Source organism: Nonomuraea sp. NPDC049400 (assembly GCF_044466425.1).
In the GTDB taxonomy this organism is placed as follows: domain Bacteria; phylum Actinomycetota; class Actinomycetes; order Streptosporangiales; family Streptosporangiaceae; genus Nonomuraea.
On record NZ_JBITMP010000027.1, the window covers coordinates 1 to 55,469 of the forward strand.

Below are 55,469 nucleotides of genomic sequence, written 5' to 3' on the forward strand. Positions count from 1 at the left end.
GATCGGGCCACCAAGCTCGATCACAGGCCCGGCTCAGCAGATCGCGATCGAGATGCAACCGGCCGGGATCGACCGCTTTACACCAGCTACCTAGAAGGCGCGGCAGGCTTCCAGCAGCACGTCGCGGACCTGCTCCTCCGGCATGTCCATCGTGTTGACCGCGCCCCACTGCAACGCTCCGAGCAGGGCCCAGCTCTTCAGCCTGGTCTCCGGATCGGGATCGTTGCCCACCAGCCTGGCGAAGATCTCGTCCCTGAACGTCCTGACCGTCGCGCGCTCCGAATCCGGCGAGCCGGGGTCGTCGGCGGCCAGGTCCTCCATGAACAGGCGGATCACCGAGCGGTAGCGCACCGCGAAGGTCACCAGCGCGTCGACGAACGCCTCCCTGCTCGGGAAGCCGGCCCCGAGCAGCTCCAGCATCTCGTCGGCCGCCGGGGCGAGCAGCTCGGAGGCCAGGCGGTCCTTGGGATGGAAGTGGTAGGCGACGGCGGTCTTGGTCAGCCCCACGGCCGCGGCGATGTCGGCCAGGGACGTGCCCGCGTAACCGCGCTGCGCGAACAGCTCCCTGGCCGCCGCGAGGATCCGGGACCGGGTGTCGTCGGGTGTGGTCATCGTCTCATTTCCGTGTGATCCATCCCCTCCGGATGTTTCCTGCTTTATCGTAGTCCTGTACGAGCGTACAGGACGGCCGTCGAGAGGGCCTTGGGCGATGACGCGGTTTCTTGGGCGGCTGGGCGGCTGGTGCGCGCGGCACGGGTGGCTGGTGCTGACGTCATGGGTGCTCGTGGCGGCGGCGCTGATGGGCGGGAGCCTCGTGCTCGGCAGCCCGGTGAGCAACGACGTGACGATTCCCGGCACCGACGCGCAGCGGGCGCACGACCTCATGAAGACCGGCTTCGGGCCGGGCTACGACAACGGCGGCACGGTGCAGCTCGTCCTCTACTCCGCCGACGGGCCGCTCATCGAGGAGCGGCGCAAGAGGGCCGTGGAGGACGCACTGGCGCGGCTGCGCGCCATGCCGCACGTGGTGAAGGTCGACACGCCGTTCCGGCGCGGCGGCATCTCCTCCAGCCTGCAGATCGGGCTCATCACCATCCGCATGCAGGGCCACGACAGCACCAAGCTCGCCGAGAGCACCCAGGCCCTGTCGAAGGCGGCGGACCCGGCGCGGGCCGCGGGGATCGAGGTGGTGGCGGCCGACAGCTCCACGCCCGCCGACAAGGAGATCAGGACCGGTCCCAGCGAGATCATCGGCGTGGTGTGCGCGCTGCTGGTGCTGGTGTTCGCGTTCGGGACGCTGGTGGCGGCGCTGGTGCCGATCTTCACGGCCCTGGTCAGCGTCGCCTCGGGGCTCGGCGTGATCGGGCTGCTCGGGCACGTGCTGGACGTGCCCAAGCAGGCGGGCATCATGGCCACGATGATCGGCCTGGGCGTGGGCATCGACTACGCGCTGTTCCTGCTGTCCAGGCACCGGCGGCTGCTGGCGGACGGGGTGCCGGTCGTGGAGTCCGTACGGCGTATCGTGGCGAGCTCCGGCGGGGCCGTGGTGTTCGCGGGCGGCACGGTGATCATCGCGCTGAGCGCGCTCATGCTGGCCGGGTTCCCCTTGCTGGCGACGCTCGGCTGGATCACCGGCATCTCCGTCATCGCCGCCGTGCTGACCTCGGTCACGCTCGTCCCCGCCCTGCTCGGGCTGCTCGGTCACCGGATCAACGCGCTCAAGGTGCCTCTCCTGCGCGGCAGCGGCTCGTCGGGCTCCGGATGGGCGGGCCTCGGGTCGTGGGTGGCGCGCCGCCCGTGGCGGGTGCTGCTCGGCAGCGTGGTGGTGCTGGGCGTGCTGACGGCCCCGGCGCTCGCGCTGAAGCTCGGGCCGCTCGACGACGGGTACGGCACGCAGGGCTCCGAGCCCAGGCGCGCCTACGAGCTGATGGCCACCGGCTTCGGTCCCGGTGCCAACGGCCCGCTGATCGTGGTCGCCGAGCTGCCCTCCCAAGTGGCCGATCGGAAGGATCCCGTCGTGGACCTGGTCGCCCGCGAGGTGAAGGACGTCGACGGCGTCGTGCACGTGGCCGACCCCAAGGTGAACTCCTCGGGCCGCTCGGTCTTGCTCCAGGTCGTCACCGACTACGCCCCCAGCGACGCGCGGGCGTCCGAGGTGGTCGAGGACATCAGGGCCATCTCGCTGCCCGGGGTGAGCGTGCACGTGGGCGGCAAGGTGGCGGGGATGACGGACGCGGGCACCCGGATGTCCGAGCGCACCCCGCTGGTCATCGGCGTGGTGGTGCTGCTGAGCGCCCTGCTCCTGCTGCTCGCCTTCCGCGCCCCGGTCGTCGCGGTCAAGGCCGCGGTGATGAACCTGGTCTCGCTCGGCGCCGCCTTCGGCGCGCTGGCCCTGGTGTTCTCGATCGGCCTGGGCAGCCGCCTGGTGGGCATGGACGCCCCCGCCGGCGCCTCGTCCCTGCAGGCCGTCTTCTTCTCGGTGCCGATCGAGAGCTACGTGCCGCTGATGCTGTTCGCGGTGCTGTTCGGGCTGTCGATGGACTACGAGGTGTTCCTGCTGACGGCGGTGCGGCAGGCGTACCTGCGGCATGGGGACAACGCGCGGGCGGTGGCGGAGGGGCTCGGCTCGACGGGCCGGGTCATCACGTCGGCCGCACTGATCATGGTGGCCGTGTTCGTGGCCTTCATCGCGTACCCGGACCCGATGGTGAAGACGTTCGGGGTGGGGCTGGCGGTGGCCATCGCCGTGGACGCCACGATCATCAGGGGGTTCCTGGTGCCGGCGACGATGGTGCTGCTGGGGCGGCTCAACTGGTGGTGCCCGCGCTGGCTGGACCGCCTGCTGCCGAACCTCTCGGTGGAGGGTCACGAGGAGGACGGTCCCGCGCCGCAGCGTCCGGAGCCCGTCAAGGTGGGCGTTTAGGGCGGGCCTGTCAGTCGGTGTCGACGAGGTCGCAGGCGGCGACCCAGCCGGCCACGCCGGTGGTCACGTTGCGGCCGTGGTGCCAGAGGGTGCTGTCGAACAAGTCGCACCGGTAGGGCTCGTGCTCCTGCGACCGGTCCGACTCGAAGCCCTGGCCCGGGTGGCCGAGGCCGACGGGGGTGGAGCCGGCCCGGGGCTCGCTCCAGATGATCACGCCCTGGCCGGCGAAGTCGTACAGGCTCGCGGCCCGCGCGGCCTGCGCGGGTGCCAGGCCGGTCAGCGTCGCGAGCAGGGTGGCCGTGGCGGCCCGCCGGATCCGCACCGCGCGTCTCCTCTCTGAGAGCGTTCGCTACTCAGAGTAATGGCGCGCTCAGAAGGTGATGACCGTACGGGCGACCGAGCCCTCCCGGACGTGGGCGACGGCCTCGTTGATCTGGTCGAGCGGCAGGCGTTCCGAGATGAGGCCGTCGAGGTCGAGGCGGCCGCACAGGTACTGGCCGGCCAGCATGGGCAGGTCGCGATGGGGTGCGGCGTCGCCGCCCTGGGTGCCCATGAGGCGGCGCGAGGCGAACAGCAGGCCGGGGTCCAGCTCCACGGGCTTGCCCTGGGGCGGGCTGCCCACCATGACCGTGGTGCCGCCGGACTGGGTGGCGGCGAAGGCCCCGGAAAGGACGCCGGGCGCGCCCGTGGCGTCGAAAGCGTAGTCGACGCCGCCCTTCACCACCTCGTCCACCTGACGGGGCAGATCGTCGGCGAGGATCGTGTGGGTGGCGCCGAAGCGCTCGGCCAGCTTGAGCTTCTGCTCCGCCACGTCCGCGGCGACGATCGTGGTGGCGCCCGCGAGCGCCGCGCCCTGGATGACGTTGAGTCCCACGCCGCCGCAGCCCACGACGAGGACGCTGGCGCCGGGCGGGACCCTGGCGACGTTCATGACCGCGCCGACGCCGGTGACGACGCCACAGGCCAGCAGGCACAGGGCGGCCAGGTCCGCGCTCTTTGCGACCTTCACGCACATGGTCTCGGCGACGACCGCGTACTCGGCGAACGAGCCGATGCCGATGAACCGGCGCGTCTCCTCACCGTCCAGGGTGATCCTGGGGGCTCCTCCCATGATCGCCTGCAGCCTGGCAGGGCCCGAGCACAGGTGGAACCGGCCGGCACCGCAGTGGCGGCACCGCCCGCAGGGGCCGTTCATCGAGATGATGACGTGGTCGCCGGGCCGGACGCCGGTGACGCCCGCGCCGACGCTCTCCACCACCCCGGCGCTCTCGTGCCCCAGGATGAACGGCAGCCTGCTCACCACCGGGCTCTTGCCGTCAATGGCCTTGAGGTCGGAGCCGCACACGCCGGACGCCTTGATCTGCACGCGGACCTCGCCGGGGCCGGGGTCGGCGATCTCGACCTCGCGGATCTCCATGGGGGCGTGGAACCTGGTCAGCACGGCCGCGCGCATCAGCATGCGCCACACGGTAACCCGGCCCCATGATTGCGAGCAAGCGGTTGCTCGGGCATGCCCGTTGACACCCCGACGTGCCGAATTTACGCTCGGCACAAAACCAAGCGAGCGCTAGGCCAAATCGCAGGAGGCCAGGATGGTACGGCGGGTCGCGGTGGCACTCACAGTAACGTTGCTCGTCTCCGGGTGCGCGGCCCAGCAGAAGAGCGCGGTCGGTCCGGCGGCGCCCGGCGTGACCGACACGACGATCAAGGTCGGCGGCGTGCTGACCAAGACCAGCGCCAGCGGCTACTCCACCAAGGACGCCGAGATCGGGGCGAAGGCCAGGTTCGAGCGGGCCAACGCCGAGGGCGGCGTGCACGGTCGCAAGATCGAGTTCGTCGGGGCCGAGGACGACGGCCAGGACGCGGCCAAGGGCGACGCGGCGGCCAAGAAGCTCGTGCAGAAGGACCAGGTCTTCGCCCTCGTACCCGTGCACGCCCCGAACTTCGGCGGCGCCGCCTTCCTCGAGCAGCAGGGCGTGCCGTGGTTCGGCTGGGCGACGGGCCCGCAGTGGTGCGGCACCAGGACCGGCTTCGGCTACAACGGCTGCCTCGCGCCCAAGCAGGGGGCGGGCTCCCAGACGTGGTGGGGCAGCCAGATGGCCGACCTGCTCGGCGGCGCCGCGGGCAGGACCGTCTACGTGCAGACCTCCGACTCCAGCGGCAGCAAGTACGGCGGCACCACGATCTCCCAGTCGTTCACCGCCGCCGGGTTCAAGCTGGTCGGCGTGAACTCCGGCCTCCCAGCCGCCGCACCGCCCCCTGACTGGCTCCCGTACGTCAACAAGATCATGACCTCGAACGGCGGCAAGGCCCCCGACATCGTGGTCTCCGTGATCGCCGGCACCAAGTTCAACGTCGGCCTGTACTCGGCGCTCAAGCGGGCCGGATACAAGGGCGTGCTGACGGACGCCACCAGCTACGACGCCGCCATACTCAAGGACCAGGCCAGCGCGCAGGCGCTGGAGGGCGTGATCGCGGCGCCGATGTTCGAGCCGTTCGAGTCCACCGCCCCCGAGATCGCCAAGCTCAAGCAGGACGTCGAGAAGGTCTCGCCGGGCGCCGTGCTGACCCAGCACCTGGCGATCGGCTACTGGTCCGCCGACATCTTCCTCGACATGCTGAACAAGACCGGTAAGGACCTCACCCGCGAGAAGTTCCTGGCCACCGGCAACGGCGACTACCTCTACGAGAACGCCGGGTTCGGCAGGATCCAGTACCCCAAGGACCACAGCGAGCCGAACGGCTGCGGCGCCCTGGTCAAGCTGGAGAACGGCGCCTTCCAGGTGGCCAAGAGCATGAAGTGCTTCGACAACGTGCCGCTGAAATGATCGTCGGCTACGTCCTCAGCGGCCTGGTCACCGGGGCGATCTTCGCGGTCATGGGATCGGGCCTGACGCTCTCGTACGCGGCGACCGGGGTGTTCAACTTCGCCCACGGCGCCATCGGCTTCCTGGCCGCCCTGCTGTTCTACGAGCTGAACATGGCGGCAGGGCTGCCCGCGTGGCTGTCCGCCCTGGTGTCGGTCGTGCTGTTCGCCCCCGCGCTCGGCTTCGTCCTGCACAAGACCATGTTCGGCGGGCTCGCGCAGGCGGGCGAGACCGCCCAGATCGTCGCCACGATCGGCCTGACGATCGCGCTGCCCGCGCTGGGCCTGCTGGTCGTGGACCTGGCCGGGCTGCCGAGCGCGGACGCGACCTCGCTGCCGCGCGGCATCGGGCCGCACCCGGCGCTCTCCTTCGACGTGCTCGGGGTCCGGCTGGACACCGACCAGCTCATCACGTTCGGCTTCTCGGCGGTGGCGGCGGCCGGGCTGTGGGCGTTCATGCGGCATTCCCCGTATGGGCTCCGCATGCGGGCCGCCGTGGACCGGCGCCGCCTGGCCACGCTCCGGGGCATCGACGCGGACGCCACCTCGGCGCTGGCCTGGATGCTCGGCTCGGGACTGGCCGGGCTCGCCGGGGTGCTGGCCGTGTCCGTGCTGGGGCTGGACGCGACGGCGTACACGGTGCTGTTGTTCGCCTCGGCCACGGCGGCGGTGTTCGGGCGGCTGCGGTCGATCCCGTGGACGTTCGCCGCCGGGCTCGCGCTCGGCGTGATCCAGAACCTCGTCGCCGGGTACACCGACTTCCTCGAGGAGGTCACGGGGCTGCGCACGGCGGTGCCGGTCATCCTGTTGTTCGCGGGGCTGGTCCTGCTGAACAGGTCGCGCGAGCGGGTCGCGGGCAGCGCGGCCGAGGACGCGCCGCCGCCCGACCACCTGGCGGGGCTGCCGCCCTGGCGCCGGCGGCTGCCATGGGCGCTGGGCCTGGCCGGGCTGCTGGCGTTCACCTTCCTCGCGTCCGAGTACTACGTTGGCGTGGCCGCGCAGGGGCTGGTGCTGGCGCTGATCTTCTGCTCGTTCGTGGTGGTGACCGGGATCGGCGGCATGGTGAACCTGGCCCAGGCCGCCTTCGCCTCGATGGCGGCGCTGACCTGCGGGTGGGCGTTCTCCTCCGGGCTGCCGTTCTTCGCGGCGATCCTGCTGGGCGTGGCTGCGGCGGCCGCCGTGGGGATGCTGGTGGCGCTGCCCGCGCTGCGGCTGGGCGGGCGGGTGCTGACGCTCGCCACGCTGGCCATGGCGCTGCTGGCCGAGCAGGTGCTGTTCCAGGTGGACGCGTTCAGCAACGGGACCATCGGCTGGCCGCTGCCCGCGCTCGGGCTCGGCTTCGCGGACACCTCTGACGCCCGGGTGCGGGTGGTGGTGCTGCTCGTGCTGATCGCCGGGGTCGCGGTGCTCGTACGGAATCTTGAAAAATCCGCTTCCGGGCGGGCGATCCTGGCGGTCCGGTCGGCCCCTGCCGCCGCCACGACGTCCGGGCTGTCGGCACCCCGTACCAAGATCATGCTGTTCGCGCTGGCGTCGGCGATCGCCGGGCTGGGCGGGGTGCTGTTCGCCGTGTCCAAGGGGTCGATCACCGCGACCGACCTGCCGGCGTTCTCCGGGTTCGTGTGGCTGGCCGTGGTGGTGCTCCAGGGCGTGCGGCGCATCGGCGGCGCGGTGCTCGGCGGCCTGATCGCGGTGGTCGTGCCCGAGCTGCTCGCCGCCTGGGGCGTGTCCGCGCACGTCGGGGCCATCCTGTTCGGGGCCGGCGGGATGATCCTGGCCAAGCATCCCGACGGGGTGCTCACCCAGCTCGCCGAGCTCCGCCACCGCCGCCGTGCCCCTTCGGAGCCTGGGCCGTCGCTCACTCGCGCCCAGGCCGAGGGACCGCTGTTCAGGCTGGAGGGCGTCGTCGCCGGTTACGCGGACTGCACCGTGCTGCGCGGCGTGGACCTGGCCGTCAACCCCGGCGAGGTGGTCGCGCTGCTCGGCGCGAACGGCGCGGGCAAGTCCACGACCTGCGCGGCTGCCGCCGGAGACCTGCCTGTCACCAGCGGCAGGATCCTGCTCGGCGGCGAGGACGTCACGGCGTGGCCCGCCCACCGCAGGGCACGGGCGGGCATCCTGCTCGCGCCCGAGGGCAGGGGCGTGTTCCCCGGCCTCACGGTGGCGGAGAATTTGCGGACCTGGCTCGCCGACCCCGAACCCGTCTACGAACGCCTGCCCCAGCTCGCCGAGCGCCGTAATGTGCTCGCCGGCGCTCTGTCCGGGGGCGAGCAGCAACTGCTCACGCTGGCCCCGGCGCTGGTGCGGCCGCCACGGGTGTTGATCGCGGACGAGCCGTCGCTGGGGCTGGCGCCGATGGTGGTGCGGCAGGTGTTCGACGTCTTCGCCGAGCTGCGTTCTCGCGGCGTGGCGCTGCTGCTGGTCGAGGAGAAGGCCACCGAGGCGCTGGCCATCGCCGACCGGGTGGCGTTCATGCGGCTGGGCCGCGTCACCTGGGCAGGGCCGCGTTCGGACGTGGACAGCGAGCGGCTGACCGCCGCCTACCTGGGGGTGCGGTGACATGCTGGCCGTGGAGGGCGTGTCGGTGGCGTTCGGCGGGGTCAAGGCGCTGGACCAGGCGTCGTTCGAGGTCGCGGAGGGTCAGGTCTGCGGCGTGATCGGGCCGAACGGCGCGGGCAAGACGACGCTGTTCGACGTCGTGTCCGGGCTGCGCAGGCCGAGCGAGGGGCAGGTCAGCGTGGCGGGCCGGGACCTGACCGGCGTGTCCCCGGTCAGGCGGGCCAGGGCCGGGGTGCGGCGCACGTTCCAGCGGACCCAGGTGTTCGGGCGGCTCACCGTCGCGGACAACGTGCTGGCCGCGCTCGACTGGCACGGCGGCGGTGGCGGGCTCGCCGCCGACCTGGTCGGCTGGCCCGCCAGGCGGCGGCTCGAGCGGGAGCGCGGTGAGCGCGTGGCCGAGGTGCTGGAGCTGTGCGGGCTCACCCCGCTGCGCGACGCGTACGCCGCCGCGCTCCCCGTCGGGCAGCGCCGGCTCGTCGAGCTGGCCAGGGCCCTCGCCGACCGGCCGCGGCTGCTGCTGCTGGACGAGCCCACCTCGGGCCTGGACGCCTCCCAGACGGCCCGCCTGGGAGAGGTCGTCAAGGCGCTGGACACGACCGTGCTGCTGGTCGAGCACGACATGAGCTTCGTCATGGACACCTGCGACCGGATCGTCGTGCTGGACCTCGGCAAGGTGATCGCCACCGGCACGCCGGGCGAGATCAGGGCGGATCCGGTCGTCAGGGCCGCCTACCTAGGATGAGTGGCGTTCGGTGAACGACAGGATGCGGCGCCAGGCGTCCTGACAGGCATCCGACCACTCGGCGTACGTCCGGTCGAAGAACGAGTGGGGCGCCCCGTCGTAGACGACCTTCTCGTGCTCCGTGCCGACCCGGTCGAGCGCGGCCTCGAACGCCGCGAAGTCCGCGGGCGTGGAGACCGTGTCCGCGCCGGCCAGCAGCATCAGGAGGGGCGCGCCCGGCCCGGTCTTCGGCTCCTCGATGGCGCGCAGCGCGCCGTAGAAGCCGATGCCGCCCGCCAGGCCGTTCCCCTCGTACGCCTGCCGCCACGACTGGGCGCCGCCCATGCAGAAGCCGACCGAGAAGACCGGGCCGTCCAGGGCCTCGGTGGCGGCCTTCGCGTCGGCCCGCACGTGGTCTCTCTTGAGCTGCTTGACGTGCGTCATGTAGTCGAAGTCGTCGCCCCGGTCGCCGAGGCCCGCCGTGCGGCCGAAATAGTCGATCGCGATCGTGCGGAACCCCGCCTCGGCGAAGCGCACGGCGAGGTCGCGGTAGTACGGGTGCAGCCCGCGCACGTCAGGCAGGATCACCACGCTGCGGCCGTTCGGCTCGGCGGGCTCTGCCCGGTAGGCGAGGAACCGGTTGCCGTCGGCGGCGGTCAGCTCCAGCTGCTCATGAGAGGCCACCTCGCCCTGGATCGGCGGGGCGGGCGGTCTGCTGTCGGTGGAATGGCACATGAGGGCAGCATGCCCACGGTGATGGGGTCTATCCAGGTACTCGGAGTGGCAGGCTCGTCGTGTCCCGGCCGGGCAGACTTATGCCTATGAACCGGGAACTCGGGGCGTTTCTCCAGGCCCGCAGGAACGAGGTCACGCCCGAGGACGTCGGGCTGGCGAGCGGGCCGCGCAGGCGGGTGCGCGGGCTGCGCCGCGAGGAGCTGGCCGAGCTGGCGGGCATCAGCGTCGAATACCTCGTACGCCTCGAGCAGGGGCGGACCGCCCAGCCGTCCGCGTCCGTGATCGAGTCGCTGGCCAGGGCGCTGGATCTGAGCGAGGCCGAGCGGGCGCACCTGTTCGACCTGACCTCGCCCCGGCCCCGCAGGTCACGGCCGTCCGGCGGGGCGCGGCGGGAGCTGGCGCAGCTCATGGAGCGGATGACGGACATCCCGGCACTCCACACCGACCACCGGCTCGACCTGCTCGCCTGGAACCGGCTGGCCGCCGCCCTCTTCCCCGGCCTCTGCCAGCCAGGCGCCAACCTGGCCAGGTACAACTTCCTCGCCGAGCCGGGTGTCTATGCGGACCGCGAGGAGGTGCTCCGGGCCACGGTCGGGCAGCTCCGCCTGGCCACCGGCCGCCATCCGGACGACCCGGCGCTGACCGCCCTGATCGGCGAGCTGTCGGTACGCAGCCCGCGTTTCCGCACCCTGTGGGCCGGTCGCGTCGTGAAGGAGCGCACCGACGGGGTCAAGCGGTTCACGCATCCCGTGGTGGGCGAACTGACGCTGCGGTACGAGACCTTCGAGCTGCCGGGCGGATCGGGGCAGCGGCTCATGCTGCTCCATCCCGAACCGGGCGGCGCCGACGAGGAGTCACTGCGGCTCCTCGCCTCCTGGTCGGCCTAGTACGTGGGAGCGGTGCGGAACGCCTCGATGAGGTGCGCCCGTACCCGCGCCACCGCGGGCCTGGCCAGCGCGCCTGAGCGGACGGCCAGGTAGCCGGTGTTGATCGGCGCCTCGTCGGGCTCGGCCAGCGTGACCAGCGTGCCCGCCGCCAGGTCGCGGCGGCACAGATAGGCGGGCAGGACGGAGACGCCCACCCCGGCCCTGACGGCGCTGAGCACGCCGCGGAGGTCGGGGATGACGACCTGGGCCGCCATCGAGGGCCGCCGGCCGAACACGGTCCGCCAGTAGCGGCGCACGATGGGCAGATCCTCGGCATAGGCCACCAGCGGCACCCCCGCCAGCTCCCTCGGCCCGATGCCGGGAAGCGCCAGGGAGGGAGCGGCGACCAGCAGGAACTCCTCGTCGTAGACCGGGTCCGCCTGCACGCCGCGCACGCGGGGGCGGATCGTGGAGAGCACCAGGTCCAGCCGCCCGGCTGCGAGGTCCGTCAGGAGGTCGTCCGACAGCCCGAGCGTGGTCCGCAGCCGGAGCCCGGAGCGCACCAGCGGCGCGAGCATCGGCATCATCACCTCGCACAGGAACTCGGCGGGCCCGCCGAGGTGCACGGCCACGTCCGAGGGCAGCTCCGACTCCACCACCTCGTCCAGCGCGTCGAGCGAGGGCGCCACCCGGCGGGCCAGCTCGTCGGCGGCGGGCGTGGGCGCGACCCCGCGCGCCAGCCGGTCGAACAGCGGCCGGTCCAGCACCGACTCCAGCGCCTTGACCTGCGCGGTCACGGCCGGCTGCGACAGGCCGAGCGTCTGCGCGGCGGCCGTGATGGACCCGGTCCTGTGCACCGCGAGGAACGTTCGCAGCAGGTCGAGGGAGAGAGGCGACATATCACTATTCTGATGCCTCGGGCGATATTTGGTTATTTGTGGTGATAGCTCGCCGGAGCGATGCTGTGAGACATGAGCAAGCGCATCCTGATAGTTCTGACCAGCCATGACGACCTCGGCGGCGTCGAGCGGACCGGCTACTACGTGCCGGAGGCCGCCCACCCCTGGGAGATCTTCCGCAAGGGCGGATACGAGGTGGACGTCGCCAGCGTGCGTGGCGGGCAGCCGCCCCAGGACGGGTTCGACCCGGATGACGAGGCCCAGGTGGCCTTCGTCGCCGCCGTCGAGCAGCAGGGCACCGTCCGCCTGGCCGACGCCGACCCTTCCCGCTACGACGCCGTGCTCTATGCCGGAGGCCACGGCACCATGTGGGACTTCCCCGACGATCCCGACGTCGTCCGCGTCGGGCGCGAGGTGTACGAGCGGGGCGGCGTGGTGGCGGCGGTCTGCCACGGCCCGGCCGCGCTGGTGAACCTGACCCTGTCCGACGGCTCCCACCTGGTGTCGGGCAAGCGGGTGGCGGCGTTCACCAACGAGGAGGAGAAGCTGCGCGGCGTGGCCGACGTGGTGCCGTTCCTGCTGGCGGACAAGCTGGTGGAGCGGGGCGCCCAGCACGAGCCGGGCGCGAACTGGCAGGCTCAGGTCGTGGTGGACGGCCGCCTCGCCACCGGCCAGAACCCGGCCAGCGCCGCGCCGCTCGCGGAGCGCGTACTGCAAGTTCTCGCCGATCGGCGGGTCTGAATAGCGCAATCGCCGCCGGATGGCGGATTGTGCGCCGCGGCGTGGGCTCCGAGCATCGAGGGGTAGCCGTCCATAGATGGGAGACCTCATGGCATTCCACCCCAACCTCGATCCGGAGATCCGCGCCGCGCTCGAACGCACGCCGCTCCCGACGTTCGAGATGGCGAACCTGTCGGGCGAGGAGCTGATCGGGATGCGGGCGCAGGTGAACGCGTTCCTCGCCGCCACGCCGCCCGCGGACACGGACGTGGTGATCGAGGAGCGTCACGTTCCTGGCCCCGAGGGCGCCCCCGACGTGCGGGTACGGATCTACCGTCCGGCGCGGGACGGCGAGGGGCGGCCGGGGCTCTACTGGATCCACGGTGGTGGGATGATCATTGGCACGCCCGAGATCGACGAGGCGATGATGATCGGCTACGTCGAGGAGCTCGGGTGCGTGGCGGTCTCCGTCGACTACCGGCTGGCGCCGGAGAACCCGCATCCCGCGCCGGTCGAGGACTGCTACGCGGGGCTGCTGTGGACCGCCAAGTCGGCGGGCGAGCTGGGCATCGACCCGGCCAGGATCGTGGTCGGGGGCGCGAGCGCGGGTGGCGGGCTGGCCGCGGCCACCGTGCTGCTGGCCCGCGACAGGGGCGGCCCGGACGTCGCGTTCCAGCTGCTCGTCTGCCCGATGCTGGACGACCGCAACATCACCCCGTCCAGCCACGAGTTCACCGAGGCCGTGGTGTGGGACAGGAGCGCGAACATCTACGGCTGGACCGCCCTGCTGGGCGACCGCATCGGCACCGACGACGTGCCCCCGTACGCGGCCCCGGCCAGGGCCACGGACCTGTCCGGGCTGCCGCCCGCGTTCATCGACGTCGGCGAGCTGGAGGTGTTCAGGGACGAGGACATGGACTACGCGCTGCGGCTGTCGCAGGCCGGGGTGTCCACCGAGTTCCACCTCTATCCGGGCGCGTTCCACGGGTTCGACGGGATGGTCCCGGACGCCGCGCTCAGCAAGCGGGCGCGGGCGGCCCGGCTGGCCGCGCTCAGGCGCGCGTTCCGGCTCTGAGGTTCGCGCGGAGCCGTACCAGGGCGAGGGCCAGGTGGGCGCGGAGGCGGCCGGCCGGGTCGGCGAGTGAGAAGCCCAGGACGGACTCGGCGCGGGCGATGCGCGCGGCCATCGAACTGTGGTGCAGGTGCACGGTGGTGGCCGCGCCGCGTACCGAGCCCGCCAGGCACAGCGCCCGCACCGCCGCCATGGCCTCGTCGCCGAGCCGCTCCATCGCCTGGACGTCGGCCAGGCCCGCGACCGCCGGCTCAGGGAGGTCGGCGAACAGCGCCAGCGCGCCCAGGTCCGACCAGCGCATCACGCGATCGTGCGGGCCGGTGAAGTGGAGCGCGGTCCGCGCGCCGGCCCAGGACTCGGCCGCCCGCTCCCCGGGCAGCTCGGGACCGATCCCGACCCGCGCCCCCTCGGGAAGCTGGCTGGGCAAGGTGGTCGCCACCAGGACCGCCTCCGTGTCGCCGATCGTCGCGGCGCGGATCTGGTGGCCCATCGCGCGCAGGCCCGAGGCCAGCCCCCGATCGGGCAGCGCGATGGCGAGCGCCTGGAGCGGGGCGGACGGGGGGAAGCCGAGCAGGCGCAGGGCGCGGGCGCGTTCGGCCTCGCCGGTCTCGGCCGACAGCACCAGCTCCACCAGCGCGGGGTCCCGCCCGGAACGCGCCAGCGCGCCCGCGCGCTCCAGGGTGACCTCGGCCGCCACCGCGTACCGCTCGAGGACGATCTCGTCGAGCCCGTGCGGCGGCCCCTCGCGCTCCATCCAGACCGCCCCGAGCCCGTCGCTCAGCTCTCTGACCGGGGACGGGACGTCGGGCGTGTCCACGGCGCCGCCGGGCGACGTGCGGGTGCGGCGGCCGGTGGCCGCGTCGAGCAGCCCGACCGGGCACTGCGCCAGCCGCGCCGTGGCCGCGAGCAGCACGGGCACGCTCACGTGGTCGCGAACCAGCGAGTCGAAGTAGGCGATGACCCGCACCGCGCTCTCCGCGTCGGCGTCGAGCGTGGAGAGCCGCAGCAGCAGTCCCTGCATGGCCAACAGACTATGTCCGGCAACCACTGTTCGAGCTACCAAGCGTGCGCTAGGTTGGTTAATGTGGATCTCGACTTCTCCCCAGCCGAGCAGGGCTTCCGCGCCGAGGTGCGCGACTGGCTGAGCGCGCACGTGCCGCGGTCGCTCCCGTCCATGGACACCCCCGAGGGTTTCGCGGCGCACCGCTCCTGGGAGGCGCTGCTGGCGCAGGCGCGGTTGTCCGTCGTCTCCTGGCCCGAGGAGTACGGCGGGCGCGGCGCGTCTCTGACCGAGTGGCTGATCTTCGAGGAGGAGTACTGGGCCGCCGGAGCCCCCGCCCGGGTGACCCAGAACGGGATCTTCCTGCTGGGGCCGTCCCTGATGCGCCACGGCACGCCCGAACAGCGCTCACGGTGGCTGCCCAGGATGGCCAGGGGCGACGACGTGTGGGCGCAGGCCTGGTCGGAGCCGGAGGCGGGCAGCGACCTGGCCGCGCTGACCTCCCGCGCCGAGCCCGCGCCCGGCGGCTGGCGCCTGTACGGGCACAAGACGTGGAGCTCCCGGGCCGCCTACGCCACCCACGGGTTCGGCCTGTTCCGGACGTCGGGCGCGCGGCACCGGGGGCTGACGTACTTCCTGTTCCCCCTCGCGGACGTCGCCGTGCGGCCGATCGCGCAGCTCGACGGGCTGCCCGGCTTCGCGGAGCTGCACTTCGACGGGGTGTTCGTCGACGAGTCGATGGTGCTCGGCGAGGTCGGCGAAGGGTGGCGGGTCGCGATGGCCACCACCTCCTCCGAACGCGGCCTCACCCTGCGCAGCCCCGGACGCTTCCTGGCCACCGCCGACCGGCTCGTCGCGCTGGCCCGCTCCTCGGGCGATCCCGCGCTGGTCGACCGGGCCGCCAGATGCTGGGTGGAGGCGGAGGCGTACCGGCTGCACACGTTCGGGACGGCGCGGCGGCTCATGGCGGGGGCGGAGATCGGGTCCGCGGCCAGCATGGGCAAGCTGTTCTGGTCCGAGCTGGATCTCCGCATGCACGCCCTGGCCATGGAGCTGCTGGGGGAGCGGGCCGGGGAGACGCCCTGGCTGGACGGGTTCCTGTTCTCGCTGGCCGGGCCCATCTACGCGGGCACGAACGAGATCCAGCGCAACATCGTCGCCGAGCGGATCCTGGGGCTGCCCCGATGAACTTCGGCTTCACTGACGAGCAGCTCGCCCTGGCCGCGACCGTGCGGGACGTGCTGCGAACGCACTGCCCACCGGCAGCGCTGCGTTCCGAGCGGCGCCCGGCCTGGGAGCAGCTGGCCGCGCTCGGGTTCTTCGGGCTGCTCCTGCCGCCCGAGAGCGACGGGCTGGGGCTCGGGCTCACCGACATCCTGCCCGCGCTGGAGGAGACCGGGCGGGCGTGCCTTCCCGGGCCGGTGGTGGAGACCGCCGTCGCGGCGCCGTACCTGGTCGGAGGCGTTCCCAAGCTGGCCTCTGGCGCGGTGTGCGTGAGCGTGCTGCTGCCCGGGCAGGTGTACGCGCCGGACGCCGACCTCGCCGACCTGATCGTCGTGGCCGCCGACGGCCTGCGGTTGGTGACCAAGGAATCCGCACGTCTGACGCTCCGGCCAGGAGTGGACCCATGCCGGCCGCTGTTCGAGGTGGCCTTCGACTTCGCTGAGGGGCTGGGCGGCACGGCCGTGCCGGCGCTGCGGCGGGCCACGGTCGCGACAGCCGCACAACTCATCGGGGTCGCCAGGGAGCTGCTCGCCGTCTCGGTGGCCTACGCCAAGGTCAGGACGCAGTTCGGCGCCCCGATCGGGTCCTTCCAAGCGGTCAAGCACCAGCTCGCCGACGTGGCCGTGGCCGTCGACTTCGCGGCGCCCCTGGTGTGGCGGGCCGCGCTGGCGGTGGACGGTGCCGCGGCCACCGCCGAGCGGGACGTGAGCGCGGCCAAGGCCGCCGCCGGCGACGCCGCCGTGCTGGCCGCCCGGGTGGCGCTCCAGGTGCACGGGGCCATCGGCTACACCGAGGAGCTCGACCTGCGGTTCTGGCTCGCCCGGGCCTGGTCGTGGTCGGCCGCGTACGGCACCACGGCCGTCCACCGCGAACGCCTGCGTGCCGCCGTGCTGGCCGACGACCTGCGGAGGTACCCGTGAAGTTCGGCGTGCCGCTCGGCCTGGTGCATCCGGCCGCGTGGAAGGACGTGGCGGTGGCGGCGGACGAGCTGGGGTTCGAGTCGGTGTGGCTGCCCGAACACCTCGTCTTCGCCACCGACCTGTCTCTGGCCGCCTATCCGGGCACGTCTGAGCCGGGCATCAAGCCCGCGACGCCGCTGTTCGACGCGCCCGCGTATCTCTGCTGGCTCGCCGCCCTCACCTCCCGCGTCAAGCTGGGCACGGCGGTGCAGCTCCTCGCCCTGCGCCACCCCTTCGTGTCGGCCCGTGCGTTCGCCACCCTGGACGTGGTCTCGTCGGGACGGGCCATCTGCGGGGTCGGCGCCGGCTGGTACCGCGGGGAGTGGGAAGCGGCCGGGGTCGAGTTCCGGACTCGGGGAGCGCGGCTGGACGAGGCGATCGAGGTGGTCAGGCGGCTCTGGAGCGAGCCGGTGGTCGCCCATTCCGGGAGGTTCTACTCCTTTCCCGAGGTCGCCTTCGAGCCCAAGCCGGTGCAGCGGCGGTTGCCGGTGCTCGCGGGAGGGGAGTCGGCCGCCGCGCTGCGCAGGGCGGCCCGGCTGTGTGACGGGTGGATCAGCATGCCGCACACCCTCGAGTCGATCAAGCCGCAGCTCGACCGGCTGGGGGCGGGGGTGCCGGTGACCGCGCACGCGTACTCGCTGGCCTCGCCCGACGAGGTGCCCGCCTGGGCGGCGCTGGGCGTGGAACGGCTGATCGTACGTCCCTGGACGCGCAGCCGGGACGCGGTGTCCCGGCTGGCCGCCTTCGCCGCGGACCACGGATTCTGACGGACGGCGCTGAGGTGGTTCGGGCTTTACCGACGGCGCCGAGGCCGTTCGGGTTTGACCGACGGCGCTGAGGTGGTTCGGGTTTGACGGACGACGCCGAGTTCATTCAGGTTTTGACGCACGGCGTCGAGGCCGTTCAGGCGCGGTGCCGTCCCCGCCTTCTTGGCTGGCCTTGGGCGCTCCTGGCCGCATGGCTGGGAGCGCCCCTGCCGGGCTGGGGTGCGGCGCTCGTGCCCGCGCCGGGCCGGCCGGCCGTCGCCGCCCGCGTAGCCCCGACCAGCTCGCGGTCGTCGTCGTGCCGGGGCGGCGGCGGGAACGCGGTGGCGGCGTGGCGGCGGCCGGTCGGCGCATTGTCCTGAGCGCCGCCGACGTGGACGCCTTGAGGGCCGGGCGCCGGCCTGCGGTGGCGGCGGCCGCGGAGGGGCACGTCGGCCGCGAAGGCCGCGGGCTCCTCGACGGGGTGCTCGCGGCGGCGGCGACGTCCCCGGTAGGTGGCGCCGATGTCGAGCACGTCGCCGCTCGTGCCTCCGGAGGGGGCGAAGGCGTCGAACGCGCTTGTCGCTCCCGGGATGACGATGCGCTCGAACGGCCCGGTGTCGACGAAGCGCTCCAGCGGCCCGGTGTCCAGCACGATCTCGACCGGCCCCGTCGTGGTGGCCGGCTCGGCCGGCCGGGTGCCGAAGAGGGCCTCGAAGGACTCGCTTCCCGCGGGGGCGTGGTGGGGTGACGCCGGGTGCGCGGTGGAGGCGCGCGGCGCGGCGTCCGTGGCGAGGTCGAAGGGGCGGGTGTCGAGCGGGCGCCTGCGGTGCCTGGCACTGCGGGTGGCGGCGCGGCGGACGGCGTCCGGCGCGCCGACGTCCTGCGCGCCGGGTGTCGCGATGCGCTGGAAAGCGTCCGCGGCCGTGACCGGCTGAGGCTCGCGGGCGTCGTGGGCGGCGGTGCGCCGGACGGCTGCGGAGGAGGCGGCGAGCTCGGCGGCGGCCGAGGTGCTGGTGAGCTGGACGGTTTCCAGGGCTGCGGTGCGCTGGGTCGTGTCCTGGGTGCTGTCCAGACGCCCGCCCGCCCGTACCGGTGTGGGAGCGGTCGTGGTCGCGAGCTTGCGACGGCGGCGGCGGTTGGTGTTGGACCGGGGCGCCGTACCCCCAGCGGCGGCCGGTACCGCACGGAGGCGGCGGGTCTTGGCTACGGCGAGCAGCGCCAGCGCGGCCACCAGGGTCGAGCCGACGAGAGTCGGGGAGGAGATGACCGGCAGCGGGCCGGTGGCCGAGGCGTCGGCGTGTGTGGGGAGGGGCTCGGCGGTCGCCGCCGTGGTGTCGGCCGTGGCCGGTTTGGCGTGCTTGGCCTTCTTGGGCTGCTGCTTCGTGACCTCGGCGGCCTTGCCGTCGGTGGCGGTGCCGGTGATGGCCTTGGGGGCGGGCGTGGCGGGAGCCTGCGGGGACTTCTTCGCCGGGGAGCTCCCGGCGAGCGGGGCGTGGGCGGGCTCCTCGATCTCGCTGCGGGGGATGAGGGAGGTGAGCGACTCGCCCTCGGGAAGCTGGAGCGTGCCAACGTCGGTGCCGGGCCCGGATGTCAGCGCGGCCTGCTCCTCGGCCTTCTTCTGGGCTTCCTGCGCCTGATGGGCCGCCTCCTCGTCCAGGCGGGCCTTGATGCGCTCGGGGTAGCCGTACCCGACGACCTTGCTCGTGTCGCGTTCCTTGCGCTTGGCGACGCCCCCGTCGATGTTCCCCTCGATGGTGAAGATCGTGTCACCCTCGACCCTGGTCACGACACCGACGTGGTCGATGTTGTCGATGTCGTTCGTCCCGCTCCAGTCGTAGAAGACGATCGCCCCGGGCTTCGGCTTGTGGCCCCACGCGCCCTGCTCCTTGAACCACTTCGCGTGGGACACCGTCCATGCGAACTGCCCGATCCAGTCCTCGTACCCGAGCTTGTAAGCCGCCCACGAAATGTACATGTCGCACCACGGAGCGGAGCTGTAGTCGGCGTCGAACTCGACATGCTTGCCGTACCACTTGCCGAACTTGGTGCTCCCGGCCCTTTCGGAGTAGCCGAGCTGGCTCTCGAGCAGGTCGATGAACTTCTGCGTCTCTGGCGTCATGGAAGTATCGGGGAACCTTCCGGGCAAGACCGGGTTTGTCAACATAAATCCGGGTAAAGGGGGTAACCCGGGACCTGTGTGACAAAACCGGAGGCTTGTCGTCTTCCGTGATGAGCGAGGCTACCTTGCGGTCAAGGTAGGTCATGCACGACCCAAGAGAGGTTCAAGCCTTCAGAGGCTAGGTAACCGCTGGTCAAAGATGTTGCCAGAAATGTCCGGGCTTCGGTGGTTTAATCCAAAAAGATCTAGCTCATGCCCAGGTGAGGGCCCCTACGCCCCCAAGCCCGCTGCAGGCGGTACCTGTCCATTCGGAGGGTTGTGTCCCGGGCGTGTTGCGCGAGTGTCCTGAGGTCGAGGCTTCATGGCTCCACATGTGAGCCGCACCGCACCTGGCTATGCCGCGCCACATCACGCCGCCACGCCGCACCGCCACGCCGCGCCACATCACGCCGCAACGCCGTGCCGCGCCGCCCGAGCTGCGCCGCGCCGGGCCTCGCGCTGGACAGTGGCGCGCTGTGCGACGTGGCGTTGGTTTCGCCGCGGGCCTGAAGGTGGACGCCGGTCAGTAGCCGGCGCCCGTCAGGAGGCCGCCGTCGACCGTGAACTCGCTTCCCGTGCAGTAGCTGGCCCGGTCCGACGCCAGGAACGCCACCACGTGCGACACCTCCACCGGCTTGGCGAAGCGCTTGATGACCATGGACTTCACGAACGCGTCGGCGTCGACCTCGTTCATGAGGTCCGGATCCATCGCCATCGAGGTGTTGATCGCGCCGGGATGCACCGAGTTGACCCGGATGTTGAACCGGGCCAGCTCACGGGCCGCCGACTTGGTGAGCCCGCGTACCCCGAACTTCGACGCCGAGTACGCCGACAGCCCCTCGGCCCCGACGTAACCCTCGATCGAGGAGATGTTCACGATGGCGCCGCGCCCGGCCGCCTTCATGGGGCTGATCACCGACTTGATCCCCAGCCAGGTCCCCTTGAGGTTCACGGAAATCACGCGATCGAAGTCGTCGGGCGACATGTCGGCGATGCGGCGGAATTTCAGGATCCCGGCGTTATTGACCAGGACGTCGAGCCGGCCGTGCAGCTCCGTGGCCGTCGCCACCGCCCGCGACCAGTCCTCGGCGCTGGTCACATCGTGATGGACGTACGCGGCCCCCGTCTCCTCGGCCAGCGCCTTGCCCTCCTCGTCCAGCACGTCACCGAAGACCACCCGCGCCCCTTCCTCCAGGAACAGCCGCACGTGCGCCGCCCCCATCCCGCGAGCCCCGCCGGTGATCAACGCGACCTTGCCGTCAAGCAACCCCATGACGCCCTCCCGCCGCGACCGCCACCGCGGCCGCCTCCATGGAGCGGTAGACGGGGATCCCCGCCGCCGCCGCGATCCGCCTCACTTCATCCTCGACGCCCGCGGGCGCGCACTCGCCGTTCCTGGTGACGAGGGTGATCCTGGTGCCGGGCAGCGCCTCCTGCGCCCCCGCCACGGCCCGCGCGTACGCGTACAGGGGCTCGGCCGCGTCCCCGTACGTGAAGAACGCCTGGACGTTGACGTGCAGGACCACGTCGCGGTACGCCCGGTGCCGCAGCAGCGCCTCGATCACGTCGGGCACGAGAGCGGCCCGGCCCAAGGGCCCCACCGGCACCTCGAGCGGATTGCCCGAGGCCACCACGCCGAGCCCGCGCAGCGCGTCCAGCGCGTCGCCGGGCAGCGGGTCGAGCCGTACCCCGGCCAGGTCGAACGCGTCCGCCGCCAGCACGCTTGCGCCCCCGCTCGGCCCCACCACCAGCACCCCGTCGGAGCCGGAGGCGCGCGAGCCGTGCGCCTGGAAGTACGCCAGCACCCCGATGAGGTCGTCCTGACTGGACACCAGGACCGCCCCGGCTTGCTCGGCCACCGCCTCCCAGATCCGCCGGTCGCTCACCATGCCGCCGGTGTGCGAGGCGGCCGCCTCCTGCCCCTGCCCGGTGCGCCCGCCGACCAGCAGCACCACCGGCGACTCCATGGAGCGCAGCGCCTCGAACAGTTCGCGCCCGTCACGCGGATCCTCCAGGTAGAGCCCGACGGCGCGCGTCTCCGAGTCGCGGGCGAGCCAGCGGAGCAGCTCGGCGGGGGTGACGTCGGCCGAGTTCCCGACGGTGACGACCCGGCTGAACGCCAGCCCGCGCCGCTCCCCGACCTTGATCACCTCGCCCGCGAGCCCGCCGCTCTGCGAGACCAGCGCGACCGACCCGGCGGGCCCGATCCCGCCTCCCACGAACGTCTGCCGCCCCCGGGGGCAGTAAACGCCCATGCAGTTGGGCCCGAGCAGCCGCGTCCCCGCCGCCCGCGCCGCCTCGACCAGCTCCGCCTCCAGCCCGGGCCGTCCGGCCTCGCCGAACCCGCCGCTCATCACCTGCACGAACGGCACCCCGTACGCCTGCCGCACCACCTCGGCACACCGCTCGGCGGGCACGGCCACGAGGGCGTAGTCGACGTCCGCATCGGCGAGAGACGGCACGGCCCGCACCCCCGCCACCTCGGCCGCCGACGGATGCACGGCCGCCAGCGGGACGCCGGCGGCGCGGTAGAAGCCGAGGAACATGTTGCCGAAGTTCGGCCTGGTCGTGGAGGCCCCGACGACGGCCACCGCCCTGGGTTCGAAGAGCGGCAGGAAGTCCGTCGCGGCGCCGGGCGCCCCGGGCACGACAGGTCCCGGGGAGGGCAGGTAGCGGGCATCGACCGCGATCACCCCCGAAGGGGTCGCGATGACCGGGTTCAGCTCGAACTCGCCCAGTTCCAGCCGCTCCCACAGCCCGCCGGGGCCGCCGACCGTCATGAGCAGCTTGACCACCGCGTCCACGTCCACGGGCGGGCCGCCGCGGCGCCCGTACAGGACGGAAGATCCGCGCAGGGACGCCAGCATGCGCCGCGCGTCCTCCTCAGAGATCGGGCAGAGCCGCAGCGCCGTGTCACGCAGCGCCTCCGTCCACACCCCGCCCAGCCCGGCCAGCAGCACCGGACCGAAGCCCGGGTCCCGTACGAGGCCCACGATGAGCTCCACCCCGGCGTCGGCCTGCTCCTCGACGAGGAACCCCGCGACCTGCAGCCTGGCCCGCATGCCGGCCGCCGCCGCCCCGAGCTCGTCCCTGGAGAGCCCGAGCGCGACGGCCCCGACGTCCGACTTGTGCACCAGTCCCGGGCCGAACGCCTTCAGCACCAGCGGCTCGGCCAGCTCCGCGGCCCGGGAGAAGTCGAGGTCGTGCACCACCATCCCGCGCGGCACCGGCACCCCGGCCTCGCTGAGCAGCGCCTTGACCTCGTGCTCGTACGCGCTCACCCGAGCAGCTCGCGGATCTTCCCGCGCAGCAGCTTGCCGGGTCCGCCGGAGGCGTCCTGCGAGTGGGGGAGCTCGTCGGCCACCACGATGTGGTCGGGACGCTGGTGCTCCGGCAGCGCGTCGGCCAGGGCCAGCGCCAGCTTGGACGCCTCCAGCGTGTGCCCGGCGCGCGGCACGACCGCCAGCAGGACGCGCTGCTCGGAGGCCCCTTCCGGCACCCCGACCGCGCCCGCCTCGGCCACCCCGTCCAGCGCCGCGGCCGCCTCCTCGATCACGACCGGCTGGGTCCAGACGCCGCCCTTGAGTATCGAGTCCTCCCGCCTGCCCAGCACGCGCAGCACGCCGTCGGAGGAGAGGGTCCCGAGGTCGCCGCCGACGTACCACTCGCCGCGCAGCACCTCCGCCGTCCGCTCCGACAGGCCGTCGTAGCCGGTCATCCGGTGCGGCCCGGCCAGGTTGATCTCGCCGACCTCGTCGATCACGCGGTCGCCGTTCGGGCCCGTGATCTGGACCGCGTTGCCGGTGCGGGCGCGGCCCGAGGAGCCGAGCGGGGTCGAGCCGTCGTCCACGCGGCCCATGCACGTGTACGGGGCCTCGGTCTGGCCGTAGTACGAGTACACACCCGCCTGCGGGAGCCTGGCCTTGATCCGGTCCAGCATGGTCCTGGTCAGCGGCTCGCCACCCAGCATGATCACCTGTATGGACGACAGGTCCACGCCCTCGTGGTCGGGCGACGCGAGCAGCGCGGAGTAGAACGAGGGGATCTGCGACAGATGCGTGACCCGCTCGCGGGGGACGACGCGCAGGAAGTTCGCCGGTCCCCAGTCCTGCTCCAGCACCAGGCGCATCCCGGCGTACAGAGCCGGCCCGGCGATGGCCGGGAAGCCGATGCCCCAGATGATCGCGCCCGTCCCGAACACCGAGTCGGGCCCGCGCGGCACGTCCAGCCAGATCTGCGCCGTGGCGAGGGAGGACGCGTGCGTGTGCACGACCGCCTTCGGCAGCCCCGTCGTGCCCGAGGTGTAGTAGAGCGCCAGCGGGTCGTCGTGCCAGCCGCTGATCGGCGGCTCCTCCTCGGAGTCGCCTTCGAGCTCCCGCACGTCGATCCACGTGGTCACGGCCGGGAGCGAGCCCCTGATCTGCTCGACCACGCCCTCGACCGTCGCGTCGTACACGAACGCCGTGCACCCCGAGGCCGCCACCACGTCACGCAGCGTCTCCACCGGCCAGTACGGGTTCAGCGCCGCCGTCACCGCCCCGATCTTGGCCTGCGCCAGGTAGACCTCGGCCACCCGCAACGTCTCGTTGAGCAGCGCCGCCACCCGCCGGCCCGGCGTGATCCCCTTCGCGAGGAGGGCGCCGGCGCGGCGGTTGACGTTCCTGTTGAGCTCGTCGTAGGTGAAGCTCTGCTCGCCGCAGTACGTGAGCGCGACCCGGTCGGGCGTGCGCAGCGCTCCGGCGGTCAGGATCGCGTGGCCGTAGTTGCCGTATGGTGATCGCGCCATGGGGGATGCCTCCAGTCAGAGGGGCTGATAGAGCACGAAGACGTTTCCTGAGGGATCGCGCAGCACGGCCCGCGTCTCGTGCGGCCCCTTCTCGGGCTCCCGCACCACCTCGCCGCCGCGCGCCGCCATCTCCCGCACGGCCTGCTCCAGGTCGTCCACCTTGTACGAGGGCGCGACCGAGGCGGTGACGTGCTCGGCGGGCCCGGCCAGCGCCACGGTGACCCCGCCGCCGTCCAGCGCCGCGAACCTGTCGCCGTCCCTGAACTTCACCGGCAGGCCGTAGAAGGCGATCGCCTCGTCCAGGTCGGCGACGGGGATCAGCACGTTGCCCAGCTTCACGCTGGCCTCCAATGAGGGAGTTCGTCGATGAACGTCACGCGTACCGGCATGCCGACGCGTACGTCGTCCGGGGCGCACCCCACCACGTGCCCGAACGCCCGCACGCCCGCCGGCAGGTCCACCCAGGCCATCACGTACGGCTCCCGGCCCCGGTACCCGGGGGCGAACGAGCGGTGCACGACCGTGAACGTGTGCACGACACCCTCGCCCTCGACCGGCTCGAACACGAGCTCGCCGGCGCCGCACCAGGGGCAGTCGGCCGCGGGGAGGTGGACGCGGCGGTCGCACGACGTACAGCGCTGGACGACCAGCTCGCCGCGCGCGCAGGCGGCCCAGTACGCAGAGGTGTCACCGCTCATCGCTTGCCAAGCTAGCGCACGCTTGGTTGACTCACAAGGCCCGGCCTCCGGGGGAGGGAAAGCGGCTCCTGCGTGCCCGACGACGTGTGCGACGAGGTGCCCGACGGCGTGCCTGACGACGTGCCTGACAAGGTGCCCAGCGACGTGCCCGATGGTGTGGGCGACGGCGTGGGTGTCGTGAGGGTCGAGGTGCTGTGTTCGTGGCTGGGCGCCGGCGTGGCGGAACGGGAAGGCGCAGGGCAGGCGGCGCCGTCCACCGCGACCTCGCTCACCTGCGGCCCGTTCGCTGCGGCGGGCTCCGTCATGACGACGATCCCGAAGTAGGCCCGCCTGCCGCAGGAAACGCTCCCCGGGTCGTGCGCCACGCTGCTGGTGTAGACGGTGCTGCCCCGTAAGGTGCGGCTCTCCTGCCGTACCGTCCTGGCCACCCCGCCCTCCCCGTCCCGCCGCGTGTACGAGATCAGCAGCCGCACGGGCCCGGCACCGTCCACGGAGACCTTGATCGTCCCCGCCGTGCCGCTCCACCCCACGACGCCGGCGGCCAGGACGGCGGCGGGGCGGGGCACGGAGGTCCCGCCCTGCCGGATCGTGGGAGGGGGCGGCGCGGAGCTGCTCGGCACACGGGCAGGGGAGGGCGAGGTGCGGCGGGGAGCGGTGGACGTCGGGGTACGGCTAGGCGTGGCCGCGTCGACAGGCGTCGGCTCCGGCTCGCTCGGCGTCGTCTTGGGCGGTGGCATCAGGATCGCGCCGGGTCCCGGCGGCAGCCGCCCGCCCGACACCAAGAGCGCGAGCGCCACCGTGACCACCGTCGCCCCCGCCACCCATAAGTGCGGGGGCAGCCGGGGCATCCGCAGCGCCCGGTCCTTCAGGGTGATCCCGGCCGCCCGGTCGGTCCTGGCCAGCGGGAACCGGAGCGCCAGCAGTGTGGCCAGCTCGCCCAGGTGCCGCCGCCCCCGCTTCTCCCACTCCGGCCCGTAGCCGGCGACCGCGTCCTCCTCCAGCTCCGCGGCGAACTGCCTGGCCGAGGCGTACCTGTCCGCCGGATCCTTGGCCATCCCGCGTTTGAGCAGGTCGCGCAGCGAGTCGGGGGTCAACTCGAGCGGCACGGGCTCCGCCAGGTGCTTGTCCCGCACGGCGGGAACGTCCAGCGCCCCTTCGTCGCTGCCGGATGGGCCCTCCTTGACCGCCCGGTAGGGCGGCCGCCCCCTGACCGCCTCGAAGAGCACGCACGCCGCCGCGTACAGGTCCGCGGGCGGCCCCGCCCGGCCGTGCGTCCACAGCTCGGGCGACATGTACTCGGGGCTGCCCGCGGGCACGTCCGGCTCCTCCGCGTGCACCGCGACGCCGAAGTCGGCGAGCTTGCTGGTGCCGTCGGCCTGGACCAGGATGTTCTCCGGCTTGACGTCACGGTGCGGCACGCCCCGCTCGTGCGCGGCGGCCAGGGCCAGCAGCGTGCTCTTCAGCACGGCGAGAGCCGCTTCCGGGCTGATCCCGCGGTGCTCGCTCAGCAGCGTACGCAGTGACACGCCGTCCACCAGCTCCATGACGACGGCGGCCCGGCCGGCGGTCTCGACGTACTCGTAGATCCGGACCACGTTCGGGTCGTCGATCTCGACCAGTTCGTGGGTGTCCGACCGGAAGCGCTCCATGAACTCGGCGTCCCTGCGCAAGGTGGCGTTCAGATACTTGATCGCCACGTAGGCGCCCGTCTGCTGGTAGGTGGCGAGGAAGACGCGGCCGGTGCGTCCGGCGCCGAGCTGGCGTACTTCGCGGTAACCAGGGACCAAGTCGAACCCCCATTAGCAGCCGTCTTCGATTCGACGGTCTCACCTGGGGTTGGGGTTGTCACGACTGGAGATATTTCGCCGGGTGTCAATGGGAGATGACGCTGTGTCGCGGGTGATATGCTGAGTTGTCCCCAAGCAAGCGCTCGGCTAAATCGACGGAGGTCGCCTGTGGAGCGCGTGGCCGTGCTGGTGATGGAGATGCAGCGGGGCGTAGTCGGCGATCTGACGAAATTTCCGGAGCTGGTGGATGCCTGCGCGCGGCACGACGTCGTGGCCAACACCGCCCGCCTCCTCCAGGCGGCCAGATCGGCCGGGATCCCGGTGATCCACTGCACGGCCGCCTTCCGCCCCGACCGGTCCGGCTCCCACACGGACAACTGCCCGTTCATCGTCTCCCTGCTCAAGGACCCGGAGCACATGCTGGAGGGCACGCCCGCCGCGGAGGTCATCCCCGAGCTGCGGGACGGCGGCGACCTGGAGAGCCGCCGCCACCACGGCTTCTCCCCGTTCACCGGCACCTCGCTCGACATGACGCTGCGCTCCCTGGGCGTGTCCGCCGTGGTCGCGGCGGGCGTTTCGCTCAACCTGGGCATCCCGGGCCTGGCGCTGGAGGCGGTCAACCTGGGCTACCGGGTGACGGTGGTGACGGACGCGGTGGCGGGCATTCCCGAGGACTACGCGCGGGCCGTACTGAAACACACGATCAGCCTCCTCGCCACCCGCGCCGGCACGGCGGACCTCGTCGAGACGTGGAAATGATGGACGGGCTGCGCCTGGACGGGCGCGTGGCCGTGGTGACCGGGGGAGCGGGCGCGATCGGCGCGGCCATCGCCACTGACCTGTCCGCGCTGGGGGCGGAGGTCGTGGTCGCCGACGTGCGGAGCGCGGAAGCGGTGGCCGCCGACCTGCCCGGCGGGCGGGCGGCGGTCGTGGACCTGGCCTCGCCCGCGTCCGTCGAGGAGTTCTCCGAAGCGGTGGGACAGGTGGACATCCTGGTGCACAACGCCGGGGTGTCGATCGTGGAGCCGTTCGCCGAGAGCAATCCCGCGGGCTGGGACCTCATGTGGCAGGTCAACCTGCGCGGGCCGATGCTCCTCACCAAGCTGCTCCTGCCCGGCATGCTGGCCAGGGGATGGGGGCGGCTGGTGTTCGTCTCCTCCGACGGCGCCAGGGCGGGATCCGGCGGGGAAGGGGCGTACGCGGCGACCAAGGCGGGGCTGTTCGGCCTGGCCAAGACGCTCGCCAGGGAAGCGGCCAAGGCGGGGGTCACCTCGAACGTGGTCTGCCCCGGCCCCACGGACACGCCCATGCTCCACCGGGTGTCCGCGGCCGAGCCGGGGCTGGTGGACAAGATCGCGCGCGGCATCCCGCTGCGCCGCCTCGGGACCCCCGCCGACGTGGCGGGCCTGGTCGCCTACCTGTGCACGGATCGCGCGGCCTACATCACCGGGCAGACGCTGTCGGTGAGCGGCGGCGTGACCATGCACTGAGCGGTCATGCGGTCAGAGCGAGTCGTAGACCGCCTGCACCAGGCGGAGGCCGCGCAGGTTGCCGGAGACGGCGTTGGCCATCTTGTTCATGACGTAGCCGATGGCCAGGCCGCGCTCAGGGTCGCCCACGCCGAGCGAGCCGCCCAGCCCCGAGTGGCCGAACGCGCTCTGCGACGGCATCAGGAACGTCATGGACGGCCGCATGTAGCCGAGGCCGAACGAGGTGTCCAGGAGCAGGACGCGGTCGGGGCCGTGCACGCGGGGGCGTACGGCCTCCCGCAGCGTCTCGGGGCGCAGCAGGTCGCCCGCGATCAGCGAACGGTAGAACCCGGCCAGCCCCCTGGCCGTGGTCACGACCCCGGCCGCGGGCCAGCCCGCCCGCAGGATGACGGGGTGGTTCGCGCCGCCCTTGAGGAGGTGCATGCCGGGGTTGCCGAGCGAGCGGTTCATGAGGCTCTGCGGATCGAGCGCCGCCTTCGCCATCTCGGCCAGCACATCCGGCACCCCGCCGGTGGCCTCGGTGACCGCTGCGCGCGGGCGTTCGCCTGCTTTGAGCCGGGCCGTGCGGGCGATCACCGTGTCCGGCGCCCCCACCCAGAGCTCCAGCCCCAGCGGCTCGGCGATCTCCGCGGCGACCAGCTCACCCACCGACTTGCCGGTGACCCGCCTGATCACCTCCCCCACCAGGAACCCGTACGACAGCGCGTGATAGCCGTGTGCCGACCCCGGCTCCCACAGCGGCGCCTGACCGGCGAGCCGGGCGGCGATGGCCGCCTGATCCCCGAACTCCTCCACCGGCACCGGCTCCTCCACCACCGGCAACCCGCTCTGGTGAGTGAGCAGGTGCTCGACGGTGACCGCCCCCTTGCCCCGGGCCGCGAACTCCGGCCACACGTCCGCGACCGCCCCGGAGACGTCCACCAGCCCCCGCTCGGCGAGCTGCAGCAGCACGGTGGCGGTGATCGCCTTGGTGCAGGAGTAGGCGAAGGCAGGCGTGTCGCTCTCCCACAGCCGCCCCGTGTGCCGGTCCGCGACACCGCCCCACAGATCCACGACCGGCTCGCCGTCCAGGTAGACGGCGAAGGCGGCGCCCAGCTCCGCGCCGTCGGCGAGATGCCCCTCGAACACCTCGCGTACGCGGGAGAACCGCGGATCGCAGTGCATCGGACCTCCGGCGCAGGGTTATCCGCGCCAGGCGGCGCGTAGGAGAAAGGAAGCGCTTACGTGGTTCACGAGCCTAACAACTGGGGACGATTCGGCCCAGACGATCAGCGTGGCACCCTCAACCTGCTCACCCCGGCCACGGTGCTCGAAGCCCTGAGCAGCGCCACCACGGGCGAGGTGCTCAGCCTGGCCATGCCGATCAGGGGCGCCACCTCCTCGCCCGCCCCCACGACGGTCCCGCACCTGCCCGGTCGCCCGCTGCCGCAGCACTTCATGTCCGTGGACGGCGGCGACTACGCGGCCGGCGCCCGCCCGATCGGGGAGGGGCTGTACGTGGCCGACGACGCGCTGGTCGTCAGCCATCACGGCACCACGACCCATATGGACGCGCTGTGCCACATGTGGTCGGGCGACGAGCTCTACAACGGCCATCCGGCGGCCAGGGTCCGCTCCTACGGCGCGACCAGGTGCGGCATCGAGCAGGTGGGCGGCGTGGTCGCCAGGGGTGTGCTGTTCGACGTGGCCCGCCACCTCGGCCTCGACCACCTGCCCGCGGACTTCAGGATCCCGGCGGAGCTGCTGGCGGAGATCGCCACGCCGCGACCGGGGGACGCCGCGGTGATCCGTACCGGCTGGCCGCTGGTGTGGCGGCGCTCGCACGAGGAGTACTGGGCGGGCCAGCCGGGGCTGTCCGCGGAGGCAGGCCGCTGGCTCGCCGCGCACGACGTGTCCGTGGTGGCCTCGGACAACGCCGCCATCGGCGGGCTCAACGCACGGGGGCTCGCCGACGAGGACCTCGCCGACGACCTGCACCTCATCCTGCTCCACCGGCACGGCGTGCACCTCGTCGAGATGCTCTGGCTGGAGGAGCTGGGGGCCGCCGGCCGTACGGAGTTCGTCTTCGTGGTGGCGCCGCTCAGGATCGAGGGCGGGACCGGCAGCCCGGTCACTCCTCTGGCCATCCTCTGATCGGACGCTTCCGCATATTTTCCGGCGCATTTGGATATTTCGTGATCAGCCGTTAACCCCTGCCCCCAATGGTCTGTCCCGGTAAAACCCCCGTGCTAGGAGAGCCATGCGCCGCCTCGCCCTCATCGGCATCGCCGCCACCGCCCTGACCGCGCTCGCGGCCGTACCCGCCGCCGACGCCGCCACGGCGGGACGCGGCCCGCTGCGGATCAACCAGATCCAGACCATGGCCACCCACAACAGCTACCACCGCGAGCTGACCGACGCCGAGAAGGACGTGCAGCGCAAGACCGACGCCAACTGGTGGAACCTGCAGTACTCGCACACCGCCCTGCCGAACCAGTTCACCGCCCAGCACGTGCGCGGCATCGAGCTGGACGTCTTCCCCGACCCCAAGGGCGGCCTGTACGCCAACCCGCTGGTCAGGCGGGACGCCGGGCTGCCGCCGCTCAACGACCCCGCGCTGGCCAAGCCCGGGTTCAAGGTGCTGCACTGGGCCGACCACGACTACGGCACCAACTGCTCGGCCCTGGCCACCTGCCTGCGCCAGGTGCGCGAATGGTCCGACGCCCATCCGGGGCACGTGCCGCTGACGATCCTCACCGAGCTCAAGAGCACCGACCCGGCCAAGGAGGCGATGGGCGGCGCCAAGAGCCCGGCGTGGGACGCGGCGCTGATGGACGCGCTGGACGCCGAGATCCGCTCGGTCTTCCCTGACGACCGGCTCATCACGCCCGACGACGTCCGCAGGCCGGGGCTCACCCTCGAGCAGTCCGTGCTCCAGCACGGCTGGCCGGAACTGTCGTCCTCGCGGGGCAAGGTCATGTTCTTCATGGACAACCAGGCCGAGGCCATCCAGAAGCCCTATCTCACGGGTCACCCCAGCCTGGAGGGGCGGGTGCTGTTTACGAACTCCCGCCCCGGCCGCGCGGACGCCGCCTTCATCGGCTGGAACGACCCGCAGGGCACGAACACCGCGCAGATCCAGGACTTCGTGCGGAAGGGGTACTACGTGCGCACCCGCTCCGACGTGCCGTTCACCGAGGCCAGGTCGGGCGACACGAGCCGGCTGAAGGCGGCGCTGGACAGCGGCGCGCAGATGGTCAGCACGGACTTCCCCGTGATCGGCCTGTCCGCCAGGAACGGCAGCGACTACGTGGCCGAACTGCCCGGCGGGGCCACGGCCCGCTGCAACCCGGTGAACGCGCCCTCCGGCTGCCAGGACCGCACTCTGGAGCGCGTGCGCTGAACCGTCCGCCCCGGTGTACGGGACGGACGGACCGATCAGGCGACCTCTATGAACTCGCGACCGGGGCGGTGCTCTCGCGCACGATCAGCCGGGTCGCCAGCTCGACGCGCAGGGTCTCCGGCTGCTCGCCGTTGATGAGCTGGACGAGGAGCCTGACGGCCATGCCGGCCATGTTCGCCAGCGGCTGGCGCACGGTGGTCAGCGGCGGGGCGATCCACTGGGCGAAGGGCAAGTCGTCGAAGCCCACCACGCTGACGTCCTCCGGCACCCGCAGACCGCATTCCTTGGCCGCCCGGTACGTGCCCAGGGCCTGCAGGTCGTTGCCCGCGAACACGGCCGTGGGCCGGTCGGGCAGTCTCAGCAGCTCCAGGGACAGGTGGTAGGCGGGCTCGTGTGAGTAGTCGCCATGCCGGATCAGCTCGGGATCGGACTCGATCCCGGCCTGGTCGAGCGCCGCGCGGTAGCCGTCCAGCCGCACCCGTGAGGTCAGCCGCTCCGCCGGACCCGTGATCATCGCGATCCTGCGGTGGCCCAGCTCGATCAGGTGCCGCGTGGCCGAGAATCCGCCCTGCCAGCTCGTCGAGCCGACCGCCGGGGTGTCCGGGTTCGCGTTCTCCGAGGGCTGCACCACGACGAAGGGGATGCCCATCCGTCCGAGCTCGCGCTCCTGCTCGGCGGAGAGCTCGGAGACGACCAGGATCGCGCCGAGCGACCCCCGGTTGCCGAGCGCGTCCAGCCAGTGCCGGGCCAGCTTGCTCCGCCGGTGCACGGCCGACACGACCAGGCCCATGCCCTCGGCCTGCGCGGTCTCCTCGGCGCCGCGGATCAGCTCCACGGCCCAGGGATTGTCCAGCTCGTTGATGACGAACTCGATCAGGCCACCGGGATGTTCGCCGTGTCCCGGCAGCGTGTAGCCGTGCTGACCGAGCAGCCGCTGGATGCGGCCGCGGGTTTGCGGAGAGACGTCCGACCTGCCGTGCAGCACCTTCGACACGGTCGAAGGCGAGACCCCCGCCTTGGCGGCGATGTCCGCCATGGTGCTGCGGCGGGGGACAGTCACGTCGTCCACTTCAAGTCCTCCCCTAGAACGTCTTCCCCGTCAGAAGTCTGCCTGCTCGCCGGACCCTTGACGACTTATGGCGGTTGGCCTACGGTGCCGCTAGATCTTCTTTCGCAATATCTCGCACAGCATTCTGATCGCGACGAAACGAGAGCCGCCATGCGAAGGAGAACGTTCATCATCGGCACCGGTGCGCTCGGCCTGACCGCCTGGGGATGGCCGTCGGCCGCGCACGCCGCGCCGATCGGGTCCGGGTGGACCGAGATCTCTCCCGGCTACACCGTGCACCAGCCTCCGGACAGGACCCGTCACACGTACGACGTCGCCACCGGCGAGCACCACTTCTGGCTCTACTCCGCTGATCCCAGCACGTTCCCCGGACAGGACTCGGGGCCGCGCAGCGAGCTCCGCTTCCACAACGACTACACCTCCGGGGACGCGCAGTTCGAATGCGACATCAAGGTCGCGGCCGGCGCCCACCGCGTCTGCGTCATGCAGGTCTTCGGCGGCGCCACCTGGGCCACGGCGTTCATGACGCTGGCCATGAACACCGACAGCCTCAACTACTACGACCAGTCCCAGCAGATCCACACCCCGATCTACGACACGTACCTGCGGCTCAACGTGGTGCACGAGACCGGCCCCGGCCTCGTGCACGTCTTCGTGAACCGGCAGTTCCGCGCCACGTTCCAGGACCACGGCGCGGCCACCCACTACTTCAAGTGCGGGCTGTACGGCCGCGCCGGCATGGCGAGCAGGAACGACGTCCACATCAAGAACATCCACCTCTACCGGAAACCCTAGATCTAAACGTGGCGGAAACCTCTCTCGTGGAGCTGGGCCTCGTACAACGACGGGATCTGCGGGTCGGCCTCGCCGGTGCCCTCGACGTGGCCGATCGGGTGCGCGAACGGGCCGTCGGCGTTCACCATGGCGTTCCTGGCGCCGACGACGTAGTTCTGCCCGGTGGGCGGCTTCTGCACGACGATCTGGGTGCCGGACATGTCGCAACCCCAGGCCACGGAATGGGCCGCCGACCAGCCGTGCGAGGTCCCCCACCAGCCGCGGTTGTACAGCCCGAGCGTCAGCGTGCGGTGCGGATCGACCTCGCGGTGACCGTCGAAGAGCAGTCCCGTGCTCCAGCGCCGGTGGCCCTCGCTGGTGTTGTACGTCTCCTCCGAGGTCCCGCGCAGGAAGACGATCCCCGAGGCGGAGGCGGCCCCGTTCACGATGAACGTGTGCCTCGCCTTGTTGCCGTGGCAGTCCTTGAAGAGCACGAGTTGCGCGAACGGGTGGGCGCAGAAGTTGTAGCGGTTCCCGCCCTCGGAGGTCGAGCCGGTCGGCTCCAGCGCGCGGCAGTTGTCGACCGTGACCCGGGTGGCCTCCCACGCCTCCATGCCGACCTGCCAGAACCGCAGCGCCGTGCAGTCGCGGATCCAGGCGTCCTCGGCCCGGAAGACGCGGATGGCGTTCTGCACCGCCGACTTCTGCGCGAACGGATCACCGCCGAACTCGACGTCCACCCGCAGCCGCTCCACGCCGACCTGGGAGATCACGCCTGCCCGGTCGGTCTTGTAGAGGTACGACTGGGACAGCGACCGGTTCAGGTGGTTGAGCACCGGCGCGTCGACGGTCACCCGGTTGCCGGTGATGTCGGTGACGTAACGGTTGTAGAGGATCGGCTCCTCGTCCACGTACCACGGCCGTCCGGTGTCGTGCCCGCCGTGGTCGATGGCCTTCAGCCACCCCTCCGAGCAGGGATGGAAGACGATGACGTGGTCGTCGGGCCGCAGCCCGCGCGCGTCGGCGACCTCGAACGTGCGCGAGCCCACCTGGACGAAGTCGGAGACGATGTCGGTACGGGTCCCCGGCACCTCGGTCCGCCAGGCCGACCAGTTGACCGGGCCCGTGCCGCCCGCGACGATCACCGTGCGGTTCGCCGGCCCCGCGGCGGTGGCCATGATGACCGTGTTCTCGGCCGCGTCCTCGCCGTCTCCGGAGCCGCGCAGCACGGTCCTGCCGGAACGTACGTAGATCGTCCCCGACACCGGGTAGCGGCCCGGCAGGAGCAGCAGTGCCCCGCGCCGATGCTCGGGCAACGCCGCGATCTCGTCGAGCGCGGACTGGATGTGGGCGGTGTTGTCACCCTCGATCGGCCTGATCGTCTTGACCACCGGCAGGTGCGGCAGCGGCCGTTCGCCGTTGCGGTAGCCGGCGTGACTGAAGTCCGGAACGCGGTTGTGCTCGGCGTCCTCGGCGTAGACGAGCCTGCCGCGCTCGCGGTACACGAGCGTCGAACGCCAGGAGCCGGCGTGCGCGGACGCCACGCCCGCCATGCCTGCCACGCTGCTCAGCGCGAACGTGCCGCCCGCCGCCAGCAGGGCGCGGCGGCTGAAATCGTAAGTCATGGGCTCATTCCTGGCCTTACCTCGAGCGGAAGCGGAGTTGCGAAATATTTCGCAACCCGATATGCACGGCAACGTAGACGAAACATCGGATGTCCGTCAACAGTCTCCTGCTCGCCCGGGTCACCGCAGGAAAGGAGACGGCCATGGCACGTGCTCACGTGCCATGGCCGTCCCGGTGCGGTCGCCTGTCCCGGTCGCTACGTCCCGGGGTAGTTCCCTCCGCCGTGGGCGGCGTCCAGGGCGTCGTAGTCGGGGGTGAAGCCGCGCTTGGGTATCGCGTCCACGAACGCCACCTCCTTGGGCTTCTTGTACGACGCCACCTGCGACTTGACGTGCTCGACCAGCTCGTCCTGAGTGACGGTGGCGTCCGGCTTGAGCGCGACCACGGCCTTGACCGCCTGGTGCCAGGCCGGGTCCGGGACGCCGATCACCGCGGCGTCGGCCACGGCCGGGTGGGACTTGAGTGCGCGTTCGACCTCGGCGGGGTAGATGTTCTCGGCGCCCGACTTGATCATCCGAAGTTTGGGGCCGATGAAGGTGATGGTGCCGTCGGGTTCGCGGCGGCCGAGGTCGCCGGTGTGGTGCCAGCCGAACGCCGACTTGGCCGCATTTAAGTCGGGTCGGTCGAAATATCCGGAAAAGAGGGTCTTGCCGCGGGCGCAGATCTCGCCCACCTCGCCCGGCGGGACCTCGGCGCCGTCCGGGGCCAGGATCCGTACCTGGACCAGCGGAGAGGGGCGGCCCGCGAACCCGGCGCCGCCCTCCGCCAGCCCGAGGAACGTGAGCATGCCCCCCACCTCGGTCTGCCCGTACCCGCCCATCTTGGACCGGCACCAGGGAGAGTCGTCGACGGTGATCATGTCGTCCCATTCGGCCGAGTGGGAGACGAACCTCAGCGACGACAGGTCGTACTTGCCGCCCGCGTTCGCGGCCGCCACCGCGTCGATCATCTGCCCGAACAGGAACGCCTGCGTCACCCGCTCGGCGTCGATCAGCCGGCAGACCTCCTCGGCGTCGAAGGCGGGCGTGAACACGTTCGTGCCGCCGATCTGGAGCGTGGCCAGGCAGAACATCATCGTGCCCACGTGGAAGAGCGGCCCGTTGTTGAGGAACGTGAAACCGGGCTCCATCTGGCGCACGACCAGGAGCGAGGCGCTGTGGGCGACGAGCGCGGCGCTGCTGAGCAGTGCGGCGCTGGGCCGCCCCGCGAAGGCGGCCGTGTAGAGGGCGAGGACCGGCTCGGTGTCCGCCACCTGCGGGAAGTCCCGCAGCGAGCCGCCCGCCACCAGCTCCTCGTACTCGTCCCCGGCCCGCACCCACGTGCTCCCGGACACGGCGGCGGTGGCTTCTGAGTGCTCCCAGACGACGACCTCGGGGGTCAGATCGGACAGCACGAACCGCAGCTCGTCCTCCGACTGCCGCCAGTTCGCCGGGCAGAGGATCGCGCCCAGGCGCGAGCAGGCCAGCAGCAGCTCCAGCACGGCATGCGAGTTCTGGCCGAGCCACAGCACCCGGTCACCGGCGGAGGCCCCTCGACCGGCCAGGGCGTCGGCCAGCCGGGTCACCCGCTCGTCCAGCTCCGGGTACGTGCGCCGCACCTCACCGTCCACCACCGCCGTGACCTGGGGGCGGCTGCGGGCGTGGTCGGCGAGGACGTCGGACAGGGACAGGCTGTGGATCATCTTCAGTCTCCAAAGGCCGGCATGACTTCGGTCGCGAAGAAGCGCATGACCCGCTTCATGTCCTCTAGCGGCATCGGCCGGGTGCTGCCGAAGTCGCACAGGAGGTTCGTGAAGCCGGCGTCCTTGAGCAGCGAGATCTGCTCGATGACGCGGTCCGGGTCCCCGATGACCTCCAGCTGCTCCCACCGGAAGTCGGCCGACACCGTGCCGCCCTTGAGATAGCGGTCCTGGTAGTACTCGAAACCCTGCGCCGCCTTGCCGGTCTTGGGGTCGATGGGGGCGCTCTTCTCGTTGAAGATGCGGGAGCGGTCGAACGACGCCTCGAACCTCGCCAGGTCTTCGCGGGCCTGCTCCAGCGTCGGGGCCACGTACACGGTGCGCGCCACCACCAGGTCGGCCCCTGCCGGGTGCCCCGCCCGCGCGGCCGTCTCCCGCCAGGTCTCGGCCGCCTTGACGACCTTACGGAACGGGGCGGCGGGGTCGGCCAGGATGGGCAGCCCGCGCTCGGCGTACATGGTCACGGTCTCGGGGGAGACGGCGGCCACGTGCAGCGGCGGGTGCGGGCTCTGCAGCGGCCTGGGCGCGAGCGAGACCTCCGTGCCGGTCTTGTAGAACTTCCCCTCGTGCTGGTACGACTCCTGCGTCCAGAGCCCGACGATCACCTCTAGTGCCTCGTTGAACCGGTCGCGGGCCTCCGCCAGGTCGATCCCGAACCCCTCGAACTCGAAGCTCTGGTATCCCCGCCCGATCCCCAGGTCGAGCCGCCCACCCGAGAGCACGTCCACCTGCGCGGCCTCCTCGGCCACGTGGATCGGGTTGTGCAGGGGCAGCACCACGATCCCGGTGCCCAGCCTGATGCGGGAGGTGCGGGCGGCGGCGTGGGCCAGCATGGTGAACAGGTTGGGGACGACGCCGTAGTCGCGGAAGTGGTGCTCGGCCAGCCGCACCCCGTCGAACCCCAGCTCCTCGGCCAGCTCGATGAGCTCCAGGTGGTAGTCGTAGACGTCCTTGAAGCTCTGCCCGTCGAAGCGGTGGAAGAGGTGGAAGGTCGAGAACTTCATGCGGCGGCCCCTCGGAAGTAAACCAAGCGCTCGCTTGGGAGCGTACCACGCCCACCCAGCTTGCCCTAGGGAGTCCCGGGGGAAACGCATGGACCTCCGCTGATGAGCGCGCTTCGCGCGGCGGGAGCTCCGGGCAGCGCCTCCCAGGAGGCTCCGCCCCCCTTCGACCCCCCGAAAACCCCGCTCGCTCCGCTCGCCAGTCGCCCGCCCGTTGCCCGATTACCGGCTTGGCCTGCTGGAGCCCGCCCCGAGCGGTCCTCGCTTGCGCTCGGGCGTGCTGATCGGGTCTCGAGGCTTCGCCCCGAGACCCGGCGAGGTGCCTGCCGGCCCCTCGCGCTCCCCGGCCGTTGGCCATGGTGCTCGGCGGAGACCGCGCGGCAGGGCGCACGATGGCGTCCACGCCCGCGCCTCGCACGCTGTCAATGGCCGATCACAGGCACACCTCGCCATTGGTGCCACGGGATTCCTGCAAGTAGTTGAGATCAAGACGTAGCCTGACAGCGTGAAAGGTGGTGTCATGAGCGCTCAGCCTGGCCACGGTGGCACGCCGGACCAGCCCAGGGTGCCGCGGACGATCGGCGGCATCTCCGGCGCCCTGCGCGGCAGCCGCCGTGCGCAGTTCTTCGCCGAACTTCTTGAAGCCCAGCAGGGCGCTGAACTGGATGGGGTGCTCAACGCTTGGTGAGGCCGGGCCATGCTGGACACCGATCCCGACCGTGACCGCATCCGAGCAGCGGCCGAAGCCGGGACTCTGCCGACCACGACTATGGACGAAGTCCTACGTCGCCGACAAGCGCGTGGCGCTCAGTGAGCGAGGACGACCTATGGCCAGTCATGCCTTCGGAGGTCGTGGCTGACACGCTTGCCGACCCATCGGTCTCGGCAGAAGTGTTCTCGACTGTGGCCGCGCTCACAGTCGCCATTTGCGAGGACCCGTGGCTGACGGGAAGCGACCAGGTCGGCGCCGATCCCGACTGGCGGGAGATCCTCATCCCCAAGGGAGTCGGCATCGCGGAGTATCGGATCGACCGGAAGAATCAGCAGGTGCTGCTGCCTTATGAACAGGCTTGGTAGTGAGCGTCTGCGATTCTCTGTATCTAACTGAGTGTTTCCGGCAAATCGGGCAGGCGTGGCCGTGGCGGGCCGTTCCGGTACTTTCCGAGGGTGAGTACGCGGGTGGCTGCGACGCGGTGGAAGCCGGTCCGATGTTGAGAATCGCGTACAAGCCCTGTACGGCCTGCCGGGGGGCGGGTCGCCTGGGGTGCTTGGCCCGCCGGACGCTGTCCATTCCCCGGAGGGAATCCTGCGCCAGCACCAGGGCAGAGTCGTCCTCTTCGACCCAAGCCGTGATGCCGCCGTGCTGCGGGTGCCGGGCCTGCGCGTAAGATCGCTGGTCTTCGGTCCGATCAAACCCGGCGAAAGCGCTATCGTCGCTGGATATTCAAAGGGCGAGGACCTCACTGTGACGTCGGGCAACGTCAGCCGCGGCACCATCGCGTATGGCCCGGACGTCTACCACAAGCGCCAAATCCGCCGCGAAGTCCACATCGTTCATGCGCCCGTCAAGACAGGGGTTCCGGGCGGTCCTCTGCTCAGGCCCGACGGAACGGTCTCCGGCATGGTCTTTGCCAGTGATATTCGTAAGCCCAGCGGCTACGCGCTTGCAGCCGCAGAAATCATCCGCTCGGCGATGGACGGCACGGCCGCCACCGCGACCGTATCCACGCAGGGATGCATCTAGTGAGGCGGCGGCGCACTTTGCGCGAAGGCGTGACCGCGGACACCACCGCGGGGCAAGATCGGAGCTGTCCCGTCCCGACGCGAGGGAGCCGGAATGACCGCCGCCGCCGAGTCGTCGCGGAGCGTGCCGTTCGATGCGGTCTGTCCGCTGATGGGGGTCGAGGAGGAGTACTTCGTCGTCGATCCCGAGACCAGGGCGGTGACGCCGGGGGCGCCCCGAGTCATCGAGCGGGCCGCGGCCGAGCTCGGCGAGCGGGTCTCAAGCGAGATCACGCAGTTTCAGGTGGAGGCCAAGACGCCGCCCTGCGCCGGACCTGCCGAGCTGGAGCGGGAGCTGCGGCGGATGCGTGCGGCGGTCTCCGCCGCCGCCCGGGCCGAGGGGCTGGCCGTGATCGCGTCCGGTACGCCCGTGCTCGGCGACGTGGTCCCGCCGCCTATCACCGAGCATTCCCGTTACGACCTCGGCATCGCGAACTATCGGGCGCTCCATGACGAGCAGGCCATCTGTGCCGGGCACGTGCACGTTCACCTGCCCGACCGGGAGCGGGCCGTGCTGGTCTGCAACCACCTGCGGCCCTGGTTGCCCGCGCTGATCGCGCTCATGGCCAACTCGCCCTTCTGGGCGGGCCGCGACACCGGCTACGCGGGCTGGCGCATCCTGGCCTGGGGCAAGTGGCCGGTGGCCGGGCCGCCGCCGTACCTGGAGAGCCTGGACCACTTCGAGCGCCTGTTCGCGGCGCTGAACGCGAGCGGCGCGCTGGTCGATCCCGCCACGGCCTTCTGGGACGCGCGGCCGTCGCTGCGGTTGCCCACCGTGGAGGTGCGCGTGGCCGACGTGCCCGCATCGGCGGGGGAGTCGGTGTTCCTGGCGCTCGTGGTACGGGCGCTGGTCACCATGTCGCTGCGGCGGGTGGAAGCGGGGGATCCCGGGCCCCGCGTGTCGGACGAGCTGCTGCGGGTGGCCTACTGGCGGGCCGCCAGGGACGGGCTCGCCGGGCACGGCGTCGATCCGCGCACGGGCCGCCCGCGCCCGGCCGCCGAGGTGGTCGGCGAGTTGCTGGAGCACATGGAACCGGCCCTGGCGGACAGCGGGGACCTGGCGGCGGTCACCGGGGGGTGGGAGTGGTTGCGGGCGGCGGGTGACGGGGCGGCCAGGCAGCGCGCCGCCCTCGTGCGGCGCGGGTCGCTCGAAGGCGTGGTGGACGATCTTGTCGAGCGGTTTCTCGCCTGACGGCTTCCGATCTTGTCGGGGGTGCTTTCTCGCCTAGCGAGTCGCCAGCTGTGCGGTCAGGAAGGCGCGCAGTGGTTCGGCGTGCCGTACCGGGTGCTGCCAGCGGGCCTGGACGTCCTCCAGGAGGTGCTGCTCGGCGATCAGCTCGCCGCGCCGCCACGCCCGCACCACCGGGTGCAGGAAGGCGCACTCGTCGGCGCGGTCCGGCGTGGGGTGGCGCTGGATGGCGAACACGTCGGGATGGTCGCGGCGGCCCCAGCGGAGGGTGACGGTGAGGCACAGGTCCGAGTTGCCGAAGCGGGCCAGCGCGTAGTCCTCAGGAAGGTCCTCGTAGCGCTGGACGGTCGGGCCGATCACGTACGCGTCCGCCAGGTACTCGAACTGGGTCCACAGCGCCGAGCTGTGGTTGACCCGCTGGAGCACGGCCTCGGTCAGCCGGTCGGCGTCGGCGGGCAGCTCGTGGGCCGGCAGCGGGACGCCGTCGTATCGCTCCCGCAGCAGGGCGGTCAGGGTGCGCAGGTTGTAGCGGAAGCCGTCGATGAACGCCGACGAGGCGCGCTTGAAGTCGCGTGCCTGCATGAGGGTGCCCGCGAAGTACAGTCCTTCGACGTCGGCCGACTGGAAGTCGGGGCGGATGGCCGGGAGGCGTCCGCCCGGGGCCAGGCCAGGGCGGCAGGAGGCGTCGAACAGGCCGGTGTCCATGGTGAAGCCGGTGCAGCGCAGCACGGCGTCGTAGTCCAGGACCGCCTGCTCGCCGTCGGCCAGCGTGTACGTGATGGCGGCGCGGAAACCCGGTCCCTCGCGCCAGATCCGGTCCACGGTGCACTCCAGCACCCCGTGCAGGGTCTTGAACCAGTAACTGTCCAGCAGGGCGCCGTACTGGCCGCGCACGTGTCCCGGATGCTTGCTGGTCCACGCCAGCCGTACCGGGCTGGGACTGGCCAGGTGGATGACCGAGGCGTACGGCAGCAGCGTCTGGGCGGTCTCGAACGCCGAGTTGCCCTTGCCGATGATCAGCACGCGCTGGTCGGCGAACTCCTCCCCGATGGTCGGGGCGTCCTCGTAGCCGGTCGCCAGCTCGATACCCGGAATATCGGGAATGTGTGGCCCGCCCCAGCCTGTGGCGACGATCAGGCAGTCGGCGCGGAAGACCTGGCCGCCGGCGTGGGCCAGGAACTTGCCGTCCGACTTCGCCACGCGTTCGACCGGAGTGGAGTAACGCACGTTGAGCTCGTGGACGCGCTGGAAGTCCGCCAGATAGCGCACCAGGTCGTCGGCGTGCGGGAAGTACTCCTGGGAGTAGCTCGGGAACATCAGGTCGGGATCGTCGTTGAGCAGGGAGTTCCAGTCCCACCGGAGCTGGATCTCCCGCTCCTTCTCGCCGGTGTGGACCTTGTTCAGCGAGATCAACCGCCGGTGGCGCGGGTAGCGGCGGAAGAACGCGCCGGGCGCGGCCTCCCGCTCCAGCGTGACGTAGTCGGCCCCGGCACGCTGCAGGAAGTAGCTGAGCTGCAGCCCGCCGGGCCCGGCGCCGACGATCAGATAGCGGTGGTCGTGCGTCACCCGTTCTGTCCCGCCGCCGGTGTGGTGCTCGTGTAGCCGTGCTGCACGATGCGCTCGGCCGACTTCGCGTAGGCCGCAGGGTCCTCGGGGGTTTCCGTGGCCAGGCCGTCCACGTACCGGTTGAACATGCAGAACGCCGCGGCGATCAGCACGGTGTCGTGGATCTCCCGCTCGGTGGCGCCCTCCGCCTTGGCCGCGTCCACCAGCTTGCCGGTGACGTCGCGTCCGCTCTTCTGCACGGCCGCTGCGATCGCCAGCAGAGCCTTGAGCTTGGGCGTGATCGGCGCGCTGCCCGGGTCGGTGCGAACCTGGCCGACCAGCGCCATCCCCTCGGAGAGCTGCGCGGCGGCGAACGCGGAGTGCGAGGACGCGCAGAACCGGCACTCGTTGAGCCCCGACACATAGGCCGCGATCAGCTCGCGCTCGCCGCGGCTCAGCGTGTTGTCGCCGCGCAGCAACACCTCGGCCAGCGCGTTCAGCGGGCCGGCGGTCTCAGGACGGAAGGCGAACAACCCGCGAATCCCGGGCTCGCCGGATTCGATGGCGATATGGGGCACACGACCTCCTTGCCAGGGAATTGAGCCGACTGGCGATCTTCATGATCGGTTCGCGGCGAGTGCGCTGTCAACGCCTCCCATTTCCGGTCTGTTTATTTCCGCCATTCAGGCATGTCTGTTGTGTGGAAATTGCGTCTCCCTTGTTTCCCGCATGCTCGCCGCGTAATGTCACGAAAGGCGCCATAAACCCCTTTTAGGAGTGGACGGTTTCCATGTCCGAACATCCCCATATCGCCATCGCCAGCAGTTTCTACGACGCCCTCGCCAAGGGCGACCTGGACCAACTGCGCGACCAGCTCCTCGCCGACGACGTGGTCTTCCGCGTGCCCGGCCGTGGCCCGCTGGCCCGCGAGTACACCGGCAAGGAAGAGGTGCTCGGCTACCTGTCGAGGCTCGCCCAGACAACCTCCGGCACGCTGCGGCTTGAGCCGGAGCGGTTCCTCGCCGGCGAGGCCCACGTCGCCGCGGTCCTGCGCATCCATGCCGAGCGCGACGGCCGCACCCTCGACGACCACGGCGTGCAACTCCTCCGGATCTCCGACGGCAAGATCAGCGAACGGTCGAGCTTCCCGCACAACCCCTACGCCGTCGACGAGTTCTTCGCCTGACCCCTCCAGCGGCCGGACGAGGCAGGTCAGCGGGCTCGTCCAGTGGTCGGACGAGGCGGGTCAGCAGGCTCGTCCAACGGCCGGACGAGGTGGGTCAGCAGGCCTCGTCCAGCTCGTCCTCCCACACCTTCACATAGCCGCTCAGCTGCGCCCGCTCGGCGTAGTGCGCGGGGTCGTCGCAGGCGAGCGTGGCCAGGCCGTCCACGTAGCGGTTGTACATGCAGAACGCCGCCGCGATCAGCACGGTGTCGTGGATCTCCAGGTCCGTGGCGCCCGCCGCCCTCGCCGCGTTGACGTGGTCGCCGGTGACCTCCTGCCCGCTGCGCTGCACCGCGCCCGCGATGGCCAGCAGGGCCTTGAGCTTGGCGCTGATCGGCGCGGTGTCCAGGTCGGCGCGGATCTGGTCGATCAGCTCCATCCCCTCCGGCACCCGGACGGCGGCGAAGGCCGCGTGCGTGTGGAAGCAGAACCGGCACCGGTTGAGCGACGACACGTACGCCGCGATCACCTCGCGTTCCCCGCGGCTCAGCGTGCTGTCACCGCACAGGAGCACCTCCGAGAGGTGAACCAGGGGCTGCGCCGTCTCCGGACGGTACCGGAAGAGCCCTCGGATCCCCGGCTCGTCGGTTGCCAACGTGATGTGCGGCCGCGCCTCGCCCGCGTGATTGACGAATTCCCGCAGGCGAGCCGGCCATCGCGTCTCGTGCGCGACGGCCGGTGAAAGTGCATTCGACATTTCGCCCCTTTTCATCGTCTGGCGCGTTTCAGCATCTTCAGTCTGCGGGGCGTGAACCGTCGGAATCGGGCGTGCGGGGAGCAGCTTCATGTTCGCCGCCGGCCTTTTGTTGTCATGCCCTCTGCTGGTGTTTTCGCCGCCGTCCGGCTAGCGCGCGGGGTTTATCCCGGCGCCTTGCGGCTGAGGTGTTCCCAGGCGCGGTATTCGGCGGCGCGCGCCTGATCCATCTGCTGCACCAGGTCGTAGGAGTGGCCGCCGACGATCAGCCGCAGGGGCGGGTCCGGCAGGTCGACCAGTTCCATGATGACCGGGGCGGCGGTGCTCGGGTCGGGTCCCGCGTCGTCGCCCCACATCTCGGCCAGCTTGGCGCGCAGCGGGTCGTAGCGGGGGTTCGGCTGCGTGGCCGTGGTGCCGGTGGTGAACAGTCCGGTGTTGTAGCCGCCCATCTGCAGGATGGTGACCTTGATGCCGAACGGCTCCACCTCCATGGCCAGCGACTGGCTGACCGAGTCGAGCGCCGACTTGCCCGCCGCGTACAGGCCGACCGAGGCGACGCCGCCGCCCGAGCCCATCGAGGTGACCTGCAGGATGTGTCCTGAGCCCTGTTCGCGCAGGTGCGGGACGACGGCCTGGGCCACCCAGAGCGCGCCGAAGAAGTTGACGTCGAAATGGGCCCTGATCTGCTCTTCCGTAGCCTCTTCGAGCATGCCGAACAGCAGTCCGCCGGCGTTGTTGACCACGATGTCGAGCCGCCCGAACGCGGCTGCCGCCCGGTCCACGCCCTCGTGCACGGCGGCCCGGTCGGACACGTCGAGCGGCATCCGTACGAGAGTTTCGGGATATTTCCGGCAAAGGTCGGCCAGCGGCTCGACGTCGCGCGCGGTGGCCACGACCCGCTCTCCCGCGGCCAGCGCCGCCTCGGCGAACGCCCTGCCCAGGCCCCGGGACGCGCCGGTGATGAACCATACACGGGTCATGAAGATCCTCCTCGGAACGAGACGAGACGCGGCGTCTCGCTAAGCCGACACTTTATACGACCGTCGGCCGCTGTCAAGACGGACCGTCTCGTCTCGCTCTGCTGCTATGCTGAGCCGCATGTCCAAGCGACCCGACCCGGCCCGCCGCAGCGAGCGCTCGCGCCAGGCCATCCTCGACGCGGCCCGCGAGCTGGTCTCCGAGGTGGGATACGCCAAGCTCTCGATCGAGGCCATCGCCGCGCGCGCCGGCGTGGGCAAGCAGACGATCTACCGCTGGTGGCGGTCCAAGGGGGCCGTGGTCTTCGACGCCTTCCTCGCCCTCAGCCAGGTCGGCGACACCATCGAGCTGCCTGACACGGGCGACGTCGAGGCCGATCTCAAGGCGGTGATGCGGGCGACGGTGGCCGAGTTCGCCGATCCGGAGTTCGAGGCGCCGATCAGGGCGCTCAACACGGAGATCATCAACGATCCCGAGCTGGCCGCGCAGTACCGCGAGAAGCTGGCGGGGCCGGTCGACGAGGCCAAGAAGGCCCGGCTGCGCAGCGCGCAGCAGGCCGGCCAGATCGCCGCCGACGCCGACCTCGACCTGGCCCTGGAGCTCCTGTACGCCCCCCTGTTCCAGCGCTGGCTGCACCGCTCTGGCCCGCTCACCGCGGAGTACGCCGACGCCCTCGTCGACCTGGCGCTCAAGGCCCTGCGCCCGGACTGACCGGGATCTCAGCCGGCACGGAAGTCGGCGATGATCTCGTCGAGGTGGCGCAGGGCGACCTCGACGCGTACCGGGTCGTCGTAGTAGGGATCGTCAGGCACCGGGAGCGACGCCGCGACGCCCCAGCCGCGGCCCCGCGCCCAGGTCGCGTCGTCCACGCCGAGCGTCTCCCTGAAGACGCCGCGAGCCTCCGGAGGCAGGAACTTCCACGCGGCCAGCAGGTCCACGGCGGGGTCGCCGACGGCGAGCGTGCCGAAGTCGATGACGGCGCTCAGCCTGCCCTCGACGATCAGGAGGTTCCCGGTGGCGATGTCGCCGTGGATCCACACCGGCGGGCGGTCCCAGGCGGGGGCCATCAGGGCCGCCTCCCACACGGCGGTCACCGCGTCGGTGTCCGCCATCCCGCGCAGCGCCTCGATCTTGGGGCGGACGCGGGACTCGACGGCCAGTGAGTCCCGCTCGTCGCCCATCGGCACGCCGCGGAACGCGTTGCTCCACGAAGGGCCGGGACCGCCGGTCGCGTCGATCCCCTGCAGCGCGCGGAGGAACCCGGCCAGTTCCTTGGCCGCCTGGAGGGGATCCGCCAGCTCCTCCGTGGTCTCGCCTTCCAGCCACCGGTAGACCGACCAGGGGAAGGGATAGCCTTCGCCGGGCTCGCCCTTCGCGAGCGGCTCGGAGATCGGCAGCGGCAGGTGCGGGGCGATCCGCGGCAGCCAGCGGTGCTCGCGCTCCGCCTGCCCGACCCACCGGCGGTAGCGGGGCAGACGTACGGACATGTCGTCCCCGAGCCGGAACGTCGCGTTGTCCATCCCGGACCGCGGCACGGGGCGGAGGGGCAGGCCCGCCCACTGGGGGAACTGCGCCGCGAGCAGGCGGCGTACGAGGGCCTCGTCGATCAGCGGGTCCTGGGGGTCAGACGTCGACACGGACGGCTCCTTCTGGCTGAGAGGTGGGGGAAGGGCGCAGGACCGGGGCGAGCAATGTCAGCAGCACGACCACGCCGGTGATCATCGCGAACGCGGCGGGGTAGCTGAGCGCGCCCGCGACCCAGCCCGTCACGGCAGGGGCGATCAGGCCCGACATGTACGTGATCGTCGCCACGCCGGCCACGCCCTCGCCCGGAGTCGTGCCCGCGTTGCCCGCCGCCGCGATCACGAGTGGCACGATCACCGCCACTCCCAGTCCGACCAGGGCGAACCCGGCGATGCCGAGCGCGGGCGTGCGGGCCGCGACCACGAGGACGCCGCCGGCCGCCGCGAGCGCCCCGCCCGCCCTCACGGTCGCCACCGGACCGAGGCGGCGGATCGCGCGGTCGCCCAGCAGTCGCGCGCTCGCCATGCAGAGCATGAAGACGGTGTATCCGGCGGCGGCCAGCCCGGGACCGGCGTCGGCGACGGCGGTGAGGTAGACGGCGGCCCAGTTCGAGCTGGCCCCCTCGGCGAACGTCGCGCAGAACCCGACCAGCCCGATGGCCAGGATCGCGCGCGTGGGCAGCGCGAAGCGCCGCGGCGGGGGCGCGTCGGGCACGGAACCCGCCATCCCGCTGTCGGGGAGGAGGCCGCGGCCGGCCACCGCCCCGAGGCCGAGTAACGCGAGCGACATGGCCCCGAGGTGGATCCGGGCGTCGATGCCCGCGTGGGCGGCCAGGGCGCCGACACCGCCGGCGGCCAGACTGCCGACGGACCACATGCCGTGCAGCCCTGACATGATCAAGCGGCCCAGGTGCCGTTCGAGGACGACGGCGTGCGCGTTCATCGCGACGTCGCACATGCCCGCCGCCGCCCCGAACAGCAGGAATGCCCCGAACAGCCACATGGGCGACGGCGCGAGGGCGGGCAGCGCCAGTCCGGCGCACCACAGCGCGAGGAGGGCGCGCGTGGCGGCGCGGTTGCCGAAGCGGTAGGCGAGGCGGCCGGCCATCGGCATGCCCACGAAGGCGCCGATCGACGGACACAGCAGCGCGAGGCCGAGGGTGCCGGGGCTGAGGTGCAGGTGCTCCTGGATCCAGGGGATGCGCGTGGACAGGCTGCCGGCGACGGCGCCGTGCGCGGCGAAGACGGCCGCGATCGCACGATGATGGCTCACGTCCCGCAAATTATCAGGCAGGCTTCCTGATGGAAATAGGTTTTAGGCAGGCTCCCTGACTATTATGAGGGTCGTGAAGACGGCGACCCCGGCCATGGCCCGGGCGATCAATGACCGGCTGGCGCTCGACCTGCTGCTGGAGCACGGGCCGCTGACCGCGCCCCAGCTCCGCACGATGACCGGGCTGTCCAGGCCAACCGTGTCCGACCTGATCGAGCGGCTCAAGGCAGGCGGCCTCGTCGAGGTCACGGGCGAGACCGGGGAGGACCGGCGGGGCCCGAACGCGCGCCTGTACGGGCTCGTGGCCGACCGTGCCCACGTGGCCGGGGTTGACGTACGCCGCGACGCCGTCAACGTCACGGTCGCCGACCTCACCGGGCGAGTGGTCAGCGAGGCCAGGACGACGATCGGCGCGCGAGCAGACCTGGCGGACCTCATCGCGAAGGTGGTCGGGGACGCGGTGGGGCAGCGCGCGCTGGACACGGTCGTGGTCGGCGCGCCAGGGCTGGTCGACCCGCGTGACGGGGAGCTGGTGTCGCCCAACGACGTGCCCGGATGGCGGCGCGGCATGATGGCGTCCGTACGCGAGCGCTTGGGCGTGCCGGTGACCTTGGAGAACGAGGTGAACCTCGCCGCCGTCGCCGAGCTCCGCACCGGAGCCGCGGCGGGGAGCGAGGACTTCGTGCTGCTCTGGCTGGACGACGGCGTGGGGGCGGCGGTCGTGCTCGGGGGGCGGTTGCGCCGGGGGGTGTCGGGCGGCGCGGGCGAGATCGGGTTCCTCGAGGTGGGGGGCGTGTCCTTCTGTGACCTGGTGGACGCCGGCGTCGTACGGGGGCTCGGGCGGGACGAGCTGGCCCGGCGGATCGCGCACGGCGCCTTCGCCTTCGCCACCCTGCTCGACCCCGGGCTCGTCGTCCTCGGCGGCTCGACGGGCCATGAGGGCGGGGACGAGCTGGCCGAGCTGGTCGCCGGGCACCTGCGGGCTCCGACGCCGACCGAGGTCCGCGCCAGCACGGTCAAGGGCAACGCGGTGCTGCAAGGCGCCGTGCTGACCGCCCTGGACCTCGCCCGGGACCACGTCTTCGGCTCCCATTAGGCGAGGGCTGTGATCAGCCCCATCGCCAGCGCCGTACGCTCCGGGATGTGCTCCACCAGCACGTGCTCGTGCCGCGCGTGCGCACCGTCCCCCACGGCCCCCATCCCGTCCAGCACGGGCCGCCCCAGCGCGGAGACGAAGTTCCCGTCGCTGGCGCCACCCACCGACGCCTCCTCCAGCAGCCACCCGAACCCGGCCGCCACCTCCCGCGCCTCCTTGAACAGCCGCCGCGAGGACGGGTTGGGCGTCATGGGCGGCCGGTTCCAGCCCCCGGTGGCGGAGATCGACACCCGCGGATCCGACGCCCTCAGCGCGGCGAACACGTCGTCGATCCGCCCCATCTCGGCCGGTTCCGCCACGCGTACGTCGATGCCGCAGCTGGCGTGCCCGGCCGCCACGTTGCGCCCGGTGCCGCCGGTGATCAGCCCGACGTTCACGGTGGTCCCGCGCTCGCGGGAGCCGGTCCTGGCCACCGTGGTGACGATCTCGGCCAGGGCGTGGATCGCGCTCGCCCCCGCGTACGGGTCGAGCCCGGCGTGCGCCTCCACCCCGATCACGTTCACGTTGAACAGCCCCACGCCCTTGCGGGCGGTCTTGAGCGCGCCGTCGAGTGACGCCTCGAAGACCAGGCTCGCCAGCGCGTCCGCGCTCGCGTTCTCGATGTGCTTGCGCGAGGTCGGGCTGCCGATCTCCTCATCCCCGTTGAACAGGAACCGCACGCTCGGATGCGGCAGCCCCAGCTCCCGCAGACCGCGCAGCGCCCAGATCGACTGGACGAGGCCCGTCTTCATGTCGAACACGCCCGGCCCCGTGGCCTTGCCGTCCTTCACCGCGAACGGCCACTCGGCGAGCGTCCCCGTCGGCCAGACGGTGTCGTAGTGGCAGAGCATGAGCACGGTCCCCGGCGCGGTGCCCTCGTACATCAGCTCCAGGATGTCGCCGTGCGGCCCGCCGATGTGCAGCACCTCCTCGTCCGGCGTGCCGAGGCGTTCGACGGCCCGGGCGCGGATCGCGCGCAGCCCCTTGACCAGCAGGGGCTTGTCATAGCTGTAGGTCTCCAGCTCCACGGCGGACTTGAGGTCGTCGAGCATGGCCGGGAGGGCCTGCCGGGTCCAGTCGGTGATCAACACGGGTACCCTTCCGATGAATCAGCCGGCACTAGCCCGTCTCCTTTTCCCCATATTTCGGTCAACCATTACATGGGGTAAGGGCGCTTCCTGACAAGTGCTCCGTTGAGGGATGGACGTTCAGGCGACCGGGACCGGTTCCCTGAGCGGCAGGCGTACCTCGAACCAGGTCTCGCCCGGCACCGAGCGCACCTTGATCTCCCCGCCGTGCCGTCCGGCCACGATCCGGTAGGAGATGTCGAGGCCGAGACCGGTGCCCTGGCCCACGCTCTTCGTCGTGAAGAACGGCTCGAAGATCCGCTCCTTGATCGCGTCGGGCACGCCAGGACCGGTGTCGCCGACCTCGATGATCGCCTCGTCCTCGTCGTGCGCGGTGCGGATCGTCAGCGTGCCCACCTCGCCCATCGCGTCGAGCGCGTTGTGGATGAGGTTCGTCCACACCTGGTTGAGCTCGCCCGCGTAGCACGGGATGAGCGGCAGGGTGCGGTCGTAGTCGGTGACCACGCTGATGTCCGGCGGGATCTTCCCGCGGAAGATCGCGATCGTGCTGTCGAGCAGGTCATGCACGTCCACCTGCTGGAACGGCGCCCGGTCCATCTGCGAGTACTGCTTGGCCGAGCCGATCAGCGACGTGATGCGCTCGGTGGCCTCCGTCACCTCGTTGAGCATCTGGGAGATCTCGATCGCCTTGGCCAGCCAGTGCAGCGCGTCGGACGCTCGCTCCTCGCCCACCTTGGCGCGGACCTTCTCCAGCTCCCTGTTCGAGAACCCGGCGTTGACCAGCGAGGGAGCGAGATCCCATGCGTCCTCGACGCCCAGCTCGTCCAGCGCCTCGCCCAGCTCGTCCTCGGCGTCGGAGATCTCCAGCGGCGTGCGCTGCGGCATCTTGCCCAGGTTGTTCGTGCAGGACTCCTGCCACTCGATCAGCGCGCGCAGCTTCTCCGGCGGGATGCCCGCCTCGGCGAGCTGGGCGAGCTGCAGCCGCGAGGTCCTGACCAGCGTGCGCAGCTCGCTCGCCGCGCGCACGGCCGCCGCGGCCGGGTTGTTCAGCTCGTGCGTGAGCCCGGCCGTGATGGTGCCGAGCGCGGTCAGCCGCTGCCGCCGGTCGATGATCTCTCTTTGCATCCGTCCGCCCGACAACATGCCGTCGAGCAGGTGCATCGCCATCGGGAACCACTCGGCCACGATGTAGGCGAACTTCTTGGCCGGCAGCAGGAACATCCGCGTCGGCGCGGTCGCCCGCAGCGTGTGCTGGTAGGTCTGCGGCGCCCGGTCGCCGAGGTAGGCGCTGGTGGCGCCCCCGTAGACGCCCGGTTGGGAGGTGCGGGGCATCGCCACGGTCCCGGCGCTGACGGTCTCACTGATCATCTGGATCTCGCCATCGAGCAGCACCGCGAAGCACTCGGCCGGGTCGCCCTGCCGGATGATCACCTCTTCCTGGGCGAACGTCCGCACCCGCCCGCTGTTGGCGAGCTTGGTGAGCTGCTCGTCGGTGAGCCGCTCGAAGAGGAAGAGCTTGCGCAGCTCATCGATGTCGACAGTTTCGCTCATTGCTTCTCCAGGTAGCGATGCACGAGCGCGACGGCCATCGCGCCCTCGCCGACGGCGGAGGCCACTCTCTTGATCGACTCGGCGCGTACGTCGCCCGCGGCCAGCACCCCGGGCACGTTCGTCTCCAGGTAGTACGGCTCGCGCCGCAGCGGCCAGTTACGCGGCCGCTTCCCGCCCTGCACCAGGTCGGGACCGGTCAGCACGAACCCCTTCTCGTCCCGCTCGATCGTCTCACCCAGCCAGGCCGTGTACGGCTCGGCCCCGATGAACACGAACAACCACTGCGCGTCGACCGTGCGCATCTCGCCCTTGGTCGAAAGCGTCAGCCGCTCGAGGTGGTCGTCGCCCTCGCCGCCGACGACCTCCGTCTGGAGGTGCACCTCGATGTTGGGGAGCGCGGCTATCTGCTCGATGAGGTAGTGAGACATGGACTTCTCCAAACCATCACCCCTCACCAACAAATTGACCTTGCTCGCGAATCCCGCCAGGTAGACCGCCGCCTGCCCGGCCGAGTTGGCCGCGCCCACGATGTGAACCTCGGTGTCCTTGCAGGACGGCGCCTCGGTCAGGGCCGCGCCGTAGAAGACGCCCCGGCCCACGAACTCGTCCAGCCCCGGCGCCTGCAGGCGGCGGTAGGTGACGCCGGTCGCCAGGATCACCGCGTGCGCCGCGATCTCCCCGCCGTCCTTGAACCCGACCACCCGTGCCTGGCCGCGCGTCTCCAGCGAGACCACCTTGCGCGCGGTCAGCAGCTCCGCCCCGAACTTCAGCGCCTGCCTGCGGGCCCGGTCGGCGAGCTGCTGCCCCGAGACGCCGTCGGGGAAGCCCAGGTAGTTCTCGATCCGGGAGCTCTGCCCCGCCTGGCCGCCGGAGGAGTAGGCCTCGACCAGCACGGTGTTCAGCCCCTCGGAGGCGCCGTAAACGGCCGCGCCGAGCCCGGCGGGGCCGCCGCCCACCACGATCAGGTCGTAGAAGTCGGTGGCCGGGGTGGTCGACAGGCCCACCGCCGTGGCCAGCGCGGCCTGGCCGGGCGACTCCAGCGTGGTGCCCTCGGCGGTCACCACCAGCGGCAGGTGGCAGCCCTCGCCCGCGGCCTTCACCAGCTGCGCGCCCTCCGGGTCCTCCGCCAGCATCCACCGGTACGGCACGTGGTTGCGCGCCAGGAAGTCACGCACCTTGTACGACTGCGCCGACCACCGGTCACCCACCACCCGCAGCTCGGCCCGCTCCACCCGGTCCGTACGCATCCAGGCGTCGAGCTGACCGTCGATCACCGGGTAGAACTTCTCCTCCGGCGGGTCCCACGGCTTGAGCAAATAGTGGTCGAGGTCCACCACGTTGATCGCCTGGATCGCGGCGTCGGTGTCGGCGTAGGCCGTCAGCAGCACCCTGCGCGCGTACGGGTACATGTCCATCGCGGCCTCGAGGAACTCGACGCCGTTCATCTGCGGCATGCGGTAGTCGGCCAGGATGGCCGCCACGTCGTCACCCCGCAGGCGCATCTGCTTGACCGCCTCGATGCCTTCCCGGGCCGCCTCGGCGCGGACAATCCGGTATTCCTGGCCGTAGCGGCGCCTCAGGTCGCGGGCCACCGCGCGCGAGACGCCCGGGTCGTCGTCCACCGTAACGATGACCGGCTTGTCCATGTCTTCTCCCCACTGGTCCTAATAGGAAGCATGTCATGTGCGGCGGAGTCAGTGAGCACTCGCTCATATCATGGGCGGATGCGCACACGCGATCGCATCATTGACGCCGCCGAGCAGGCGATTCGTGAGTTCGGCATCGCGGGTGCCACCACCAAGCGCATCGCCCAACTGGCCGGTTGCTCGGAGGCGCTGCTCTACAAGCATTTCGCCGGCAAAGAGGCGCTCTTCCTCGCGGTCCTGCTGGAGCGGCTGCCCGCGCTCGCCCCCGCGCTGGCGCGGCTGCGCCTCAGCGCCGGCCAGGGCGACCTGGCCGCGCACCTCACCGAGTTCGCGCTGATGGCCCTGGAGTTCTACCGCAAGGCCGCGGGCATCGCGTCCGGCGTGCTGGCCGACCCGTCCCTCATGGCGGGGTTCAGGGGCATGCTGGCCGAGAGGAACGCGGGACCGCATCTGCCGATCCAGGCGCTGGCCGAGATCCTGCGGGCCGAGCAGCGCGGCGGCCGGCTCGACGAGGCGATGGACGCCGACGCCGCCGCCGCGATGCTGATGGGCGCCTGCTTCCACCGGGCGAACCTGTCCTACTTCGTGGATCTCCCCGACGAGGACAGGCTCTGGGCCGCCGCGATCGTGCGCACGCTGGTCAGGAAGTGACGCTCAGGCGATGACGCGGCTCTCGCCGCCGTCCACCAGCATCGAGATCCCGTTCACGAACGAGGCGCGCTCGCTGGCCAGGAACGCCACCACGTCCCCCACCTCCTCCGGGCGCCCGATGCGCCCGACCGGCACCGCCTCGGCCCGCCGAGCGAGGGCCTCCTCGTCGCCTGCCATGCTCCGCAGCCGCTCGGTGTCGATGGGGCCGGGCATCACGTTGTTGACCAGCACGCCGTCGCGGGCGACCTCGCGGGCCAGGGTGCGCACGACGCCGGCCACGGCCGAGCGGGTGGCGTTGGACAGCGCCAGTCCGTCGATCGCCTCCCTGGCCGACCTGCTGGTGACCGTGACGATGCGCCCCCAGCCGCGCGAGCGCATCTCGGGCAGGACCGCGTGGATCAGGCGTACGGTGCCCAGCAGGTTGCGCTCGACGGCGACCTCCCAGTCGGCCAGGCTGGCCTGGTCGAAGCGGCCCGCCGGCGGCCCGCCCGCGTTGGCCACCAGGATGTCGATCGGGCCGAGCACCTCGCGCGTCTCCTCGACCACCCGCCGGGCGGCGGCCGGGTCCTCCACGTCCGCCAGCACGGCGTGCACGATCTTGCCGTACTCCTGCAGCTGCACCACCGCGTCCGCGAGCCGCTCCGGGTTGCGGGCGCTGACGCAGACGTCGCAGCCCTCCCGTGCGAGGCTCTTGGCTGCCGCGAGCCCGATGCCCGCGCTGCCTCCGGTGACGAGGGCGACCTTGCCCGAGATGCCGAGATCCATAGGGGCGACTATAGATCGTGCGGGGGGTGGCTGAGCAGGTCCGCCCGGTCGGCACTCCAGCGGTCAGTCCGGGGTGACGCGGGTGAGTTTGTCCGGGTTCGCAATGTTGTAGATCTCCTTGATGCGGCCGTCCCGGATGTCGAACGCCACCAGCTGCTCGTATCCGGACACCCGCGTCCAGACGGCCGGATGGCCGTTGACGTCGAGCATCTGCGTCTCCGGGGAGCCGTACCTGTTCCTCAGGCCCAGCACGAAGGCCGCCACCTTGCGGCGACCCAGGATCGGCCGCAGGGCGGCCCTGACCTTGCCGCCGCCGTCGGTGTAGGCGACGACGTCCTCGTGGAGCAGCTCGGTGAGCGCGGCCAGGTCGCCGCCCGAGGCCGCGTCCATGAACTTCGCCAGCAGCCTGGTGTGGTCCTCCGCGGACGGCTGGAACCTGTCACGCCCCTGGGCGAGCCGCGCGGAGGCGCGGTGGTGCAGCTGCCTGGCGTTGGCCACGGAGGAGCCGACGATCTCCGCGATCTCGTCGTACGGGAGCTCGAACGCCTCGCGCAGCACGAACACCGCCCGCTCCGGCGGCGAGAGCCGCTCCATCAGGTGCAGGGTCGCGTACGAGACGGTGTCA

52 protein-coding genes and 1 pseudogene (1 of these 53 running past the window's edge) are annotated in these 55,469 nt (G+C 71.6%); 23 read left to right on the plus strand and 30 right to left on the minus strand.

Annotated features, from left to right (window positions below; all coding sequences use genetic code 11):
- Positions 1-90 precede the first annotated feature (90 nt).
- Complete coding sequence (locus ACIBVN_RS34800) at positions 91-612, minus strand: TetR family transcriptional regulator (protein ID WP_397143786.1); 522 nt, start codon at positions 610-612, stop codon at positions 91-93.
- A 97-nt stretch (positions 613-709) separates the two neighbouring features.
- Between ACIBVN_RS34800 and ACIBVN_RS34805 the strand changes: the two genes are divergently transcribed.
- Positions 710-2,923 (plus strand): MMPL family transporter, encoded by a 2,214-nt coding sequence (locus ACIBVN_RS34805; RefSeq protein ID WP_397143788.1) that lies wholly within the window; start codon positions 710-712, stop codon positions 2,921-2,923.
- 10 nt (positions 2,924-2,933) lie between these two features.
- Here ACIBVN_RS34805 and ACIBVN_RS34810 read toward each other — a convergent pair whose 3' ends face one another.
- Entirely contained in the window at positions 2,934-3,245 is a 312-nt protein-coding gene (locus ACIBVN_RS34810; protein WP_397143790.1) for a hypothetical protein, read from the minus strand.
- A 48-nt stretch (positions 3,246-3,293) separates the two neighbouring features.
- The gene (locus ACIBVN_RS34815) at positions 3,294-4,382 is read right to left on the minus strand and encodes an alcohol dehydrogenase catalytic domain-containing protein (protein WP_397143792.1); all 1,089 of its coding nucleotides are present in this window, start codon (positions 4,380-4,382) and stop codon (positions 3,294-3,296) included.
- Between the two features lie 133 nt (positions 4,383-4,515).
- Here ACIBVN_RS34815 and ACIBVN_RS34820 point away from each other — a divergent pair, with 133 nt between their 5' ends.
- Genes ACIBVN_RS34820 through ACIBVN_RS34830 form a run of 3 tightly spaced genes read left to right on the plus strand, consistent with a single transcriptional unit; the run spans position 4,516 to position 9,090 of the window.
- The gene (locus ACIBVN_RS34820; RefSeq protein ID WP_397143793.1) at positions 4,516-5,751 is read left to right on the plus strand and encodes an ABC transporter substrate-binding protein; all 1,236 of its coding nucleotides are present in this window, start codon (positions 4,516-4,518) and stop codon (positions 5,749-5,751) included.
- The gene (locus tag ACIBVN_RS34825) at positions 5,724-8,348 is read left to right on the plus strand and encodes an ATP-binding cassette domain-containing protein (protein WP_397143794.1); all 2,625 of its coding nucleotides are present in this window, start codon (positions 5,724-5,726) and stop codon (positions 8,346-8,348) included. The genes ACIBVN_RS34820 and ACIBVN_RS34825 overlap by 28 nt, the downstream gene beginning before the upstream one ends.
- 1 nt (position 8,349) lies before the next feature.
- Positions 8,350-9,090, plus strand: coding sequence for an ABC transporter ATP-binding protein (locus ACIBVN_RS34830; RefSeq protein ID WP_397143796.1), 741 nt, complete (start codon positions 8,350-8,352; stop codon positions 9,088-9,090).
- On the opposite strand, the gene ACIBVN_RS34835 is transcribed toward ACIBVN_RS34830, so the two are convergent.
- The gene (locus ACIBVN_RS34835) at positions 9,082-9,804 is read right to left on the minus strand and encodes a dienelactone hydrolase family protein (RefSeq protein ID WP_397143798.1); all 723 of its coding nucleotides are present in this window, start codon (positions 9,802-9,804) and stop codon (positions 9,082-9,084) included. The genes ACIBVN_RS34830 and ACIBVN_RS34835 overlap by 9 nt on opposite strands.
- Before the next feature lie 86 nt (positions 9,805-9,890).
- On the opposite strand from ACIBVN_RS34835, the gene ACIBVN_RS34840 reads away from it, so the two are divergent.
- Positions 9,891-10,691 (plus strand): helix-turn-helix transcriptional regulator, encoded by an 801-nt coding sequence (locus tag ACIBVN_RS34840; RefSeq protein WP_397143800.1) that lies wholly within the window; start codon positions 9,891-9,893, stop codon positions 10,689-10,691.
- Here ACIBVN_RS34840 and ACIBVN_RS34845 read toward each other — a convergent pair.
- Both ACIBVN_RS34845 and ACIBVN_RS34850 read right to left on the minus strand, forming a co-directional pair.
- A complete protein-coding gene (locus ACIBVN_RS34845; RefSeq protein ID WP_397144032.1) occupies positions 10,688-11,329 on the minus strand; it encodes a substrate-binding domain-containing protein in 642 nt (213 codons plus the stop codon). The genes ACIBVN_RS34840 and ACIBVN_RS34845 overlap by 4 nt on opposite strands.
- Before the next feature lie 108 nt (positions 11,330-11,437).
- Positions 11,438-11,677, minus strand: a pseudogene (locus tag ACIBVN_RS34850) (LysR family transcriptional regulator); the annotation flags it as partial.
- Here ACIBVN_RS34850 and ACIBVN_RS34855 point away from each other — a divergent pair.
- Both ACIBVN_RS34855 and ACIBVN_RS34860 read left to right on the plus strand, forming a co-directional pair.
- A complete protein-coding gene (locus ACIBVN_RS34855; RefSeq protein WP_397143802.1) occupies positions 11,642-12,310 on the plus strand; it encodes a type 1 glutamine amidotransferase domain-containing protein in 669 nt (222 codons plus the stop codon). The pseudogene ACIBVN_RS34850 and the gene ACIBVN_RS34855 sit on opposite strands and share 36 nt — an antisense overlap.
- An 88-nt stretch (positions 12,311-12,398) precedes the next feature.
- Entirely contained in the window at positions 12,399-13,364 is a 966-nt protein-coding gene (locus tag ACIBVN_RS34860; RefSeq protein ID WP_397143804.1) for an alpha/beta hydrolase, read from the plus strand.
- Here the strand turns inward: ACIBVN_RS34860 and ACIBVN_RS34865 are convergent.
- Entirely contained in the window at positions 13,342-14,382 is a 1,041-nt protein-coding gene (locus tag ACIBVN_RS34865) for a helix-turn-helix domain-containing protein (protein WP_397143806.1), read from the minus strand. The genes ACIBVN_RS34860 and ACIBVN_RS34865 overlap by 23 nt on opposite strands.
- Positions 14,383-14,445: 63 nt before the next feature.
- Between ACIBVN_RS34865 and ACIBVN_RS34870 the strand changes: the two genes are divergently transcribed.
- From ACIBVN_RS34870 to ACIBVN_RS34880, 3 genes are read left to right on the plus strand one after another with little or no spacing between them, the layout of a single operon-like run.
- Positions 14,446-15,549, plus strand: coding sequence for an acyl-CoA dehydrogenase family protein (locus tag ACIBVN_RS34870; protein ID WP_397143808.1), 1,104 nt, complete (start codon positions 14,446-14,448; stop codon positions 15,547-15,549).
- A complete protein-coding gene (locus tag ACIBVN_RS34875) occupies positions 15,546-16,505 on the plus strand; it encodes an acyl-CoA dehydrogenase family protein (RefSeq protein WP_397143809.1) in 960 nt (319 codons plus the stop codon). The genes ACIBVN_RS34870 and ACIBVN_RS34875 overlap by 4 nt, the downstream gene beginning before the upstream one ends.
- Positions 16,502-17,311 (plus strand): TIGR03619 family F420-dependent LLM class oxidoreductase, encoded by an 810-nt coding sequence (locus ACIBVN_RS34880; RefSeq protein ID WP_397143811.1) that lies wholly within the window; start codon positions 16,502-16,504, stop codon positions 17,309-17,311. The genes ACIBVN_RS34875 and ACIBVN_RS34880 overlap by 4 nt, the downstream gene beginning before the upstream one ends.
- 136 nt (positions 17,312-17,447) lie before the next feature.
- Here the strand turns inward: ACIBVN_RS34880 and ACIBVN_RS34885 are convergent, their stop codons facing one another.
- The 7 genes from ACIBVN_RS34885 to ACIBVN_RS34915 form a co-directional block, all read right to left on the minus strand.
- The gene (locus ACIBVN_RS34885; RefSeq protein ID WP_397143813.1) at positions 17,448-19,409 is read right to left on the minus strand and encodes a CHAP domain-containing protein; all 1,962 of its coding nucleotides are present in this window, start codon (positions 19,407-19,409) and stop codon (positions 17,448-17,450) included.
- A gap of 562 nt (positions 19,410-19,971) precedes the next feature.
- On the minus strand, positions 19,972-20,721 hold the full coding sequence (locus ACIBVN_RS34890; RefSeq protein WP_397143815.1) for a glucose 1-dehydrogenase: 750 nt from the start codon (positions 20,719-20,721) through the stop codon (positions 19,972-19,974).
- Positions 20,708-22,729: an acetate--CoA ligase family protein gene (locus ACIBVN_RS34895; RefSeq protein WP_397143817.1), complete on the minus strand. Its 2,022-nt coding sequence runs from the start codon at positions 22,727-22,729 to the stop codon at positions 20,708-20,710. The genes ACIBVN_RS34890 and ACIBVN_RS34895 overlap by 14 nt, the downstream gene beginning before the upstream one ends.
- Positions 22,726-24,234 (minus strand): AMP-binding protein, encoded by a 1,509-nt coding sequence (locus ACIBVN_RS34900; protein ID WP_397143819.1) that lies wholly within the window; start codon positions 24,232-24,234, stop codon positions 22,726-22,728. Before ACIBVN_RS34900 ends, ACIBVN_RS34895 begins: the two co-directional genes overlap by 4 nt.
- A 15-nt stretch (positions 24,235-24,249) precedes the next feature.
- Complete coding sequence (locus ACIBVN_RS34905) at positions 24,250-24,573, minus strand: VOC family protein (protein ID WP_397143821.1); 324 nt, start codon at positions 24,571-24,573, stop codon at positions 24,250-24,252.
- Positions 24,570-24,932, minus strand: a complete 363-nt coding sequence (locus tag ACIBVN_RS34910) for a Zn-ribbon domain-containing OB-fold protein (RefSeq protein WP_397143823.1) — start codon at positions 24,930-24,932, stop codon at positions 24,570-24,572. The genes ACIBVN_RS34905 and ACIBVN_RS34910 overlap by 4 nt, the downstream gene beginning before the upstream one ends.
- Positions 24,933-24,943: 11 nt before the next feature.
- Complete coding sequence (locus ACIBVN_RS34915) at positions 24,944-26,719, minus strand: serine/threonine-protein kinase (protein ID WP_397143824.1); 1,776 nt, start codon at positions 26,717-26,719, stop codon at positions 24,944-24,946.
- A 168-nt stretch (positions 26,720-26,887) separates the two neighbouring features.
- Here ACIBVN_RS34915 and ACIBVN_RS34920 point away from each other — a divergent pair, with 168 nt between their 5' ends.
- Entirely contained in the window at positions 26,888-27,478 is a 591-nt protein-coding gene (locus ACIBVN_RS34920) for an isochorismatase family cysteine hydrolase (protein WP_397143826.1), read from the plus strand.
- Positions 27,478-28,209 carry an SDR family NAD(P)-dependent oxidoreductase gene (locus tag ACIBVN_RS34925; protein ID WP_397144034.1) on the plus strand — a complete coding sequence of 244 codons (732 nt, stop codon included), beginning with the start codon at positions 27,478-27,480 and terminating at the stop codon, positions 28,207-28,209. Before ACIBVN_RS34920 ends, ACIBVN_RS34925 begins: the two co-directional genes overlap by 1 nt.
- A 12-nt stretch (positions 28,210-28,221) precedes the next feature.
- On the opposite strand, the gene ACIBVN_RS34930 is transcribed toward ACIBVN_RS34925, so the two are convergent.
- Positions 28,222-29,373: a serine hydrolase domain-containing protein gene (locus ACIBVN_RS34930; protein ID WP_397143828.1), complete on the minus strand. Its 1,152-nt coding sequence runs from the start codon at positions 29,371-29,373 to the stop codon at positions 28,222-28,224.
- A gap of 60 nt (positions 29,374-29,433) precedes the next feature.
- On the opposite strand from ACIBVN_RS34930, the gene ACIBVN_RS34935 reads away from it, so the two are divergent.
- Together ACIBVN_RS34935 and ACIBVN_RS34940 are read left to right on the plus strand one after the other, a co-directional pair.
- Positions 29,434-30,342 carry a cyclase family protein gene (locus ACIBVN_RS34935; protein WP_397143830.1) on the plus strand — a complete coding sequence of 303 codons (909 nt, stop codon included), beginning with the start codon at positions 29,434-29,436 and terminating at the stop codon, positions 30,340-30,342.
- Positions 30,343-30,448: 106 nt separating this feature from the next.
- Positions 30,449-31,591, plus strand: a complete 1,143-nt coding sequence (locus ACIBVN_RS34940) for a phosphatidylinositol-specific phospholipase C1-like protein (RefSeq protein WP_397143832.1) — start codon at positions 30,449-30,451, stop codon at positions 31,589-31,591.
- Positions 31,592-31,637: 46 nt separating this feature from the next.
- Here ACIBVN_RS34940 and ACIBVN_RS34945 read toward each other — a convergent pair whose 3' ends face one another.
- On the minus strand, positions 31,638-32,627 hold the full coding sequence (locus ACIBVN_RS34945) for a LacI family DNA-binding transcriptional regulator (RefSeq protein WP_397144036.1): 990 nt from the start codon (positions 32,625-32,627) through the stop codon (positions 31,638-31,640).
- A 183-nt stretch (positions 32,628-32,810) separates the two neighbouring features.
- Between ACIBVN_RS34945 and ACIBVN_RS34950 the strand changes: the two genes are divergently transcribed.
- Positions 32,811-33,455 (plus strand): polysaccharide lyase family 7 protein, encoded by a 645-nt coding sequence (locus ACIBVN_RS34950; RefSeq protein ID WP_397143834.1) that lies wholly within the window; start codon positions 32,811-32,813, stop codon positions 33,453-33,455.
- Between the two features lie 2 nt (positions 33,456-33,457).
- Here the strand turns inward: ACIBVN_RS34950 and ACIBVN_RS34955 are convergent, their stop codons facing one another.
- The 3 genes from ACIBVN_RS34955 to ACIBVN_RS34965 form a co-directional block, all read right to left on the minus strand.
- Positions 33,458-35,059, minus strand: a complete 1,602-nt coding sequence (locus ACIBVN_RS34955) for a hypothetical protein (protein ID WP_397143835.1) — start codon at positions 35,057-35,059, stop codon at positions 33,458-33,460.
- Between the two features lie 197 nt (positions 35,060-35,256).
- Positions 35,257-36,741 carry an AMP-binding protein gene (locus ACIBVN_RS34960; RefSeq protein WP_397143837.1) on the minus strand — a complete coding sequence of 495 codons (1,485 nt, stop codon included), beginning with the start codon at positions 36,739-36,741 and terminating at the stop codon, positions 35,257-35,259.
- Between the two features lie 2 nt (positions 36,742-36,743).
- Positions 36,744-37,802 (minus strand): LLM class flavin-dependent oxidoreductase, encoded by a 1,059-nt coding sequence (locus ACIBVN_RS34965; protein WP_397143839.1) that lies wholly within the window; start codon positions 37,800-37,802, stop codon positions 36,744-36,746.
- Between the two features lie 517 nt (positions 37,803-38,319).
- On the opposite strand from ACIBVN_RS34965, the gene ACIBVN_RS34970 reads away from it, so the two are divergent.
- The 4 genes from ACIBVN_RS34970 (at position 38,320) to ACIBVN_RS34985 (ending at position 40,773) form a co-directional block, all read left to right on the plus strand.
- Positions 38,320-38,487 (plus strand): hypothetical protein, encoded by a 168-nt coding sequence (locus tag ACIBVN_RS34970; protein WP_397143841.1) that lies wholly within the window; start codon positions 38,320-38,322, stop codon positions 38,485-38,487.
- Between the two features lie 164 nt (positions 38,488-38,651).
- Complete coding sequence (locus ACIBVN_RS34975) at positions 38,652-38,876, plus strand: hypothetical protein (protein ID WP_397143843.1); 225 nt, start codon at positions 38,652-38,654, stop codon at positions 38,874-38,876.
- 187 nt (positions 38,877-39,063) lie between these two features.
- Positions 39,064-39,543, plus strand: a complete 480-nt coding sequence (locus ACIBVN_RS34980; protein WP_397143845.1) for a trypsin-like peptidase domain-containing protein — start codon at positions 39,064-39,066, stop codon at positions 39,541-39,543.
- Positions 39,544-39,636: 93 nt separating this feature from the next.
- Positions 39,637-40,773 carry a glutamate--cysteine ligase gene (locus tag ACIBVN_RS34985; RefSeq protein WP_397143847.1) on the plus strand — a complete coding sequence of 379 codons (1,137 nt, stop codon included), beginning with the start codon at positions 39,637-39,639 and terminating at the stop codon, positions 40,771-40,773.
- A 33-nt stretch (positions 40,774-40,806) separates the two neighbouring features.
- Here the strand turns inward: ACIBVN_RS34985 and ACIBVN_RS34990 are convergent, their stop codons facing one another.
- Positions 40,807-42,336, minus strand: coding sequence for an NAD(P)-binding domain-containing protein (locus ACIBVN_RS34990; RefSeq protein WP_397143849.1), 1,530 nt, complete (start codon positions 42,334-42,336; stop codon positions 40,807-40,809).
- A complete protein-coding gene (locus ACIBVN_RS34995) occupies positions 42,333-42,893 on the minus strand; it encodes a carboxymuconolactone decarboxylase family protein (RefSeq protein WP_397143851.1) in 561 nt (186 codons plus the stop codon). Before ACIBVN_RS34995 ends, ACIBVN_RS34990 begins: the two co-directional genes overlap by 4 nt.
- Positions 42,894-43,105: 212 nt before the next feature.
- Between ACIBVN_RS34995 and ACIBVN_RS35000 the strand changes: the two genes are divergently transcribed.
- Entirely contained in the window at positions 43,106-43,501 is a 396-nt protein-coding gene (locus tag ACIBVN_RS35000) for a nuclear transport factor 2 family protein (RefSeq protein WP_397143853.1), read from the plus strand.
- Positions 43,502-43,595: 94 nt separating this feature from the next.
- On the opposite strand, the gene ACIBVN_RS35005 is transcribed toward ACIBVN_RS35000, so the two are convergent.
- Entirely contained in the window at positions 43,596-44,237 is a 642-nt protein-coding gene (locus ACIBVN_RS35005) for a carboxymuconolactone decarboxylase family protein (RefSeq protein ID WP_397143855.1), read from the minus strand.
- 161 nt (positions 44,238-44,398) lie between these two features.
- Positions 44,399-45,214 (minus strand): SDR family NAD(P)-dependent oxidoreductase, encoded by an 816-nt coding sequence (locus tag ACIBVN_RS35010; RefSeq protein ID WP_397143857.1) that lies wholly within the window; start codon positions 45,212-45,214, stop codon positions 44,399-44,401.
- A 118-nt stretch (positions 45,215-45,332) separates the two neighbouring features.
- Here ACIBVN_RS35010 and ACIBVN_RS35015 point away from each other — a divergent pair, with 118 nt between their 5' ends.
- Positions 45,333-45,923 (plus strand): TetR/AcrR family transcriptional regulator, encoded by a 591-nt coding sequence (locus ACIBVN_RS35015; protein ID WP_397143859.1) that lies wholly within the window; start codon positions 45,333-45,335, stop codon positions 45,921-45,923.
- Between the two features lie 8 nt (positions 45,924-45,931).
- Here ACIBVN_RS35015 and ACIBVN_RS35020 read toward each other — a convergent pair whose 3' ends face one another.
- On the minus strand, positions 45,932-46,849 hold the full coding sequence (locus ACIBVN_RS35020; RefSeq protein WP_397143861.1) for an aminoglycoside phosphotransferase family protein: 918 nt from the start codon (positions 46,847-46,849) through the stop codon (positions 45,932-45,934).
- Positions 46,836-48,008, minus strand: a complete 1,173-nt coding sequence (locus tag ACIBVN_RS35025) for an MFS transporter (RefSeq protein ID WP_397143863.1) — start codon at positions 48,006-48,008, stop codon at positions 46,836-46,838. Before ACIBVN_RS35025 ends, ACIBVN_RS35020 begins: the two co-directional genes overlap by 14 nt.
- Before the next feature lie 64 nt (positions 48,009-48,072).
- Here ACIBVN_RS35025 and ACIBVN_RS35030 point away from each other — a divergent pair, with 64 nt between their 5' ends.
- On the plus strand, positions 48,073-49,104 hold the full coding sequence (locus ACIBVN_RS35030; RefSeq protein WP_397143865.1) for an ROK family transcriptional regulator: 1,032 nt from the start codon (positions 48,073-48,075) through the stop codon (positions 49,102-49,104).
- Here the strand turns inward: ACIBVN_RS35030 and ACIBVN_RS35035 are convergent.
- The 3 genes from ACIBVN_RS35035 to ACIBVN_RS35045 all read right to left on the minus strand — a co-directional run bounded on the left by ACIBVN_RS35035 (position 49,101) and on the right by ACIBVN_RS35045 (position 53,428).
- On the minus strand, positions 49,101-50,234 hold the full coding sequence (locus ACIBVN_RS35035) for a M20 family metallopeptidase (protein WP_397143867.1): 1,134 nt from the start codon (positions 50,232-50,234) through the stop codon (positions 49,101-49,103). The two genes, ACIBVN_RS35030 and ACIBVN_RS35035, sit on opposite strands and share 4 nt — an antisense overlap.
- Before the next feature lie 117 nt (positions 50,235-50,351).
- Positions 50,352-51,782 (minus strand): ATP-binding protein, encoded by a 1,431-nt coding sequence (locus tag ACIBVN_RS35040; RefSeq protein ID WP_397143869.1) that lies wholly within the window; start codon positions 51,780-51,782, stop codon positions 50,352-50,354.
- Positions 51,779-53,428 (minus strand): FAD-dependent oxidoreductase, encoded by a 1,650-nt coding sequence (locus ACIBVN_RS35045; protein WP_397143871.1) that lies wholly within the window; start codon positions 53,426-53,428, stop codon positions 51,779-51,781. The genes ACIBVN_RS35040 and ACIBVN_RS35045 overlap by 4 nt, the downstream gene beginning before the upstream one ends.
- A gap of 78 nt (positions 53,429-53,506) precedes the next feature.
- Between ACIBVN_RS35045 and ACIBVN_RS35050 the strand changes: the two genes are divergently transcribed.
- Positions 53,507-54,079: a TetR/AcrR family transcriptional regulator gene (locus ACIBVN_RS35050; protein ID WP_397143873.1), complete on the plus strand. Its 573-nt coding sequence runs from the start codon at positions 53,507-53,509 to the stop codon at positions 54,077-54,079.
- Between the two features lie 3 nt (positions 54,080-54,082).
- Here ACIBVN_RS35050 and ACIBVN_RS35055 read toward each other — a convergent pair whose 3' ends face one another.
- The gene (locus ACIBVN_RS35055) at positions 54,083-54,844 is read right to left on the minus strand and encodes an SDR family oxidoreductase (RefSeq protein ID WP_397143875.1); all 762 of its coding nucleotides are present in this window, start codon (positions 54,842-54,844) and stop codon (positions 54,083-54,085) included.
- Positions 54,845-54,907: 63 nt separating this feature from the next.
- Positions 54,908-55,469, minus strand: the 3' portion of a protein-coding gene (locus ACIBVN_RS35060) for an RNA polymerase sigma-70 factor (RefSeq protein WP_397143877.1). The gene runs 284 nt beyond the window's last position; only the last 562 of its 846 coding nucleotides appear in the window; its start codon lies beyond the right edge, outside the window; the stop codon is at positions 54,908-54,910.

Coding starts and splice junctions, on each gene's coding strand:
- ACIBVN_RS34875 (WP_397143809.1), top strand. CDS start 15,546: ATGAACTTCGGCTTCACTGACGAGCAGCTCGCCCTGGCCGCGACCGTG.
- ACIBVN_RS34985 (WP_397143847.1), top strand. CDS start 39,637: ATGACCGCCGCCGCCGAGTCGTCGCGGAGCGTGCCGTTCGATGCGGTC.
- ACIBVN_RS34960 (WP_397143837.1), bottom strand. CDS start 36,741: ATGATCCACAGCCTGTCCCTGTCCGACGTCCTCGCCGACCACGCCCGC.
- ACIBVN_RS34925 (WP_397144034.1), top strand. CDS start 27,478: ATGGACGGGCTGCGCCTGGACGGGCGCGTGGCCGTGGTGACCGGGGGA.
- ACIBVN_RS34970 (WP_397143841.1), top strand. CDS start 38,320: ATGAGCGCTCAGCCTGGCCACGGTGGCACGCCGGACCAGCCCAGGGTG.
- ACIBVN_RS34965 (WP_397143839.1), bottom strand. CDS start 37,802: ATGAAGTTCTCGACCTTCCACCTCTTCCACCGCTTCGACGGGCAGAGC.
- ACIBVN_RS34950 (WP_397143834.1), top strand. CDS start 32,811: ATGCGAAGGAGAACGTTCATCATCGGCACCGGTGCGCTCGGCCTGACC.
- ACIBVN_RS35045 (WP_397143871.1), bottom strand. CDS start 53,428: ATGGACAAGCCGGTCATCGTTACGGTGGACGACGACCCGGGCGTCTCG.
- ACIBVN_RS34805 (WP_397143788.1), top strand. CDS start 710: ATGACGCGGTTTCTTGGGCGGCTGGGCGGCTGGTGCGCGCGGCACGGG.
- ACIBVN_RS35050 (WP_397143873.1), top strand. CDS start 53,507: ATGCGCACACGCGATCGCATCATTGACGCCGCCGAGCAGGCGATTCGT.
- ACIBVN_RS35000 (WP_397143853.1), top strand. CDS start 43,106: ATGTCCGAACATCCCCATATCGCCATCGCCAGCAGTTTCTACGACGCC.
- ACIBVN_RS34930 (WP_397143828.1), bottom strand. CDS start 29,373: ATGCACTGCGATCCGCGGTTCTCCCGCGTACGCGAGGTGTTCGAGGGG.
- ACIBVN_RS35010 (WP_397143857.1), bottom strand. CDS start 45,214: ATGACCCGTGTATGGTTCATCACCGGCGCGTCCCGGGGCCTGGGCAGG.
- ACIBVN_RS35055 (WP_397143875.1), bottom strand. CDS start 54,844: ATGGATCTCGGCATCTCGGGCAAGGTCGCCCTCGTCACCGGAGGCAGC.
- ACIBVN_RS34955 (WP_397143835.1), bottom strand. CDS start 35,059: ATGACTTACGATTTCAGCCGCCGCGCCCTGCTGGCGGCGGGCGGCACG.
- ACIBVN_RS34910 (WP_397143823.1), bottom strand. CDS start 24,932: ATGAGCGGTGACACCTCTGCGTACTGGGCCGCCTGCGCGCGCGGCGAG.
- ACIBVN_RS34835 (WP_397143798.1), bottom strand. CDS start 9,804: ATGTGCCATTCCACCGACAGCAGACCGCCCGCCCCGCCGATCCAGGGC.
- ACIBVN_RS34865 (WP_397143806.1), bottom strand. CDS start 14,382: ATGCAGGGACTGCTGCTGCGGCTCTCCACGCTCGACGCCGACGCGGAG.
- ACIBVN_RS34830 (WP_397143796.1), top strand. CDS start 8,350: ATGCTGGCCGTGGAGGGCGTGTCGGTGGCGTTCGGCGGGGTCAAGGCG.
- ACIBVN_RS35005 (WP_397143855.1), bottom strand. CDS start 44,237: ATGTCGAATGCACTTTCACCGGCCGTCGCGCACGAGACGCGATGGCCG.
- ACIBVN_RS34840 (WP_397143800.1), top strand. CDS start 9,891: ATGAACCGGGAACTCGGGGCGTTTCTCCAGGCCCGCAGGAACGAGGTC.
- ACIBVN_RS34885 (WP_397143813.1), bottom strand. CDS start 19,409: ATGACGCCAGAGACGCAGAAGTTCATCGACCTGCTCGAGAGCCAGCTC.
- ACIBVN_RS34800 (WP_397143786.1), bottom strand. CDS start 612: ATGACCACACCCGACGACACCCGGTCCCGGATCCTCGCGGCGGCCAGG.
- ACIBVN_RS34855 (WP_397143802.1), top strand. CDS start 11,642: ATGAGCAAGCGCATCCTGATAGTTCTGACCAGCCATGACGACCTCGGC.
- ACIBVN_RS34860 (WP_397143804.1), top strand. CDS start 12,399: ATGGCATTCCACCCCAACCTCGATCCGGAGATCCGCGCCGCGCTCGAA.
- ACIBVN_RS34815 (WP_397143792.1), bottom strand. CDS start 4,382: ATGCTGATGCGCGCGGCCGTGCTGACCAGGTTCCACGCCCCCATGGAG.
- ACIBVN_RS34900 (WP_397143819.1), bottom strand. CDS start 24,234: ATGGCGCGATCACCATACGGCAACTACGGCCACGCGATCCTGACCGCC.
- ACIBVN_RS35030 (WP_397143865.1), top strand. CDS start 48,073: ATGAGGGTCGTGAAGACGGCGACCCCGGCCATGGCCCGGGCGATCAAT.
- ACIBVN_RS35015 (WP_397143859.1), top strand. CDS start 45,333: ATGTCCAAGCGACCCGACCCGGCCCGCCGCAGCGAGCGCTCGCGCCAG.
- ACIBVN_RS34820 (WP_397143793.1), top strand. CDS start 4,516: ATGGTACGGCGGGTCGCGGTGGCACTCACAGTAACGTTGCTCGTCTCC.
- ACIBVN_RS35040 (WP_397143869.1), bottom strand. CDS start 51,782: ATGAGCGAAACTGTCGACATCGATGAGCTGCGCAAGCTCTTCCTCTTC.
- ACIBVN_RS34890 (WP_397143815.1), bottom strand. CDS start 20,721: ATGGGGTTGCTTGACGGCAAGGTCGCGTTGATCACCGGCGGGGCTCGC.
- ACIBVN_RS34940 (WP_397143832.1), top strand. CDS start 30,449: ATGCGCCGCCTCGCCCTCATCGGCATCGCCGCCACCGCCCTGACCGCG.
- ACIBVN_RS34945 (WP_397144036.1), bottom strand. CDS start 32,627: ATGGCGGACATCGCCGCCAAGGCGGGGGTCTCGCCTTCGACCGTGTCG.